Source organism: Streptomyces sp. NPDC102490 (assembly GCF_044765285.1).
In the GTDB taxonomy this organism is placed as follows: domain Bacteria; phylum Actinomycetota; class Actinomycetes; order Streptomycetales; family Streptomycetaceae; genus Streptomyces.
This window is the reverse complement of the sequence record NZ_JBIWJU010000003.1, coordinates 115,343-171,251: the sequence shown is the minus strand read 5'-3', so window position 1 is coordinate 171,251 and position 55,909 is coordinate 115,343. Positions and strand designations below refer to the sequence as shown.

54 protein-coding genes (2 of these 54 cut by a window edge) are annotated in these 55,909 nt (G+C 73.0%); 31 read left to right on the top strand and 23 right to left on the bottom strand.

What is annotated here, in order from left to right:
- Window positions 1-168 carry the 5' end (the start) of a metalloregulator ArsR/SmtB family transcription factor gene (locus tag ACIRGB_RS07435; protein ID WP_003972519.1) on the bottom strand. The gene continues 195 nt to the left of window position 1, outside the view, so the window shows 168 of its 363 coding nt (coding positions 1-168); its start codon is at window positions 166-168; its stop codon lies beyond the left edge, outside the window.
- A 57-nt stretch (window positions 169-225) separates the two neighbouring features.
- Here ACIRGB_RS07435 and ACIRGB_RS07430 point away from each other — a divergent pair, with 57 nt between their 5' ends.
- From ACIRGB_RS07430 to ACIRGB_RS07415, 4 genes are all read left to right on the top strand, one after another.
- Window positions 226-2,136 carry a heavy metal translocating P-type ATPase gene (locus ACIRGB_RS07430; RefSeq protein ID WP_403859631.1) on the top strand — a complete coding sequence of 637 codons (1,911 nt, stop codon included), beginning with the start codon at window positions 226-228 and terminating at the stop codon, window positions 2,134-2,136.
- Between the two features lie 79 nt (window positions 2,137-2,215).
- Window positions 2,216-3,700, top strand: coding sequence for an AlkA N-terminal domain-containing protein (locus tag ACIRGB_RS07425; protein ID WP_403859628.1), 1,485 nt, complete (start codon window positions 2,216-2,218; stop codon window positions 3,698-3,700).
- A 19-nt stretch (window positions 3,701-3,719) separates the two neighbouring features.
- Window positions 3,720-4,214, top strand: coding sequence for a methylated-DNA--[protein]-cysteine S-methyltransferase (locus ACIRGB_RS07420; RefSeq protein ID WP_403860621.1), 495 nt, complete (start codon window positions 3,720-3,722; stop codon window positions 4,212-4,214).
- A 179-nt stretch (window positions 4,215-4,393) separates the two neighbouring features.
- Window positions 4,394-5,263 (top strand): LLM class flavin-dependent oxidoreductase, encoded by an 870-nt coding sequence (locus tag ACIRGB_RS07415; protein ID WP_403859625.1) that lies wholly within the window; start codon window positions 4,394-4,396, stop codon window positions 5,261-5,263.
- A gap of 22 nt (window positions 5,264-5,285) precedes the next feature.
- On the opposite strand, the gene ACIRGB_RS07410 is transcribed toward ACIRGB_RS07415, so the two are convergent.
- Entirely contained in the window at window positions 5,286-6,011 is a 726-nt protein-coding gene (locus tag ACIRGB_RS07410; protein WP_403859622.1) for an SIR2 family NAD-dependent protein deacylase, read from the bottom strand.
- A 41-nt stretch (window positions 6,012-6,052) separates the two neighbouring features.
- Window positions 6,053-6,547: an NUDIX domain-containing protein gene (locus ACIRGB_RS07405; RefSeq protein ID WP_403859619.1), complete on the bottom strand. Its 495-nt coding sequence runs from the start codon at window positions 6,545-6,547 to the stop codon at window positions 6,053-6,055.
- Window positions 6,548-6,731: 184 nt separating this feature from the next.
- Between ACIRGB_RS07405 and ACIRGB_RS07400 the strand changes: the two genes are divergently transcribed.
- Window positions 6,732-7,874 carry a glycerate kinase gene (locus ACIRGB_RS07400; RefSeq protein ID WP_403860618.1) on the top strand — a complete coding sequence of 381 codons (1,143 nt, stop codon included), beginning with the start codon at window positions 6,732-6,734 and terminating at the stop codon, window positions 7,872-7,874.
- Window positions 7,875-8,083: 209 nt separating this feature from the next.
- Here the strand turns inward: ACIRGB_RS07400 and pssA are convergent, their stop codons facing one another.
- The 9 genes from pssA to ACIRGB_RS07355 all read right to left on the bottom strand — a co-directional run bounded on the left by pssA (window position 8,084) and on the right by ACIRGB_RS07355 (window position 18,913).
- Window positions 8,084-8,902 (bottom strand): CDP-diacylglycerol--serine O-phosphatidyltransferase, encoded by an 819-nt coding sequence (gene pssA, locus ACIRGB_RS07395; protein ID WP_403860615.1) that lies wholly within the window; start codon window positions 8,900-8,902, stop codon window positions 8,084-8,086.
- Window positions 8,903-8,924: 22 nt separating this feature from the next.
- Window positions 8,925-9,581, bottom strand: coding sequence for a phosphatidylserine decarboxylase (locus tag ACIRGB_RS07390; protein WP_403860612.1), 657 nt, complete (start codon window positions 9,579-9,581; stop codon window positions 8,925-8,927).
- Window positions 9,582-9,751: 170 nt separating this feature from the next.
- A complete protein-coding gene (locus ACIRGB_RS07385) occupies window positions 9,752-10,957 on the bottom strand; it encodes an acyl-CoA dehydrogenase family protein (RefSeq protein ID WP_403859616.1) in 1,206 nt (401 codons plus the stop codon).
- A 2-nt stretch (window positions 10,958-10,959) separates the two neighbouring features.
- A complete protein-coding gene (locus ACIRGB_RS07380) occupies window positions 10,960-11,472 on the bottom strand; it encodes a MaoC family dehydratase (protein ID WP_403859613.1) in 513 nt (170 codons plus the stop codon).
- Between the two features lie 5 nt (window positions 11,473-11,477).
- A complete protein-coding gene (locus ACIRGB_RS07375; protein ID WP_403859610.1) occupies window positions 11,478-12,452 on the bottom strand; it encodes an HpcH/HpaI aldolase/citrate lyase family protein in 975 nt (324 codons plus the stop codon).
- Window positions 12,449-14,476 carry a protein meaA gene (locus ACIRGB_RS07370; RefSeq protein ID WP_403859607.1) on the bottom strand — a complete coding sequence of 676 codons (2,028 nt, stop codon included), beginning with the start codon at window positions 14,474-14,476 and terminating at the stop codon, window positions 12,449-12,451. Before ACIRGB_RS07370 ends, ACIRGB_RS07375 begins: the two co-directional genes overlap by 4 nt.
- Before the next feature lie 10 nt (window positions 14,477-14,486).
- Window positions 14,487-15,824 carry a crotonyl-CoA carboxylase/reductase gene (gene ccrA / locus ACIRGB_RS07365; protein WP_171987496.1) on the bottom strand — a complete coding sequence of 446 codons (1,338 nt, stop codon included), beginning with the start codon at window positions 15,822-15,824 and terminating at the stop codon, window positions 14,487-14,489.
- 331 nt (window positions 15,825-16,155) lie between these two features.
- A complete protein-coding gene (locus ACIRGB_RS07360) occupies window positions 16,156-16,971 on the bottom strand; it encodes a TetR family transcriptional regulator (protein ID WP_403859604.1) in 816 nt (271 codons plus the stop codon).
- Window positions 16,972-17,107: 136 nt separating this feature from the next.
- Window positions 17,108-18,913, bottom strand: coding sequence for a 3-hydroxyacyl-CoA dehydrogenase family protein (locus ACIRGB_RS07355; RefSeq protein ID WP_403859601.1), 1,806 nt, complete (start codon window positions 18,911-18,913; stop codon window positions 17,108-17,110).
- A gap of 382 nt (window positions 18,914-19,295) precedes the next feature.
- On the opposite strand from ACIRGB_RS07355, the gene ACIRGB_RS07350 reads away from it, so the two are divergent.
- The gene (locus ACIRGB_RS07350) at window positions 19,296-19,889 is read left to right on the top strand and encodes an adenylosuccinate lyase (RefSeq protein ID WP_403859598.1); all 594 of its coding nucleotides are present in this window, start codon (window positions 19,296-19,298) and stop codon (window positions 19,887-19,889) included.
- Between the two features lie 33 nt (window positions 19,890-19,922).
- On the opposite strand, the gene ACIRGB_RS07345 is transcribed toward ACIRGB_RS07350, so the two are convergent.
- The 4 genes from ACIRGB_RS07345 to ACIRGB_RS07330 form a co-directional block, all read right to left on the bottom strand.
- Complete coding sequence (locus ACIRGB_RS07345; RefSeq protein WP_403859595.1) at window positions 19,923-20,462, bottom strand: GNAT family N-acetyltransferase; 540 nt, start codon at window positions 20,460-20,462, stop codon at window positions 19,923-19,925.
- Window positions 20,459-20,857, bottom strand: coding sequence for a RidA family protein (locus ACIRGB_RS07340; RefSeq protein ID WP_403859592.1), 399 nt, complete (start codon window positions 20,855-20,857; stop codon window positions 20,459-20,461). Before ACIRGB_RS07340 ends, ACIRGB_RS07345 begins: the two co-directional genes overlap by 4 nt.
- Before the next feature lie 59 nt (window positions 20,858-20,916).
- A complete protein-coding gene (locus ACIRGB_RS07335; protein ID WP_403859589.1) occupies window positions 20,917-22,497 on the bottom strand; it encodes an alpha/beta hydrolase in 1,581 nt (526 codons plus the stop codon).
- A 156-nt stretch (window positions 22,498-22,653) separates the two neighbouring features.
- Window positions 22,654-23,700, bottom strand: coding sequence for an Rv2578c family radical SAM protein (locus tag ACIRGB_RS07330; protein ID WP_403859586.1), 1,047 nt, complete (start codon window positions 23,698-23,700; stop codon window positions 22,654-22,656).
- A 160-nt stretch (window positions 23,701-23,860) separates the two neighbouring features.
- Here ACIRGB_RS07330 and ACIRGB_RS07325 point away from each other — a divergent pair, with 160 nt between their 5' ends.
- From ACIRGB_RS07325 to ACIRGB_RS07285, 9 genes are all read left to right on the top strand, one after another.
- A complete protein-coding gene (locus ACIRGB_RS07325; protein WP_403859583.1) occupies window positions 23,861-24,304 on the top strand; it encodes an SRPBCC family protein in 444 nt (147 codons plus the stop codon).
- A gap of 150 nt (window positions 24,305-24,454) precedes the next feature.
- Window positions 24,455-26,911: an MFS transporter gene (locus ACIRGB_RS07320; protein WP_403859580.1), complete on the top strand. Its 2,457-nt coding sequence runs from the start codon at window positions 24,455-24,457 to the stop codon at window positions 26,909-26,911.
- 146 nt (window positions 26,912-27,057) lie between these two features.
- A complete protein-coding gene (locus tag ACIRGB_RS07315) occupies window positions 27,058-29,544 on the top strand; it encodes a SpoIIE family protein phosphatase (RefSeq protein ID WP_403859577.1) in 2,487 nt (828 codons plus the stop codon).
- A 172-nt stretch (window positions 29,545-29,716) separates the two neighbouring features.
- Complete coding sequence (locus ACIRGB_RS07310) at window positions 29,717-30,439, top strand: class I SAM-dependent methyltransferase (protein WP_403859574.1); 723 nt, start codon at window positions 29,717-29,719, stop codon at window positions 30,437-30,439.
- 119 nt (window positions 30,440-30,558) lie between these two features.
- Window positions 30,559-31,392 (top strand): M55 family metallopeptidase, encoded by an 834-nt coding sequence (locus ACIRGB_RS07305; RefSeq protein WP_403859571.1) that lies wholly within the window; start codon window positions 30,559-30,561, stop codon window positions 31,390-31,392.
- Window positions 31,385-32,716 carry a M20/M25/M40 family metallo-hydrolase gene (locus ACIRGB_RS07300; RefSeq protein ID WP_403859568.1) on the top strand — a complete coding sequence of 444 codons (1,332 nt, stop codon included), beginning with the start codon at window positions 31,385-31,387 and terminating at the stop codon, window positions 32,714-32,716. Before ACIRGB_RS07305 ends, ACIRGB_RS07300 begins: the two co-directional genes overlap by 8 nt.
- 42 nt (window positions 32,717-32,758) lie before the next feature.
- On the top strand, window positions 32,759-34,726 hold the full coding sequence (locus ACIRGB_RS07295) for a prolyl oligopeptidase family serine peptidase (RefSeq protein WP_403859565.1): 1,968 nt from the start codon (window positions 32,759-32,761) through the stop codon (window positions 34,724-34,726).
- 5 nt (window positions 34,727-34,731) lie between these two features.
- Window positions 34,732-35,655, top strand: coding sequence for an LD-carboxypeptidase (locus ACIRGB_RS07290; protein WP_403860609.1), 924 nt, complete (start codon window positions 34,732-34,734; stop codon window positions 35,653-35,655).
- Between the two features lie 18 nt (window positions 35,656-35,673).
- Window positions 35,674-36,252: a GNAT family N-acetyltransferase gene (locus tag ACIRGB_RS07285; protein WP_403859562.1), complete on the top strand. Its 579-nt coding sequence runs from the start codon at window positions 35,674-35,676 to the stop codon at window positions 36,250-36,252.
- Here ACIRGB_RS07285 and ACIRGB_RS07280 read toward each other — a convergent pair.
- Window positions 36,224-36,571 carry a DUF6204 family protein gene (locus tag ACIRGB_RS07280; protein WP_403859558.1) on the bottom strand — a complete coding sequence of 116 codons (348 nt, stop codon included), beginning with the start codon at window positions 36,569-36,571 and terminating at the stop codon, window positions 36,224-36,226. The two genes, ACIRGB_RS07285 and ACIRGB_RS07280, sit on opposite strands and share 29 nt — an antisense overlap.
- Before the next feature lie 153 nt (window positions 36,572-36,724).
- Between ACIRGB_RS07280 and ACIRGB_RS07275 the strand changes: the two genes are divergently transcribed.
- Complete coding sequence (locus tag ACIRGB_RS07275; RefSeq protein WP_403859555.1) at window positions 36,725-38,689, top strand: DUF5107 domain-containing protein; 1,965 nt, start codon at window positions 36,725-36,727, stop codon at window positions 38,687-38,689.
- Between the two features lie 33 nt (window positions 38,690-38,722).
- Here ACIRGB_RS07275 and ACIRGB_RS07270 read toward each other — a convergent pair whose 3' ends face one another.
- A complete protein-coding gene (locus ACIRGB_RS07270) occupies window positions 38,723-39,070 on the bottom strand; it encodes a VOC family protein (protein ID WP_403859552.1) in 348 nt (115 codons plus the stop codon).
- A gap of 88 nt (window positions 39,071-39,158) precedes the next feature.
- Here ACIRGB_RS07270 and ACIRGB_RS07265 point away from each other — a divergent pair, with 88 nt between their 5' ends.
- Entirely contained in the window at window positions 39,159-39,644 is a 486-nt protein-coding gene (locus tag ACIRGB_RS07265) for a phage holin family protein (protein ID WP_403859549.1), read from the top strand.
- Window positions 39,645-39,714: 70 nt separating this feature from the next.
- On the opposite strand, the gene ACIRGB_RS07260 is transcribed toward ACIRGB_RS07265, so the two are convergent.
- Window positions 39,715-40,677, bottom strand: a complete 963-nt coding sequence (locus ACIRGB_RS07260) for an LLM class F420-dependent oxidoreductase (RefSeq protein ID WP_403859546.1) — start codon at window positions 40,675-40,677, stop codon at window positions 39,715-39,717.
- A 181-nt stretch (window positions 40,678-40,858) separates the two neighbouring features.
- On the opposite strand from ACIRGB_RS07260, the gene ACIRGB_RS07255 reads away from it, so the two are divergent.
- The 13 genes from ACIRGB_RS07255 (at window position 40,859) to ACIRGB_RS07195 (ending at window position 50,911) form a co-directional block, all read left to right on the top strand.
- A complete protein-coding gene (locus tag ACIRGB_RS07255) occupies window positions 40,859-42,724 on the top strand; it encodes an FAD-dependent oxidoreductase (RefSeq protein ID WP_403859543.1) in 1,866 nt (621 codons plus the stop codon).
- Entirely contained in the window at window positions 42,721-44,568 is a 1,848-nt protein-coding gene (locus ACIRGB_RS07250; RefSeq protein WP_403859540.1) for a transketolase, read from the top strand. The genes ACIRGB_RS07255 and ACIRGB_RS07250 overlap by 4 nt, the downstream gene beginning before the upstream one ends.
- Window positions 44,565-45,497, top strand: coding sequence for a non-homologous end-joining DNA ligase (gene ligD, locus ACIRGB_RS07245; protein WP_403859537.1), 933 nt, complete (start codon window positions 44,565-44,567; stop codon window positions 45,495-45,497). Before ACIRGB_RS07250 ends, ligD begins: the two co-directional genes overlap by 4 nt.
- 65 nt (window positions 45,498-45,562) lie before the next feature.
- Window positions 45,563-45,934: a gas vesicle protein gene (locus ACIRGB_RS07240; protein WP_403859534.1), complete on the top strand. Its 372-nt coding sequence runs from the start codon at window positions 45,563-45,565 to the stop codon at window positions 45,932-45,934.
- A gap of 70 nt (window positions 45,935-46,004) precedes the next feature.
- On the top strand, window positions 46,005-46,442 hold the full coding sequence (locus tag ACIRGB_RS07235; protein WP_104636171.1) for a gas vesicle structural protein GvpA: 438 nt from the start codon (window positions 46,005-46,007) through the stop codon (window positions 46,440-46,442).
- Window positions 46,439-47,212 carry a GvpL/GvpF family gas vesicle protein gene (locus ACIRGB_RS07230; RefSeq protein ID WP_403859531.1) on the top strand — a complete coding sequence of 258 codons (774 nt, stop codon included), beginning with the start codon at window positions 46,439-46,441 and terminating at the stop codon, window positions 47,210-47,212. Before ACIRGB_RS07235 ends, ACIRGB_RS07230 begins: the two co-directional genes overlap by 4 nt.
- A gap of 4 nt (window positions 47,213-47,216) precedes the next feature.
- Complete coding sequence (locus ACIRGB_RS07225; protein WP_403859528.1) at window positions 47,217-47,480, top strand: gas vesicle protein GvpG; 264 nt, start codon at window positions 47,217-47,219, stop codon at window positions 47,478-47,480.
- Window positions 47,477-48,178: a DNA primase gene (locus ACIRGB_RS07220; protein WP_403859525.1), complete on the top strand. Its 702-nt coding sequence runs from the start codon at window positions 47,477-47,479 to the stop codon at window positions 48,176-48,178. The genes ACIRGB_RS07225 and ACIRGB_RS07220 overlap by 4 nt, the downstream gene beginning before the upstream one ends.
- The gene (locus ACIRGB_RS07215) at window positions 48,175-49,335 is read left to right on the top strand and encodes an SRPBCC family protein (protein ID WP_403859522.1); all 1,161 of its coding nucleotides are present in this window, start codon (window positions 48,175-48,177) and stop codon (window positions 49,333-49,335) included. Before ACIRGB_RS07220 ends, ACIRGB_RS07215 begins: the two co-directional genes overlap by 4 nt.
- Window positions 49,332-49,658, top strand: coding sequence for a gas vesicle protein (locus ACIRGB_RS07210; RefSeq protein ID WP_403859519.1), 327 nt, complete (start codon window positions 49,332-49,334; stop codon window positions 49,656-49,658). The genes ACIRGB_RS07215 and ACIRGB_RS07210 overlap by 4 nt, the downstream gene beginning before the upstream one ends.
- Complete coding sequence (locus ACIRGB_RS07205) at window positions 49,655-50,434, top strand: GvpL/GvpF family gas vesicle protein (protein WP_403859517.1); 780 nt, start codon at window positions 49,655-49,657, stop codon at window positions 50,432-50,434. The genes ACIRGB_RS07210 and ACIRGB_RS07205 overlap by 4 nt, the downstream gene beginning before the upstream one ends.
- Complete coding sequence (locus ACIRGB_RS07200) at window positions 50,431-50,613, top strand: gas vesicle protein (protein WP_003972471.1); 183 nt, start codon at window positions 50,431-50,433, stop codon at window positions 50,611-50,613. The genes ACIRGB_RS07205 and ACIRGB_RS07200 overlap by 4 nt, the downstream gene beginning before the upstream one ends.
- Window position 50,614: 1 nt before the next feature.
- Window positions 50,615-50,911 carry a gas vesicle protein K gene (locus ACIRGB_RS07195; RefSeq protein ID WP_059300100.1) on the top strand — a complete coding sequence of 99 codons (297 nt, stop codon included), beginning with the start codon at window positions 50,615-50,617 and terminating at the stop codon, window positions 50,909-50,911.
- A 34-nt stretch (window positions 50,912-50,945) separates the two neighbouring features.
- Here the strand turns inward: ACIRGB_RS07195 and ACIRGB_RS07190 are convergent, their stop codons facing one another.
- The 3 genes from ACIRGB_RS07190 to ACIRGB_RS07180 all read right to left on the bottom strand — a co-directional run bounded on the left by ACIRGB_RS07190 (window position 50,946) and on the right by ACIRGB_RS07180 (window position 53,621).
- Window positions 50,946-51,116 carry a hydrophobic protein gene (locus tag ACIRGB_RS07190; RefSeq protein WP_030178442.1) on the bottom strand — a complete coding sequence of 57 codons (171 nt, stop codon included), beginning with the start codon at window positions 51,114-51,116 and terminating at the stop codon, window positions 50,946-50,948.
- Window positions 51,117-51,170: 54 nt separating this feature from the next.
- Window positions 51,171-51,992 (bottom strand): methyltransferase domain-containing protein, encoded by an 822-nt coding sequence (locus ACIRGB_RS07185; RefSeq protein WP_403859513.1) that lies wholly within the window; start codon window positions 51,990-51,992, stop codon window positions 51,171-51,173.
- A 111-nt stretch (window positions 51,993-52,103) separates the two neighbouring features.
- A complete protein-coding gene (locus ACIRGB_RS07180; RefSeq protein ID WP_403859511.1) occupies window positions 52,104-53,621 on the bottom strand; it encodes a bifunctional phosphatase PAP2/diacylglycerol kinase family protein in 1,518 nt (505 codons plus the stop codon).
- A 134-nt stretch (window positions 53,622-53,755) separates the two neighbouring features.
- On the opposite strand from ACIRGB_RS07180, the gene ACIRGB_RS07175 reads away from it, so the two are divergent.
- The gene (locus ACIRGB_RS07175; protein ID WP_403859508.1) at window positions 53,756-55,375 is read left to right on the top strand and encodes an ABC-F family ATP-binding cassette domain-containing protein; all 1,620 of its coding nucleotides are present in this window, start codon (window positions 53,756-53,758) and stop codon (window positions 55,373-55,375) included.
- Between the two features lie 27 nt (window positions 55,376-55,402).
- Here ACIRGB_RS07175 and ACIRGB_RS07170 read toward each other — a convergent pair whose 3' ends face one another.
- Window positions 55,403-55,909, bottom strand: the 3' portion of a protein-coding gene (locus ACIRGB_RS07170) for a Vms1/Ankzf1 family peptidyl-tRNA hydrolase (protein WP_403859505.1). The gene runs 615 nt beyond the window's last position; 507 of the gene's 1,122 nt are visible here — the last part of the coding sequence; the start codon falls outside the window, past its right edge; its stop codon occupies window positions 55,403-55,405.

Below are 55,909 nucleotides of genomic sequence, written 5' to 3'. Positions count from 1 at the left end.
CGCCAACTCGGTCGCGGGCAGCGGGCCTTCGCGCAGCCGGGCCAGGATCAGCAGCCGGGAGGGGGTGGACAGGGCCTGGAGCGTGGTGGCGACCTTGGCGACGTTGTCCGCGTCCAGCCGCACGCGTGCGGCGGCGTCCTGCGCGGTGGTGGCGGCTCCGTGACCCATGCGGTTCATCCTACTCACCACACATGAACGCATGAATGAGTCTTCATCTGTTCCTGTATGGTGTGCCGCGTGTTCACCACGCTTGCCCCCACCCCGGTCCCCGCGCCCGTCCGCCGGGCGCCCCGCCGCCGCACCCGCGTCCTCGCCCTGCCCGAGGCCCGCTGGGCGCTGGTGTCCCTCGTCGCGTTCCTCCTCGCCCTGCCCCTCGACCTCGGCGGCGCCCCCGCCTGGACCTACGGCCCGCTGTACGCGCTCGCCTACGCCGCGGGCGGCTGGGAGCCCGCGCTCGAAGGACTGCGGGCGCTGCGCGAGAAGACCCTGGACGTCGACCTGCTGATGATCGTGGCGGCGCTCGGCGCGGCCGCCATCGGGCAGGTCCTGGACGGCGGCCTGCTGATCGTCATCTTCGCCACCTCCGGCGCCCTGGAGGCCCTGGCCACCGCCCGCACCGCCGACTCCGTGCGCGGCCTGCTCGACCTCGCGCCCACCACCGCGACCCGCCTGCGAGAAGGCACCGAGGAGACCGTCCCGACCGCCGACCTCGCCGTCGGCGACCTGGTCCTGGTCCGGCCCGGGGAGCGGATCGGCGCCGACGGGACGGTCGTCGAGGGCACCGGAGAGGTCGACCAGGCCACCATCACCGGCGAGTCCCTGCCCGTCCTCAAGCGCCCCGGTGACGACGTCTTCGCCGGCACCCTCAACGGCACCGGCGCGCTGCGCGTCCGCGTCGGGCGCGACCCGGCCGACTCGGTCATCGCCCGGATCGTCACCCTGGTCGAGGAGGCGTCCCGCACCAAGGCGCCGACCCAGCTGTTCATCGAGAAGATCGAGCAGCGCTACTCGGTCGGCGTGGTCGCCGCCACCCTCGCGGTCTTCGGCATCCCGCTCGCCCTCGGCGCCGACCTCACGGACGCCCTGCTGCGCGCCATGACCTTCATGATCGTCGCCTCGCCGTGCGCGGTGGTCCTCGCCACGATGCCGCCGCTGCTCTCGGCCATCGCCAACGCCGGCCGGCACGGCGTCCTGGTCAAGTCGGCGGTCGCCATGGAACGCCTCGGCGAGATCGACACCGCCGCCCTCGACAAGACCGGCACCCTCACCGAGGGCACCCCCGAGGTGACCGCCGTACGCCCGGCGCCCGGCCGCGGGGTGGACGAGGACGCCCTGCTCGCCCTCGCCGCCGCGGCCGAGCACCCCAGCGAGCACCCGCTGGCCCGCGCGATCGTGGCCGCCGCCCGCGCCCGGCACCTGACCCTCGCGCCCGCGGAGGACTTCACGGCGGCTCCCGGCCGCGGCGTGACGGCCGTGATCGACGGCCGCACCGTGCACGTCGGCCGCGCCGAGTCCCCCGAGGGCGCCGAGACCACCGTCCGCGTCACCCGCGACGGCACCCTCCTGGGCACCCTCGCCCTCACCGACCGCCTCCGCGCCGACGCGGCCCGGGCCACCACCCGGCTCACCGCCCTCACCGGCACCGCCCCCACCCTGCTCACCGGCGACCACCCGGCCGCCGCCGCCCGCGTGGCCGACGCGACCGGCATCACCGACGTCCGCGCCGGCCTGCTGCCCGAGGACAAGGTCGAGGCCGTACGGGAGCGGGAGCGGGCCGGGCGCAAGGTGCTCTTCGTCGGCGACGGCGTCAACGACGCCCCCGCGCTGGCCGCCGCGCACGCCGGAATCGCCATGGGCCGGGCCGGCTCCGACCTCGCCCTGGAGACCGCCGACGCGATCGTCGTCCGCGACGAGCTGACGGCCGTACCCGCCGTCGTACGGCTCTCCCGGCGCGCCCGCCGGCTGGTCGTCCAGAACCTGGCCGTCGCCGGGGTCTTCATCACCGTCCTCGTCCTGTGGGACCTCATCGGCCACCTCCCGCTGCCGCTCGGTGTCGCCGGTCACGAGGGCTCGACCGTGCTGGTCGGCCTGAACGGCCTGCGGCTGCTGCGCGAGTCGGCATGGCGCCCGGAGTGATCCGCGGGACCCCAGCACGGGGCACGTCCATGTCGGATTCCCGCCAGCCCGGGCCCGGCCGGTGCACCATGCTGGAGCCATGCAGACGGGAATGCACACCGACACCGAGCGCTGCCTGCGCGCCGTGCGGTCGAAGGACGCGCGGTTCGACGGCTGGTTCTTCACGGCCGTCCTGACCACCCGCATCTACTGCCGGCCCAGCTGCCCGGTGGTGCCGCCCAAGCCCGGCAACATGACCTTCTACCCGAGCGCGGCGGCCTGCCAGCAGGCCGGGTTCCGGGCGTGCAAACGCTGCCGCCCGGACACCAGCCCCGGCTCGCCCGAGTGGAACCAGCGCGCCGACCTCACGGCCCGCGCCATGCGCCTGATCGCCGACGGCGTCGTCGACCGCGAGGGCGTGCCCGGCCTCGCCGCCCGCCTCGGCTACAGCACCCGCCAGGTCGAACGCCAGCTCCTGGCCGAACTGGGCGCGGGTCCCCTCGCGCTCGCCCGGGCCCAGCGCGCCCAGACCGCCCGGCTGCTGATCGAGACCACCCCGCTGCCGATGGCGGACATCGCCTTCGCGGCCGGCTTCTCCTCCATCCGCACCTTCAACGACACGGTCCGCGAGGTCTACGCCCTCTCCCCGAGCGACCTGCGCGCCCGCGCCCCCAGGAACCGCCCGGCGCCCACCGCCCCCGGCGCCCTGTCCCTCCGCCTCCCCTTCCGCGCCCCGCTCAACCCCGACAACCTCTTCGGCCACCTCGCCGCCACCGCCGTACCCGGCGTGGAGGAGTGGCGGGAGGGCGCGTACCGACGCACCCTGCGCCTCCCGTACGGTCACGGCATCGTGGCCCTCACCCCGGGCCCCGACCACATCGCCTGCCGCCTCACCCTCAGCGACCTGCGCGACCTGACCGTCGCAATCAGCCGCTGCCGGCGCCTGCTCGACCTGGACGCCGACCCGGTGGCGATCGACGACCAGCTGCGAGCCGACCCGCTGCTCGCGCCCCTCGTCGACAAGGCCCCCGGCCGCCGGGTGCCGCGCACCGTGGACGAGGCGGAGTTCGCCGTACGGGCCGTGCTCGGCCAACAGGTCTCCACCGCCGCCGCCCGCACCCACGCCGCCCGCCTGGTCACCGCGCACGGCGATCCGGTGGACGACCCCGAGGGCGGCCTGACCCACCTCTTCCCGTCCACCGAGGCGCTGGCGGCGGTGGACCCGGGGACCCTCGCGATGCCCAGGACCCGCCGCACCACCTTCACCACCCTGGTCGCCCACCTGGCCGACGGCTCGGTCAACCTCGGCGTGGAGAGCGACTGGGCCGAGACCCGCGCCCGGCTCCTGGCCCTGCCCGGCTTCGGCCCCTGGACCGCCGACGTCATCGCCATGCGCGCCCTCGGCGACCCCGACGCCTTCCTCCCCACCGACCTCGGCATCCGCCGCGCCGCCGCCGAACTGGGCCTGCCCGCCACCCCGGCCGCGCTCACCGCCCGCGCGGCGGCGTGGCGGCCCTGGCGGGCGTACGCCGTCCAGTACCTGTGGGCGACCGACGACCACCCGATCAACTTCCTGCCCGTATAAGGACGGACCCGTGGCACCGCTGAAGCAGCACACCGTGATCGACAGCCCGTACGGCCCCCTCACCCTGGTCGCCGACGACGGCGTCCTGAGCGGCCTCTACATGACCGGCCAGCGCCACCGCCCCGCCGAGGAGACCTTCGGAACAGCCGACGACGGGCCGTTCGCGCGGGCCGAGGAGGAGCTGACGGCGTACTTCGCCGGCGAACTGACGGACTTCACCCTCGACCTGCGCCTGAACGGCACCCCGTTCCAGCGCACGGTCTGGGACCAGCTCCGGAAGATCCCCTACGGCGAGACCCGCACCTACGGCGAACTCGCCGCCGCCCTCGGCAACCCGACCGCCTCCCGCGCGGTGGGCCTCGCCAACGGCCGCAACCCGATCGGCATCATCGTCCCCTGCCACCGCGTCGTCGGCGCGAGCGGCGACCTCACCGGCTACGGCGGCGGCCTGGAGCGCAAGCGGCGCCTGCTGGACTTCGAACGGGGCGCGGCGGCACCCCAGCCGTTGTTCTAGAGACGGGTCCGGCGAAAACGCGTTGCCCGCGCGCCGCCGGGCCCGTTACCCTCACCGGACTTCGAAGACCACGCTCTCCCGAACGATGCCGCAGATGGGGAGCAGGCCCGCGCACAGCAGCCCGGAGCCACGGAGGGGCGGCGCCACTGTTTCGGCATGCCCTCCGGAGGACCGCACCCATGCATCCCACGCAACCCCCGCACATCGGCCTCGGCCTTCCCGTCGACGACCCGGCCCTGCTGCCGGAATGGGCCCGGCGCGCCGACGCGCTCCCCTTCAGCACGCTCGGCCTGCTCGACCGGCTCGTCTTCGACAACCCCGAACCCCTGATCACCCTCGCCACCCTCGCCGGCGCCACCTCCCGCATCCGCCTCCAGACCGAGGTGCTGATCGCCCCCGTCCACAACACCGCGCTGCTCGCCAAGCAGACCGCGACCCTCGACCGGCTGACGGGCGGCCGCTTCACGCTCGGCATCGGAGTCGGCGGGCGGGCCGACGACTGCCTCGCCGCGGGCATCGACCTCCACCGCCGGGGCCGCCGCCTCGACGAGCAGATGACCCTCCTGCGCCGCACCTGGAACGGCGAGCCCTACGGCCGGGACGTCGGCCCCATCGGCCCCCGCCCCGCCACGCCCGGCGGACCGCGGGTGCTGTTCGGCGGCTTCGCCCCGGCCGCCCTGGAACGGGTCGGCCGCTTCGGCGACGGGTTCCTCGGCGCCGCGCTGCCCGCCGCGCACATGTCCGGCCTGTTCCGCCGGGTCGAGGCGGTCTGGCGGACGTACGACCGCCCGGGCCGACCGCACCTGGTCGCCCAGGCGAGCGTCGCCCTCGGTCCCGACGCCACGGTGGAGCGGGCCCGGCGCAACCTCCGCGACTACTACGCCTTCACCGGACGCGCCGAGTACATGACCCAGGGCCTGCTCACCACCGCACGGGAGATCCGCGCCGCCGTCGACGGCTTCCGGGACATCGGCGCCGACGAGGTCGTGCTCTACTGCTGGTCCTCGGACCTCGACCAGGTCGACCGCCTCGCCGACACCCTGTTCTGACCGTCCCCGCGACCGTCGCGGCTCAGCCCAGCCCGCGCAGCAGCTCGGGCAGGGCGGTGCCGATCGGCTCCCGGACCACCTCGTCGGCGAGGTCGTCGTAGGGCGTGGGCTCCGCGTTGACGACGATCAGCCGGGCCCCGTGCTCGACGGCGACGCCGGCCAGTCCGGCGGCGGGCTCCACCTGGAGACTGGTGCCGGCCGCGACGAACACCTGGCACGCCTTGCTGATGGCGGCCGCCTCGCCCAGCACCACCGGGTCGAGGCGCTCGCCGAACATCACGGTCGCCGGCTTCAGGACGGAGCCGCACTCCAGGCACGGCGGGTCGTCCTCGCCCGCGTCGAGGCGGGCCAGTACGTCCTCCATCGGCCCCCGGAGGTGGCAGCCCGTGCACACGTAGGCGCGTGCGGTGCCGTGCAGTTCCAGCACCTTGCGGGCGGGGAGCCCGGCGAGCTGGTGCAGGCCGTCCACGTTCTGTGTGAGCACCCGCACCGGCACCCCGCGCCGCTCCAGCTCGGCCACCGACCGGTGCGCGGCGTTCGGCTCGGGCCGCAGCGCGTGGTTCTCGCGCCGCATCCGCCAGGAGCGGCGCCGGATCTCCGGGTCGCCCATGTAGTACGCGTACGTGACGAGCTTCTCGGCCTCGGGATCGCGCCGCCACAGCCCGTTCGGACCGCGGTAGTCGGGGATGCCGGAGTCGGTCGACACGCCGGCGCCGCTGAGCAGGGCGACGAGGGGCTTGCTGGTCATGCCGCCGAGGTTAGGGGGCCCGGCGGACGAGGGGCGAACGCTTATCGGTCGACCCGGACGCCGTTCTCCAGCTCGGCCGTGCCCGATCCGTCCGCGAGCACGTCCAGCGCGGCCAGCACCCGGCCGTGCAGGGCACCGAGCAGGTGGTCGCCGAGTTCCTCGCGCGGCACCAGCCGCCAGGACAGCAGCTCCTCCTCCTGCAACCGGACCGCCTTGAGATCGTCCTCCGACAGGACCCCGCCGTCGTACAGATACGCCACGATCGGCGGCCTGCCCGCCCCGGTCGCCCAGTCCACCGCGAGCAGCCGGCCGATCCGCGCGTCGAGGCCGATCTCCTCCAGGGTCTCCCGCCACGCGCCCTGCCGCGGGGTCTCCCCGGCGTCGGACTCGATGGTCCCGCCCGGCAGGGTCCACCCCTCGCGGTAGTTGGGCTCGACGAGCAGCACCCGCCCCCCGGCGTCCCGGAAGACCGCGGCGGCACCGGCGAGGACACGGGGCAGACCGGCGATGTAGGTGGCGTAGTCAGCAGTGGTCATCCCGGAAGCGTAACGAGCCCGCGCCCGGGCCCGGGGCACTGCCGGGGCGGGCGCACGGCCGGTTCCACGGTGTGGGCAGGGCATGACGGCACGGGCGTCCTCCGGTTAGGGTCGCAGCGGCGCGACTGCCTTGACGTGCGCAAGGCCCGAAGAGCAAGGGGAGAGCAAGGTGGCTGACGCTGCTGTGGACGGGACCCGCCGGGTACTCGTCGCCGCGGACAAGTTCAAGGGCTCGCTGACGGCCGTCGAGGTCGCCGAGCGCGTCACGGCCGGACTGCGCCGCGTCGTGCCGGACGCCCAGGTCGAGGCGCTGCCCGTCGCCGACGGCGGCGACGGCACGGTGGCCGCCGCGGTCGCGGCCGGGTTCGAACGCCGGGAGGTACGGGTCGCCGGTCCCCTCGGCGACGAGGTGACGGCGGCCTACGCGCTGCGCGAGGACACCGCGGTGGTGGAGATGGCGGAGGCCAGCGGCCTCCAGCGGCTCCCCGAAGGTGTCCTCGCCCCGCTGACCGCGTCCACGTACGGCTCCGGCGAGCTGCTGCGGGCCGCGCTGGACGCGGGCGCGCGGACCATCGTGTTCGGGGTCGGCGGCAGCGCCACCACGGACGGCGGCGCCGGGATGCTGGCCGCGCTGGGCGCGCGGTTCCTGGACGGGGACGGGGCGCCTGTCGCGCCGGGCGGGGGCGGCCTCGCCGGGCTGGCCTCGGCCGACCTGTCGGGCCTCGACCCCCGCCTGTCCGACGTGGAGCTGGTGCTCGCCAGCGACGTCGACAATCCGCTGACCGGCCCCAAGGGCGCCCCGGCGGTCTACGGGCCGCAGAAGGGCGCCTCGCCGGACGACGTGACGGCCCTGGACACGGCCCTCGCGCACTTCGCGAAGGTGCTGGAGCAGACGGAGGGCGTGGGCGCGCGTGCCGCCGAGTACGCCGCCTCGCCGGGCGCGGGGGCGGCGGGCGGCATCGGCTTCGGGGCGATGCTGCTGGGCGCGCGGTTCCGGCCCGGCATCGAGGTGATGCTGGACGTGCTGGGCTTCGCACCGGCGCTGGACCGGGCGGACCTGGTCATCACCGGGGAGGGCTCGCTGGACGAGCAGACCCTGCACGGGAAGGCCCCGGCGGGCGTCGCGGCGGCGGCCCGGGCCGCCGGCAAGGAGGTCGTCGCGGTGTGCGGGCGCCTCGCGCTGCCGGCGGAGACGCTGGGGCGGGCGGGGATCCGGCGGGCATACCCCCTGACGGACATCGAGCCGGACGTCGAGAAGTGCATCGCGGACGCGGGCCCGATCCTGGAACGGGTGGCGGAACAGATCGCGCGGGACTTCGTCGCGTAGGTCCTTGCCGGCCCTGAACGGGCCTCGTCCTCACACGCCGGACGGGCTGAGTGGCTCGCCTTCCTCCCCACCGAGTCGGGTGGTGGGCGGGCATAGGCCCGGGGGTCTGGGGGCGGAGCCCCCAGGGACGCCCGCACCGACGCCGACCACACACAAACGGTAGGGCCCCGGACCCAACCCGGGTCCGGGGCCCTACCGACATGCACAGGTCACGGCAGCTGCGCCGCCCGCGCCTCCCGCCGATTGTCACGGAAATTGTTCACCCGACGAGCCGTGGCGAACAGCGGAATCACCGCCCCCATCACCAACTGCAACGCACACCCCGTCTGCAACAGCAGCTGCCCGCTCGGCGCGTCGAACGCCCACCCGGCCAGCAGCCCCATCGACAGGACGATCCACGCCAGCATCGCCACCGCGAGGCGCCCCCGCGGCTTCGGGTACTCGACCCGGCTCACCATCAGCCAGGCCGTACCGAGGATCGCCAGCAGCGTCGCCACGAACGGCAGCTCCAGCAGCACGATCGACACCACGGTCAGCGCGCCGAACGGCGAGGGCATACCCTGGAACGTGCCGTGCTTGACCGTGACGCAGGAGAACCGCGCGAGCCGCAGCACCACCGCCAGCAGCACCACGATCGCCCCCACCGCCGCCACCCGCTGGTAGGCGTCGTCGGCGACCATGCCGTAGACGAGGACGAAGTACGCCGGCGCGAGGCCGAAGCTGATCAGGTCGGAGAGGTTGTCCAGCTCCGCGCCCATGGGCGAGGACCGCAGCTTGCGGGCGACCAGACCGTCGAACAGGTCGAAGATCGCCGCGCACAGCATCAGGATGACCGCGGTGGCCGCGCTGTGCCGGGCCATGCCCGACTCGTCGCTGCCCATGAGGTGGGGGATGAGGATGCCCGTGGTGGTGAAGTACACCGCCATGAAGCCGCACGTGGCGTTGCCGAGCGTGAGCGTGTCGGCTATCGACAGGCGCAGCGACAGCGGCATTTCCTCCTCGTCGTCCATCTCGTCGGCCTCCGGCACCCATCCGGCCTGGGTCTGTGGATCAACCACGGTCAATTCGAGTCACCCCAGCCACCGTCTTCTGACCCACCTCGACATCCACCTCGACACCCTCCGGCAGGTACAGGTCGACGCGGGAGCCGAAGCGGATCAGGCCGACCCGCTCGCCCTGCTCGACCTTGGTGCCCTGCGGCACGTACGGGACGATGCGGCGGGCCACCGCGCCGGCGATCTGGATCATCTCGATGTCGCCGAGCTCGGTGTCGAGGTGCCACACGACGCGCTCGTTGTTCTCGCTCTCCTTGTTGAAAGCGGGAACGAAGCCGCCCGGCACGTGCTCGACCGAGGTCACCGTGCCCGCCAGCGGGGCGCGGTTGACGTGGACGTTGAGCGGGCTCATGAAGATCGCGACGCGGGTGCGGCCGTCCTTCCACGGCATGATGCTCTGCACCACACCGTCGGCGGGCGAGACGACCCGGCCTTGCGTGATCTCGCGCTCGGGGTCGCGGAAGAACCACAGCATCCCCGCCGCGAGCGCGGTGGCGGGAACGGCGACGGCCTTGGCGGCGCCGGAACGGCGGGCCCGCAGGAGGCTGACGGCTGCGGTGGCGACGGTCGGCAGAAGCCACGGCGATGCTCCGCGCGCGAGGCGTACGCCGGCGAGGCTGTCGCGAGGTGCAGAGGTTTGGCTGTGGGGCATGGATGACCTTCGTAGCGGATGATGCCGCGCTCTGACGGGGGACGGCGGCTTTCCGGCGATCGTAGCGGCTTCCCGCCGCAACTGGGTAAGCCAGGAAGCCGAGTCGGCGGCCGAACACTGCCTACGGGGTGTGACCTTCTTCTCCAAGAAAACACCCCGTATCCGGACATCTAACCCTGGAATCGATACTCTTCGAGCAGTCGGCGGCCGATGATCATTTTCTGGATCTCGGCGGTGCCTTCACCGATGAGCAGCATCGGCGCCTCGCGGTAGAGACGCTCGATCTCGTACTCCTTGGAGAAGCCGTACCCGCCGTGGATCCGGAAGGCGTCCTCCACGACCTCTTTGCAGTACTCGGAGGCGAGGTACTTGGCCATCCCCGCTTCCAGGTCGTTTCGTTCGCCCGAGTCCTTTTTGCGCGCAGCGTTCACCATCATCGCATGCGCCGCCTCCACCTTGGTAGCCATCTCCGCGAGCTTGAACTGGATGGCCTGGTGCTGGGCGATCTGCTTGCCGAAAGTGTGACGCTGCTGGGCGTACCGGACACCGAGTTCGAAGGCACGCTGAGCGACGCCGCAGCCACGGGCCGCCACGTTCACGCGGCCGACCTCGACGCCGTCCATCATTTGGTAAAAACCTCGGCCGGTGACGCCGCCGAGCACCCGATCGGCCGGAATGCGCAGGCCGTCCATGATGAGCTCGGTGGTGTCGACGCCCTTGTAGCCCATCTTGTCGATCTTGCCGGGGATGGTCAGCCCCGGGCGGACCTCACCGAAACCGGGCTCCTTCTCCACCAGGAAGGTCGTCATGGACTTGTGGGGAGCGGTCCCCTCGGGGTGACCCTCGTCACTCTTCACCAGAACGGCCACCAGGGACGACGTTCCGCCGTTGGTCAGCCACATCTTCTGGCCGTTCAGGACGTACTCCTCACCGTCCTTCACCGCCTTGGAGGAGATCGCCGAGACGTCGGAGCCCAGCGCCGGCTCGGACATCGAGAAGGCGCCCCGGATGTCGCCCGCGGCCATACGGGGCAGGAAGTGGTCCTTCTGCTCCTGCGTGCCGTGCTGCTTGAGCATGTACGCCACGATGAAGTGCGTGTTGATGATGCCGGACACCGACATCCAGCCACGGGCGATCTCCTCCACGCACAGGGCGTAGGTCAGGAGCGACTCGCCCAGGCCCCCGTACTCCTCGGGGATCATCAGGCCGAACAGGCCGAGTTCCTTCAGTCCGTCGACGATGTCCTGCGGGTACTCGTCGCGGTGCTCCAGCTCGGTGGCGACCGGGATGATCTCCTTGTCCACGAAGTCCCGGACGGTGGAGAGGATCTCCCGCTGGACGTCCGTGAGCCCGTGGGTCTGGGCGAGACGGCTCATCTCTACTTCCCCTGTTCCTTCAGCTCGGGGCGGCCCGGCTGCTCGCCGCCGCGCTCCTTGACGTACGTCTCGGTCGGCACCATCACCTTGCGGCGGAAGACGCACACGAGCGTGCCGTCCTGCTTGTAGCCCTTGGTCTCGACGTGCACGATGCCGCGGTCGTTCTTCGACTTCGACGGCCACTTGTCGAGGACGGTCGTCTGTCCGTAGAGGGTGTCGCCGTGGAAGGTCGGCGCCACGTGCTTGAGCGACTCGATCTCCAGGTTGGCGATCGCCTTGCCGGAGACGTCCGGGACGGACATGCCGAGCAGGAGCGAGTAGATGTAGTTGCCCACCACCACGTTCTTGCCGAAGTCCGTCGTCTTCTCGGCGTAGTTGGCGTCCATGTGGAGCGGGTGGTGGTTCATCGTGAGGAGACAGAACAGGTGGTCGTCGTACTCGGTGACCGTCTTCCCCGGCCAGTGCTTGTACGTCGCCCCGACCTCGAACTCCTCGTAGGTGCGTCCGAACTGCATCGTCCTCAGCCCTCCGGGATCTCGAACTTGCTGGTGCGCCGCATGCCGGCCGCACGCCCCTTGCCGGAGACGACCAGGGCCATCTTGCGGCTGGCCTCGTCGATCATCTCGTCGCCGAGCATCGCGGAGCCCTTCTTGCCGCCCGCCTCGGAGGTGTAGTAGTCGTACGCGTCCAGGATCAGCTCGGCGTGGTCGTAGTCCTCCTGCGACGGCGAGAAGATCTCGTTGGACGCCTCGACCTGGCCCGGGTGCAGGACCCACTTGCCGTCGAAGCCGAGGGCGGCGGCGCGCCGCGCGACCTCGCGATAGCCGTCCACGTTGCGGATCTGGAGGTAGGGGCCGTCGATCGCCTGGAGGTTGTTGGCGCGGGCGGCCATCAGGATCTTCATCAGGATGTAGTGGTAGGCGTCCGCCGGGTAGCCGGGCGGCTGCTCGCCCACGACCAGGGACTTCATGTTGATGGAGGCCATGAAGTCGGCCGGGCCGAAGATGATGGTCTCCACGCGCGGGCTCGCCTGGGCGATCTCGTTGACGTTGTTCAGGCCCTGCGCGTTCTCGATCTGCGCCTCGATGCCGATCCGGCCGACCTCGAAGCCCATCGTCTTCTCGATCTGGGTGAGGAGGAGGTCCAGGGCGACGACCTGCTGGGCGTCCTGGACCTTCGGGAGCATGATGCAGTCCAGGTTCGGGCCCGCGCCCTCCACCACCGTCACGACGTCCCGGTACGTCCACTCGGTCGTCCAGTCGTTGACCCGCACGACGCGGGTCTTGCCGGTCCAGTCGCCCTCGTTGAGGAACTTGACGATGGTGTGCCGCGCCTCCGGCTTGGCGAGCGGCGCGCAGGCGTCCTCCAGGTCGAGGAAGACCTGGTCGGCGGGGAGGCCCTGGGCCTTCTCCAGGAAGCGCGGGTTCGAACCCGGTACCGCCAGGCAGGAGCGCCGGGGGCGCAGGCGGTTGACCTGGGGAGCGGGGCTGGTCATGCGGGGACCTCCAGGGGGTCGAGCTTGTTCGCGTTCCGGATCTCGTCGACGATCCGGCCGATGATGCCGGTGATGTCGAAGTCCTTCGGGGTGAAGACGGCGGCCACTCCCGCGGCCCGCAGTTCCTCGGCGTCACCGTTCGGGATGATGCCACCGGCGATCACCGGGATGTCTGTGGCACCGGCCACACGGAGCCGTTCGAGCACGTCCGGCACCAGCTGCGCGTGCGAGCCGGACAGGATGGACAGGCCCACCGCGTGCACGTCCTCGGCCAGGGCGGCGTCCACGATCTGCTCCGGGGTGAGCCGGATGCCCTGGTAGACCACCTCGAATCCGGCGTCACGGGCCCGCACGGCGATCTGCTCGGCGCCGTTGGAGTGGCCGTCCAGGCCGGGCTTGCCGACCAGGAAGCGGAGCTTGCCGACGCCCATCTCCTTCGCCGTCAGCTCCACCTTGCGGCGCACCTGCGACAGGGCCGAGCCCTCCTCCGCGGTGACCGCGACCGGCGCCGAGGACACGCCGGTCGGCGCCCGGAACTCGCCGAAGACCTCGCGCAGCGCCCCGGCCCACTCGCCGGTCGTGGCGCCGGCGCGGGCGCACTCCAGGGTGGCCTCCATGAGGTTGCCGGTGCCGCGCGCGGCCTCCTTCAGCTTCTCCAGCGCCTTGCAGGGGCGCGGGTGGTTGAAGGGCGGCTGGTACCGCGTGTCGCGCCAGTGTTGCAGCGAGGCGATGACGCGGGCCTCCACCGCCGGGTCGACCGTCTGGATCGCGGTGTCCAGGTCGGCGGTCAGCGGGTTGGGCTCGGTGCCCTCGAAGGCGTTGACACCGATGATCTTCTCCTCGCCGGACTCGATCCGGGCCCGGCGCTCGGCGTGCGAGGCGACCAGCTGGGACTTGAGGTAGCCGGACTCGACGGCGGCCATCGCGCCGCCCATCTCCTGGATGCGCTCGATCTCCGCGAAGGCCGCCTCGACCAGCTCCTCGACCTTCGCCTCGATCACCTTCGACCCCTCGAAGATGTCCTCGTACTCCAGCAGGTCGCTCTCGTGCGCCAGCACCTGCTGGATGCGCAGCGACCACTGCTGGTCCCAGGGCCGGGGCAGGCCCAGTGCCTCGTTCCAGGCCGGCAACTGCACGGCCCGCGCGCGTGCGTCCTTGGAGAGGGTCACGGCCAGCATCTCCAGCACGATCCGCTGGACGTTGTTCTCCGGCTGCGCCTCGGTCAGGCCCAGGGAGTTGACCTGGACGCCGTAGCGGAAGCGGCGGTGCTTGGGGTTCTCGATGCCGTACCGCTCGCGGGTGATGCGGTCCCAGATGCGGCCGAAGGCGCGCATCTTGCACATCTCCTCGACGAAGCGGACGCCCGCGTTGACGAAGAACGAGATCCGGCCGACCACGTCGCCCATGCGCTCCTGCGGCACCTGGCCGCTGTCCCGCACCGCGTCGAGCACGGCGATCGCGGTGGACATCGCGTACGCGATCTCCTGCACCGGCGTGGCGCCCGCCTCCTGCAGGTGGTAGCTGCAGATGTTGATCGGGTTCCACTTCGGCAGGTGGGAGACCGTGTACGCGATCATGTCCGTCGTCAGCCGGAGCGACGGTCCCGGCGGGAAGACGTGCGTGCCCCGGGACAGGTACTCCTTGACGATGTCGTTCTGGGTCGTGCCCTGGAGCTTGGTGATGTCCGCACCCTGCTCCTCCGCGACGACCTGGTAGAGCGCCAGCAGCCACATGGCCGTGGCGTTGATGGTCATCGAGGTGTTCATCTGTTCCAGGGGAATGTCCTGGAACAGCCGGCGCATGTCACCGAGGTGCGCGACTGGCACGCCGACCCGGCCGACCTCGCCGCGGGCGAGGACGTGGTCGGAGTCGTAGCCGGTCTGGGTCGGCAGGTCGAAGGCGACCGACAGACCCGTCTGCCCCTTGGCGAGGTTGCGCCGGTACAGCTCGTTGGACGCCTCGGCCGTGGAGTGACCGGCGTAGGTGCGCATGAGCCACGGCCGGTCCTTCTGACGCTCACTCATGTGTCGCTCCTCAGATGTTCCGGAAGCGGTTGATGGCGTCGAGGTGCCGGGCGCGCTTCTCCTGGTCGCGCACGCCCAGGCCCTCCTCGGGCGCCAGGCACAGCACGCCGACCTTGCCCTGGTGGGCGTTGCGGTGGACGTCGTGGGCGGCCTGGCCGGTGTCCTCCAGGGAGTACACCTTGGACAGCGTCGGGTGGATCTTGCCCTTGGCGATGAGGCGGTTGGCCTCCCAGGCCTCGCGGTAGTTGGCGAAGTGGGAGCCGATGATGCGCTTCAGGGACATCCACAGGTAGCGGTTGTCGTACTCGTGCATGTAGCCCGAGGTGGAGGCGCAGGTGGTGATGGTGCCGCCCTTGCGGGTGACGAAGACGGAGGCGCCGAAGGTCTCCCGGCCGGGGTGCTCGAAGACGATGTCGATGTCCTCGCCGCCGGTGAGTTCGCGGATGCGCTTGCCGAAGCGCTTCCACTCCTTGGGGTCCTGGGTCTGCTCGTCCTTCCAGAACCGGTAGCCCTCGGCGTTGCGGTCGATGATCGCCTCGGCGCCCATCGCGCGGCAGATCTCCGCCTTCTGCGGCGAGGAGACGACACAGATCGGGTTGGCGCCGCCGGCGAGGGCGAACTGGGTGGCGTACGAGCCGAGTCCGCCGCTGGCGCCCCAGATGAGGACGTTGTCGCCCTGCTTCATGCCGGCGCCGTTGCGCGAGACCAGCTGCCGGTAGGCGGTGGAGTTCACCAGGCCGGGGGCCGCGGCCTCCTCCCAGCTCAGGTGGTCCGGCTTCGGCATCAGCTGGTTGGACTTGACCAGCGCGATCTCGGCGAGGCCGCCGAAGTTGGTCTCGAAGCCCCAGATGCGCTGCTCGGGGTCGAGCATCGTGTCGTTGTGGCCGTCGGAGGACTCCAGCTCGACGGACAGGCAGTGCGCGACGACCTCGTCGCCCGGCTGCCAGGCGTTGACGCCCGGACCGGTGCGCAGGACGACGCCGGCCAGGTCGGAGCCGATGATGTGGTACGGCAGGTCGTGCCGCTTGGCCAGCTCGTTGGTGCGGCCGTAGCGCTCCAGGAAGCCGAACGTCGACAGCGGCTCGAAGATCGAGGTCCACACCGAGTTGTAGTTGACCGAGGAGGCCATGACGGCCACCAGGGCCTCGCCGGGACCCAGCTCGGGCACCGGCACGTCGTCCAGGTGGATCGACTTGCGGGGGTCCTTGTCGCGGGTCTCGAGTCCCGCGAACATCTCCGTCTCGTCCTTGTGCACGGTGATCGCGCGGTACGACTCGGGGAGCGGCAGTGCGGCGATGTCGGCCGGCGTGGAGTCGGGCGACTGGATCGCGTCCAGGATGTCCTTCACGGTCACGGTGTTGCCTCCGGCGGTGAGCGTCCTGAGGGAGGGGCGCTGAGGGTTACGTCGGTGCTGCTGAGGTGAGGGTGTGTGCCTGTGACGCAGGCGTTCGGGCGCGCAGGGGATGAGGTGCGGGGACAGCCCGGACACCTTCAACGTATGACACCGCGTGTCACCCCGCAAGGCACTGAGTGCCAGAAAATCTTCTCAGATGAAATCTTTACGCGACAGATGAGCGATGATCGATCGAATCATCTCCCGCCGGGGGTGAAAAAGGGACGTCGACATGCAAAAACGGCCACCCGGTGGGTGGCCGTCGTCACAGTGCGGGAAGGGGCGGTCAGCGCTCCTTGAGGGCCTGCTCGATGGTGCGCATGACCTCGTGCAGCGGCGCGTCGGTGCGCGCCACCGTCACGAGCACCTCGCCCTGCACGGAGGCCGAGGAGGCGGCCGGCCGCCCGGTGGAGGCCGTGCCGCGTCCCGCCCCGATGCCCGTGCCGAAGGTCTTGCGCACGATCGCGAAGGCGTGGTCCAGCTCGGCCTCCACGTCACCCTGCCCGTCGGCCCGCAGCCAGCGCCGCAGCACGTGGTTGTGCGCGGTGACCACGGCGGACGCCGCGACCTCCGCGAGCAGCGGGTCGTCGTTGGCGTCGTCGTCGTGCGCGTGCTCGTCGAAGTGGCCCAGCAGGTAGCGGGTGAACAGGCGCTCGTACCGGGCCACCGACGCGATCTCCGCCTCGCGCAGGGTGGGCACCTCGCGCGTCAGCTTGTAGCGCGCGACCGAGATCTCCGGCCGGGCCGCGTACATCTTCATGACTTCCTTGATGCCGCGGCACACCGTGTCGAGCGGGTGCTCGTGCGCGGGCGCGGCGTTGAGCACCGCCTCGGCGCGCACCAGGGTGTCGTCGTGGTCCGGGAAGATCGCCTCTTCCTTGGAGCGGAAGTGGCGGAAGAAGGTGCGGCGGGCGACCCCCGCCTGGGCCGCGATCTCGTCGACGGTGGTCGCCTCGTACCCCTTGGTCGCGAACAGCTCCATCGCCGCCGCCGCCAGCTCCCGGCGCATTTTGAGCCGCTGGGCGGCGGCTCGGTTGCCGGCCGCGCTCTCCGGGGCGTCGGACGTGGCTGAGGTACGTGAGGACTTGGCGGGCTGGGGCATGACCCGAACGTACTGCATGCGGGCGCAATCATGCGCGTGACCGGGGACTCCCCCGCCCGCGGGGGGCGGGGGAGACCCGGCCGGACCGAGCAGCCCGCCCCAGTCCTCGTCGGGCCCGAACCAGTCGCCCGGTCGCTCAGCGGCGGGCATGTTCGCGGAAACCGCGGCCCGTCTTGCGGCCGAGGCAGCCCGCGGCCACCAGGTGCTCGAGCAGCGGTGCGGGCGCCAGCCCCGGGTCGCGGAACTCCCGGTGCAGGACCTTCTCGATGGCCAGCGACACGTCGAGTCCGACCACGTCGAGCAGCTCGAACGGGCCCATCGGGTAGCCGCCGCCCAGCTTCATCGCCGCGTCGATGTCGTCGAGGGTCGCGTAGTGCTCCTGCACCATCTTGACCGCGTTGTTGAGGTACGGGAACAGCAGCGCGTTCACGATGAACCCGGCCCGGTCGCCGCAGTCCACCGCGTGCTTGCGGACCTTGGCGCAGACCTCGTGGACGGTGGCGTGCACGTCGTCGGCGGTCAGCACGGTGCGGACCACCTCGACCAGCTTCATCGCCGGGGCCGGGTTGAAGAAGTGCATGCCGATCACGTCCTGCGGGCGCGAGGTGGCGCGGGCGCAGGCGACGATCGGCAGCGAGGAGGTGGTGGTGGCCAGCACCGCGCCGGGCTTGCAGACCTTGTCCAGGGTGCCGAACAGCTGCCGTTTCACCTCCAGGTCCTCGGCGACGGCCTCCACGGCCAGGTCGACGTCGGCGAAGTCGTCGTAGGTGCCCGTCGGCGTGATCAGCTCCAGCGTCCGCGCGGCGGCCTCGGCGGTCAGCCGTCCCTTGTCGACCGACCGGTTCAGGGACTTGCCGATCCGGGCCTTGGCCGTCTGCGCCTTCTCCGCGCTGCGGGCGGCCAGCACCACCTCGTACCCGGCCTTGGCGAACACCTCCGCGATGCCGGACGCCATGGTGCCCGAACCGGCCACGCCGACGGCGCGCACCGGCCGGCCGGTGACCGCGGTGCCCCCCTTGCGCGGAGTCAGCGCGTCCGGCACCACGACCGCGCTGCCGGGCGCCTCGTAGGTGTAGAAGCCCCGGCCCGCCTTGCGCCCCGTCAGGCCAGCCTCGCTGAGCTGCCTGAGGATCGGCGCGGGGGCGTGCAGACGGTCGTGCGACGCCGCGTACATGGCCTCCAGGACCGTACGGGCGGTGTCCACGCCCACCAGGTCCAGCAGGGCCAGCGGCCCCATCGGCAGGCCGCAGCCGAGGCGCATCGCGGCGTCGATGTCCTCGCGGGAGGCGTAGTTCGCCTCGTACATCGCCGCGGCCTGGTTGAGGTAGCCGAACAGCAGGCCGTCCGCGACGAAACCGGGGCGGTCCCCGACCGCGACCGGCTCCTTGCCGAGGTCCAGCGCCAGGTCGGTGACGGCCGTGACGGCGGCGGGCGCGGTCAGCACCGAGGAGACGACCTCGACCAGCTTCATCGCGGGCGCCGGGTTGAAGAAGTGCAGGCCGAGCACCCGCTCCGGGCGGGCCGAGTCCGCGGCCAGCCGCGTGACGGACAGCGCGTTGGTACCGGTCGCCAGGATCGTCTCCGGGCGCACGATCCCGTCCAGCTCCCGGAAGACCCGCTGCTTGATCTCGTACGACTCCGGAACCACCTCGATCACCAGGTCGGCGTCGGCGGCCGCCCCCAGGTCGGTGGAGGTGCGGACGCGGTCCAGGGCACCGGCGCGCTCCTGCTCGGTCAGCCGCCCGCGCTCGACGGCACGGGCGGTGGAGGACTCCAGCGCGGCGACCGCCTTGACGGCCTGCGCCTCGCTGACGTCGATGCCGATGACCTCGCGGCCGGCCCCGGCCAGGACCTCGGCGATGCCGGTGCCCATCGTGCCGAGGCCGACGACGGCGATCGTCTGGAGCGGGGACAGAGGGGTGTCGGACAGGGGAGTGGCCATCGCGGGACTCCAGGAATGAGGGGTGACGACGGGAGCACGCAGGGACGCGCCGTCGCGGCGCACCGGGTGCGTGACATGAGGAAGGAAGGAGTGCGGGTGTTGCCGGGCTCGAACGGCGCACACGCCCGGTGCCGTCGCGGAGGGCGCACGCGCCCGTCCGGCGGCCTGTGACCGGCCCTGTCCCGGGGCCGAGTCCTGATGCGGTACCCGAGGTACCGGACCGACTGCCCTCCCGGTGGTTGCGTCACCAGACCACCGTGAGGAGTTGCCGCGGGTGGGTAACCCGCTCGTCTGAGGTTAACCCGCGGGTAACGAGCGCGCCAGCCCCCGGTGTTCGTGATGTAGGTCCCACGCCCGGTGTGACGCGCCTAACCTCGGTGTCATGGACGAAGCGTTGCGAGCGCTCACGGAGCGCTTACGGGCCGAGGCGGCGGCGTCGGGTGCCCCCGGGGCGCGGGCGGTGTACGACCGGCTCGTGGCGACCGGGGACCACGACGAGCTGGCCGCCGTGCTCACCGAGCCCGGACACCCGCTGTGGGCCCGGGAACTGGCGGCCTTCCGGCTGGGTGTGGCGGGGGACCGGCGGGCCTTCGAATCGCTCGTGCTCCTGCTGAACCACCGCGACCCGCCGCGCTGCGCCTCGGCCGCCCACGCCCTGGCCCGCCTCGGCGACCCGCGCACCGCCCGCGCGGCCGCCGCCCTCGCCACCAACGAACTGCGGGTCGCCTACGCCCTGCACCCGGTGCGGCTGCTGGTCGAGCTGCGGGCCCCCGAGTCGGTGCCCGCGCTGATCACCACGCTGGAGCGGCGGCTGCGCCCGCACGATCCGTACCGGCGCGTCGCGCTCGCCTGCGTCGAGGGCCTCGGCGCCCTCGGCGACGAACGCGCCGGACCCGTCCTGAACGACGCCCTCGCCCACCCGGCGCTGGCCGAGGCGGCGGTGCGGGCGCTGGCCCGCATCCCGGGGCAGCGGTGAGAGGCGGGCCGGGGGACGAGCGGTGACGGCCCGTCAGCCGGTCAGCGGCCGGGCGTAGCGCACCTCGGGCACCGCGACGCCGTCCACCTCGAAGGGCTCCTCGGCGCCGTCGGGCCGGAAGCCCGCCCGCTCGTAGAAGCGCCGGGCGCGGGTGTTGCCCTTGAGCACCCACAGCAGCATCCGGGCGTGCCCGGCGGCCCGGCACCGGCGCACCGACTCCCCGGCCAGGGCCTGCCCGATGCCCGCGCCGAACCGTCCGGTGTCGACGTAGAGGGCGTACAGCTCGGCGTCCGCGGTGCGCACCTCGCCGTCCCGGTAGGGACCGTGGCAGGCCCAGCCGACGACCTCGCCGTCCGCGTCCTCGGCGACCAGGTTCAGCAGGCCCTCCGGCGCGCGGGCGAACAGGTCGCGACGCCGCTCCGCGTCGGCGGCGGGGTCCATCGCGTCGAGGTGCGGCTGCGGCATCAGGCCCCGGTAGGCGTGCTGCCAGCCCCGGACCCGGATCAGGGACACGCGGTCGCAGTCCGCGAGGACCATCTCCCGCACCCGCACGCTCGCCCGCGGGCCGCTCACGGCGCCACGACCGCGAACGCCTCGATCTCCATGAGGAACTCCGGCCGGACCAGCGCGCCCACCTGCACCGCCGAGGCGGCCGGCAGCCGGTCGTCGGGTATGTGCTCGGCGCGGGCCGCGCGGATCGCGCCCATATGGGCCATGTCCGTGACGAAGAAGGTCAGCTTCACCACGTCGTCGAAGGTCGCACCGGCCGAGGCCAGGCACCGGCGGAGATTCTCGAAGACCTGGCGGGCCTGGGCCGCGGGGTCGCCCGCGCCGACCACCCCGCCGTCCTCGTCCAGCGCGAGCTGCCCCGAGACGGCCACGAACCGCCCGGTGCCGAGGACGACATGGGTGTACTGCGCGGCGGGCGCGACGCCCTCGGGGGCGGAGATCCTGGTCAGCTCACTCATGCGTCCATCGTGGACCACGGCACTGACAACGCCCCCGACGGGTGCGGCGAGGGGGACGGCTAGCCGCGGAAGCCGAGCAGCCCGTGCAGGGTCGAACCCCGCGAGGACGTCGAAGCCGCCTTGGACTCCAGCGGCTTCGGGTCCGGCAGCGCCGGGCACACCGCGTCCGCCTCGCCCCCGTCGCCGTGCGGCACGGTGCCGTCGGTCAGATAGGCGGCCAGGTGCTCGTCCAGGCAGTCGTTCCCGCTCAGCGTGATGCCGTGGTTCCCGCCGCCCTCCTCCACGACGAGGGCGGAGCCGCGCAGCAGCCGGTGTGCGGCGACGCCGCCCTCGTACGGCGTGGCCGCGTCGCCGGTCGCCTGGAACAGCAGGACCGGGGGCAGTGCCCCGTTGGCGACGTCCACCGGCTGCCGGGACGGCGTGGGCCAGAACGCGCACGGCGCGTTGTACCAGGCGTTGTTCCACACCATGAAGGGCGCCTTCTCGTACAGGTCCCAGCTGTCGTCGCGCCACTCGTCCCAGTCCCGCGGCCAGCCGGCGTCACGGCACTGCACCGCGGTGTAGACGCTGTAGCCGTTGTCGCCGGAGGCGTCCGGGGCCCCGAAGTTCTCGTACGCCTCGACCAGCGGGCCGGTGTCCTCGTCGTTCGCGTACGCGGCGAACGCCTCGGCCAGGTGGGGCCAGTAGCCGTTGTAGTACCCGCCGGGCAGGTAGGTGTCCTCCAGCTCGGAGGCGCCCACCTTCCCTCCCGCGGGCCGTTTCGCCAGCGCCGCCCGCATGGCGTACCAGGCGGCCTCGACCCGCTCGGGGTCGGTGCCCAGACCGTAGGCCGCGTCGTGCCCGGCGATCCAGGCCAGGAACGCCCGGTGGCGGTCGTTGAAGGCGAGGTCCTGGTGGAGGTTGGCCTCGTACCAGACGTCGTCCGGCCCGACGACGGAGTCCAGGACCAGCCGCCGCACCCGGTGCGGGTAGAGCTTGGCGTAGACGGCGCCCAGATAGGTGCCGTACGAGTAGCCGAAGTAGCTGAGCTTCTCGGCGCCCAGCGCCGCGCGGATCGCGTCCACGTCCTGCGCGGCGCTGACCGTGTCGATGTGCGGCAGCACGTCCGCGTACTTGTCGCCGCAGGCGTCGGCGAAGGACTCGGCGCGCGCCAGGTTGGCCCGCTCGACGTCCGGCGTGCCCGGCACCGAGTCGGGCCGCACCGGGGCGAAGTGGCCCGGCCGGCAGTCCAGCGCGGGGCTGCTTCTGCCCACACCGCGCGGGTCGAAGCCGATGACGTCGTACTGGGCGGCCACCTTCGCGGGCAGCGACGACGCCACGAACCCGGCCAGCGTCAGCCCGCTGCCGCCGGGGCCGCCGGGGTTCACCAGCAGGGGGCCCTGGTACGTCCCGGCGGTGTGCGGGACGCGGGACAGCGCCAGCGTGATCTGCCTCCCGCGCGGACGCGCGTGGTCGAGCGGCACCTTCAGGGACGCGCACTGGAGCGTCGGGTAGTCCTCCGTGGCGCACTTCTCCCAGCGCGGTCCGGCGGCGGGCGCGGTGGACGGGGGCCGCGGCGCGCTCGCCTCGGCGGGGAGGGCGGTGACGGTCCCGGCGGCGATGACGGCGGCGCCGCACAGCACGGCTGCGCGTTGTCTCATGACGTTCTCCCAGGACTCCCAGGACGGAGCGGCTGCGGTCCGCGCGGATCGCGGTCCTCGCCGGATGGTCCCGGCGAGCGCCTCCGGAAGAACGAGAGCGGTCCCTACGTGACCCGATCGGGTCGGAAGATGCCCTCCAATGCGCCTACTCGGCCCTCACAGGAGCGACAGCTGCACCGGCTCGGTGGCCGCGGGTCCGGCCGGCCGCGCGGGCCGAGGCTCCGCGGTCCGGCGGGGCATTCCCGCGCGCGCGGGACCGATGCCGTACTCGCGGGCCAGGTCGTGCACCTGGCGGGTGATCCGGCGCTGGTACCACTTCGGGGCGTAGGCGCCGTCCGCGTAGAGCCGCTCGTAGCGGCGGACCAGGTGCGGGTGGTGCTGTCCGAGCCAGGCCATGAACCACTCGCGGGCGCCCGGCCGCAGATGCAGCACCAGAGGCGTCACCGAGGTGGCGCCCGCGGCGGCGACGGCCCGCACCGTGGCCCTCAACTGGGCCGGCTCGTCGCCGAGGAAGGGGATCACCGGAGCCATCAGCACCCCGCAGCCGATGCCGCGCTCGCCGAGGGTCCGTACGACTTCCAGCCTGCGTTCCGGGGCCGGGGTGCCCGGCTCCACGGTGCGCCACAGGTCCTGGTCGGTGAAGCCGACCGAGACCGAGATGCCCACGTCCGTCACCCGGGCCGCCCGGGTCAGCAGGTCCAGGTCGCGCAGGATCAGCGTGCCCTTGGTGAGGATCGAGAAGGGGTTCGCCCGCTCGGTGAGCGCCGCGATGATGCCCGGCATCAGCCGGTAGCGGCCCTCCGCGCGCTGGTAGCAGTCGACGTTGGTGCCCATCGCCACGTGCTCGCCCTGCCAGCGGCGGGAGGCCAGCTGGCGGCGGAGCAGCTCGGGCGCGTTCACCTTGACCACGATCTGGGAGTCGAAGCCGAGCCCCGTGTCGAGGTCCAGATAGCTGTGCGTCTTGCGCGCGAAGCAGTACACGCACGCGTGCGTGCAGCCCCGGTAGGGGTTCACCGTCCACTCGAACGGCATCCGCGAGGCCCCCGGCACCCGGTTCAGGATCGAGCGGGCCCGCACCTCGTGGAAGGTGATGCCGCGGAACTCGGGCGTGTCGAACGTGCGCGTGACGACGGCGTCCGCGCCGAACAGCGCGGTGTCCGCCGCCCGGGCGTGGTCGGAGTCCGTGAGGTTCTCCCAGCGCATTGCGGCCTCCTCGGTAGCACTGTTCGACACAATAGAACACTTGTTCCCTTGATCGTGCGGACGAGTCGTGCGGGGCCGCTTCGCGCCCCCCGATTTGGTGGCCGGGCGGCGGGGTGGTTGGCTTGCCCCGAACCCGAGAACCAGGCCCTGGAGGAACCCGATGGCGCAGGTCGAGGCGACGACGGAGCGGATCGTCGCAGCGGACGCGGAGACGGTGTTCGACACCCTCGCCGACTACAGCGGCACCCGCGAGAAGCTGCTGCCCGAGCACTTCAGTGAGTACGAGGTCCGGGAGGGCGGCGACGGCGAGGGCACCCTCGTGCACTGGAAGCTCCAGGCCACCAGCAAGCGCGTCCGTGACTGCCTGCTGGAGGTCACCGAGCCGGCCGACGGCGAGCTGGTCGAGAAGGACCGCAACTCCTCCATGGTCACCACTTGGCGCGTCACCCCGGCGGGCGAGGGCAGGTCCCGGGTCGTCGTGGTCACCACCTGGCAGGGGGCCGGCGGTGTCGGCGGCTTCTTCGAGAAGACCTTCGCGCCCAAGGGGCTCGGCCGGATCTACGACGCCCTGCTCGCCAGGCTCGCCGCCGAGGTCGAGAAGTAGCCAAAAGGCAGGTACGGGGCGGCCGTTGGCCGCCTCACCGGTTCGAGTGATCTCCGCGCGAACCCGTCGCGCGTCCGTAACTCGTCGCACTTGTTCGCAGTTGTCGCCTCAGGCGGCAAATGTGAGCAGGTGTGACGAGGGGAGCGGTACGTGGGCGGGATCACTCTGGTGCAGGACGCGGTAGGCAGTCCCGCGCAGGACGAACCGGCCGCCGAGGCCCAGGCACCCCCGGAGCCTCCCGCTCCCGGGCCGGACGGGAAGCAGGACGCCGGGCTGAGCCCGCGCCGGGTGCGGCTGGTCTTCGTCGGGCTGATGCTGGCGCTGCTGCTCGCCGCCCTGGAGCAGATGATCGTCGCCACGGCGCTGCCGAAGATCGTCGGTGAGCTGCACGGTCTGGACAAGATGTCCTGGGCGATCACCGCCTACCTGCTCACCTCCACCGTCGGCCTGCCGATCTACGGCAAGCTCGGCGACCTCTTCGGCCGCAAGGGCGTCTTCCAGTTCGCCATCCTGGTCTTCGTCGTCGGCTCCGCGCTCGCCGGCCGCGCGCAGACCATGGACCAGCTGATCGCCTTCCGCGCGGTGCAGGGCGTCGGCGCGGGCGGCCTGATGATCGGCGTGCAGGCGATCATCGCGGACATCGTGCCGCCCCGCGAACGCGCCCGGTACATGGGCCTGATCGGCGCCGCCTTCGGCCTCGCCTCGGTCGCAGGACCGCTGCTCGGCGGCTACTTCACCGACCACCTCTCCTGGCGCTGGTGCTTCTACATCAACGTGCCGTTCGGCCTGGTCACCATGGCCGTCGTCGCGGTCGTCCTCAAGCTGCCCAGGCCGCGGGTCAAGCCCCGCCTGGACATCCTCGGCGCCCTGCTGCTCGCCGCCGCCTCCACCTGCCTGGTGCTGCTCACCAGCTGGGGCGGCACCGAGTACGAGTGGGGCTCGAAGGTCATCCTCGGCCTCGGCGCCGGAGCGGCCGGGGCCACCCTGCTCTTCCTGGTCGCGGAGCACTTCGCGCCCGAACCGCTGATCCCGCTGCGCCTGTTCCGGGACTCCATCTTCAACATCACCGCCCTGGTCGGGCTCGTCGTCGGCGTCGCCCTGTTCGGCGCCGCCAGCTACCTGCCGACCTTCCTCCAGATGGTCGACGGCGCCAGCGCCACCGAGTCCGGCCTGCTGATGCTGCCGATGATGGGCGGCATCGTGGGCGCCTCGATCATCTCCGGACAGCTCATCAGCCGCACCGGTCACTACCGGACCCACCCGATCCTCGGCAGCGCGCTGTCCGTCCTCGGCATGTGGCTGCTCTCCCGCCTCGACGCCGACACGTCCCGGCTGCACTACAGCATCTGGATGGCCGTCCTCGGCGCCGGCATCGGCATGGTGATGCCGGTCCTGGTCCTCGCCGTGCAGAACTCGGTGCGCCCCACCGACCTGGGCACCGCCACCAGCGCCAACAACTACTTCCGGCAGATCGGCGGCAGCGTCGGCGCGGCCGTCTTCGGCACCCTCTTCGCGGGCCGACTCACCGACGCCCTGGCCGACCGGGTCCCCGCCGAAGCGGGAGCCGGGCTCCCGGACGCCGAGGCCATCACCCCCCAGCTCGTCCACTCCCTGCCCCCGGCGCTGCGCGACGCCTACATCGGGGCGTACGCCGACGCCATGCCGCGGATCTTCCTCTACCTGGTGCCGGTGCTCGTCCTCGGGCTCCTCATCGCCCTCTTCCTCAAGGAGAAACCACTGGTGTCCCACAACGCCCCCGTCACCGACCCGGAGACCGCACCGCAGCCGCAGTACGCCCAGCAGGCGCAGCCCGCCGCCCAGGTGCCGCCCGCCCGGTCGTCCTACGCCGGCGGCATCCCCGTCTGCGGCACGGTGCAGCACCCCGACGGCACCGTCGTGCCCCGCGCGGCACTCACCCTCATCGACGTCGGCGGGCAGCAGATCGGCCGGGGCGCCAGCGGCGACGACGGACGCTACGCCCTGGCCACCCCCGGGTCCGGGGCCTACGTCCTGATCGCCGCGGCCGGCGGCCACCAGCCGCAGGCGGTCTCGGTGACGGTCGGCGAACGCCCGGTGGAACTCGACGTGGTCCTCGGCGGCGCCGGGCGCCTGGCCGGCAGCGTCGTGACCGCCGACGGCAGCCCCGTACGCGACGCGACCGTCACCCTCACCAACGTCCACGGCGAGGTCGTCGCCACCACCCGCAGCGGCCGCGAGGGCGGCTACGTCATCACGGAGCTGGTGGCGGGCGAGTACACCCTCGCCGCCAGCGCCCCCGCCTTCCGCCCGGCCGCACTGCCGGTCAGCGTCCAGGCCGCCCGGGAGACCCGGCAGGACGTCGAGCTGGCCGGCGGCGCCGTGCTGCGCGGCACCGTGCGGGCCAGTGGCGGACGAGCCGTGGAGGACGCGCGCGTGACGCTCCTCGACGCGGCGGGCAACGTGGTGGACACCCTGACCACCGGCCCCGACGGCACGTTCCGGTTCGTGGACCTCTCGTCCGGCGAGTACACCGTCATCGCGGCCGGATACCCGCCGGTCGCGACCGTGCTCCAGGTGGCCGGCGGCGGCCGGACGGAGCGCGATCTGCAACTCGGTCACGAGGACTGAGACCGGCCCACCGGCGCGCGGGCGCGCGCCGGTGCGTTCGCCCGCCACCAATTCCCCCGTTGCCGCACATGGTCACCGGCCACCACCGTACGGTGGTGACGGCGACACAGATCTTGCGGAGCCGTGGGCAGAGAGGGCCTGACGCCATGGACCATGGCACCGAGCGGGACGCACCTCCCGGCCACCGTGCCGGACCCGGCACCGTGCCGGCCGACCCCGTCGCGGGCCGCGTCCCGCTGGCCGTCGTCGTGGTGGACCGCGAGGGGCTGGTCTCCCACTGGAGCCGTGGCGCACGGCGGTTGTTCGCCCTGCCCAAGGAAGAGGCGATCGGGCGGCCCGCCCCCGACCTGCTCCCCGTCTCGGGCGCGCTCCCCGGGCACGGGACGGGGGACGACGGCCCGGCCCACGACTGGTACCCGGCCCACGACGGCCTCGGGCCCGGCCTGGAGTCCTCCCTCGACGGGCGGCTCTCCTACCCGTCGGCCGGCCGCGCCCGGCTCACCCTGCCGGCCGACGCCCGCGTCGACGTGCTCTGGTGGGCGTACCCCCTGGTGGGGCCCGGACCGGAGCGGCTGCTGGTGCTGGCCGCCGACGCGGACGGGCTGCGGCGGGACTACGCCGACGACAGCGCCGGGGCGGGAGCCGTCGAGCGGATCACCCCCGGATTCGCCCCGCACACCGACTTCCCCGGCGCCGACGAACTCGCCCGCCGCCTCCCCGAGATCCTGCCCAGCATGAGCGTCGGCGAGAGCGCCCGCATCGCCGCCCAGGTCCTCGAACTGGGCTACCCCGTCCTGGAGTTCAGCCGACATGACCGGGTGCCCGTCACCCCGGACTGGGGCGTGCCCCGGCGGGCCGAGCGCCGGGCGCGGCGCGAGCGGGCCGCGCGGGCCCTGGCGGCCGGTGAGCCGGTGCCGGAGGAACTGCGGGACGAGGCCGAGGACTTGGAGTACGCGGCGGTCCGCGAACGCCTGGAGTTCCTCAACGAGGTCAGCGGCGCGATCGGCACCTCCCTCGACCTGGCGCAGACCATCGTCGAGGTCAGCCGGGCGGTCGTCCCCCGCTTCACCGACGTCGCCGGCACCTACCTGCGCGAACAGGTCGTCGCCGGCGAGGGCTTCCCCGACGGCGTGCCGGACACCACCACCATGTGGCACCGGGTCGCCCTGGAGCACACCGACGAACCCGGCCGCTGGGACGACGTGGTACCCGTCGGCGAGGCCATGCCCTTCCCGGCGCACACCCCCTTCTTCCAGTGCATGACCAGCGGCGAGCCGGTGCTGGTGCCCCGCATCACCGAGGAGATGGGCCACGCCATCGCCTCCCAGTTCGAGAAGCGGGACATCCGGCCGCTCATCACGGGCCGCTCGATGCTGCTGGTGCCGCTCAAGGCACGCACGGTCGTCCTGGGCTTCATGATCCTGCTCCGCCACCCGGAGCGGCGCGTCTTCAACGACATGGACCGCGTCACCGGCGCCGAACTCGCCGCCCGCGCGGGCCTCGTCCTCGACAACGCGCGCATGTACACCCACCAGGAGAACGTCGCCGAGACGCTCCAGGACAGCATGCTCCCGCACATCCCCGCGCGCCTGGCCGGCTGCGACATCGCCACCCGCTATCTGCCGGGCACGCTGCTCGGCCGGGTCGGCGGCGACTGGTTCGACTCGGTCAGGCTGCCGGGCGCCCGCACCGCCCTCGTCGTCGGCGACGTCATGGGCCACGGTCTCAACTCGGCCGCGATGATGGGCCAGTTGCGCACCGCCGTCCAGACCATGGCCGGCCTCGGCCTGCCGCCCGCGCGGCTCCTGCGCAACCTCGACGACCTCGCCCAGCGGCTCGGCGACACCCACCTCGCGACCTGCCTGTACGCCGTGTACGACCCGGTCGCCGGTGAACTGCACCTGGCCAACGCCGGTCACATCCCGCCCGTCCTGGTCCGTGCCGCGGACGGCGCCAGCGAGCTGATCGACCTGCCGACGGGGGCGCCGATCGGCGTCGGCGGGGTGCCCTTCGAGTCGGTGCGCGTGCCGGTGGCGCCCGGCGACCGGCTGGTGATGTGCACCGACGGCCTGGTGGAGGTGCGCGGCGAGGACATCGGCGTCGGCCTCGCCACCCTGTGCGAGTCCGCCGCCCACCCGGCCGCGTCCATGGACGACGCCTGCGACACCATCATCCGCGCCCTGGGCACCCGCGGCGGCCGCAAGGACGACGTCGCCCTGCTGATGGCCCGGCTGACCGGCATCGAGCCCGACGCCGTCGCCGAATGGAGCCTCGCCCGCGACCCGGCCGAGGTGGGCCGCGCCCGCGCGGCGGTCCGCGAGCAACTCCACGACTGGGGGCTGCCGAAGCTCGCGGACCCGGCGGAGCTGATGGTCAGTGAACTGGTCACCAACGCCGTACGGCACTCCCACGCCCGCCCCGTCGAGCTGCGCCTGGTGCGCGCCGACACGCTGCTGTGCGAGGTGGACGACGACGACCACGACCTGCCGGCGCTGAAGAGCGCGGGTCCCGAGGACGAGACCGGGCGCGGCCTGCGCGTGGTCAGCACCCTCGCCCGCGCCTGGGGCGCCAGCCGCACCGAGGCGGGCAAGACGGTGTGGTGCGAACTGTCGCTGCCCGCCCGGCATCGCTGAGCCGGGCAGATCGGGGTGGTACGGCCCGGCAGCGCCGGGGACCGAATCCGCCCGGCGCGAACGGCCGGTGAAGGTATGCGCCGGGCGCTTGTGGGTGTGCGCCGGGCGCGGTACACCGTACGGACCCGTCGTCGTCGGCGGGCCGTACGTCGTCGCACCTGGGGAGACGGGCATGAGCGTGACGAGTCGGTACCGGGACGCCTGGGAGGGCTTCTGGAACGAGGCATCCGGGGACCGGGGGGCGGTGTTCTGGGACGCGGAGCCGACGCTGACCGCAGGTCGCCACCTGGCCCACTTCGAACCGCACCTGACCGACCCCGCCCTGCCGCTGATCGACCTGGGCTGCGGCAACGGCACCCAGACCCGCTACTTCGCCGAACGCTTCCCGCACGTGGTCGGCGCCGACCTCTCCACCGCCGCCCTCGCCCACGCCCGCCACGCCGACCCGGGCGGACTGGCCGCGTACCGGCAACTGGACGCCGCCGACAAGGCCGAGGCGGAGACGCTGCACGCGGAACTGGGTGATGCCAACGTCTACGTCCGGGGCGTCCTGCACCAGTGCGAGCCCGACGACCGGCAGCCCCTGGCCGACGCCCTCGCCGTGCTCCTGGGCGAACACGGCCGCGCCTTCCTGGTCGAGCCCTCGCAGGCGGCCAAGACCGTCCTGGCGGGCCTGGCCCAGGAACCCGCCGGGCCGCCCGCCAAACTCGCCCCCGTCCTCCGCCACGGCCTGACCCCCGGGGCCGTCCCCGACGAGGCGGTGCCCGAGTACCTCCGCGCGGCCGGACTGACCGTCCTGGCGAGTGGCGAACTCCCCCTGTTCACCACGGAGTACACGCCGGACGGCACGCGCATAGAGCTGCCCTCGACGTGGGTGGTGGCCGGCGTCGCCTAGGCCCGCCTCCCCGAGAAAGCGCTGATCATAGGCCGTACGGGGACCTTTAGTGGTCCAGACCACCGGTGGTTGTCCACAGCCCTGGCACAGGGGGCCGGGCAGCGCGTACGGTTCGGGCCATGAAGATCCTCATCAGTGCCGACATGGAAGGCGCCACCGGTGTCACCTGGCCGGCCGACGTGCTGCCGGGGACACCGCAGTGGGAGCGGTGCCGGTCGATGTTCACCTCGGACGTGAACGCGGCCGTGCTGGGCTTCTTCGACGGCGGAGCCGACCAGGTGCTGGTCAACGAGGCGCACTGGTCCATGCGCAACCTCCTCCTGGAGCGGCTCGACGAGCGCACCGAGATGCTCACCGGGCGGCACAAGGCGCTGTCCATGGTGGAGGGCGTCCAGCACGGGGACGTGGACGGCATCGCGTTCATCGGGTACCACGCGGGCGCCGGCATGGAGGGCGTCCTCGCGCACACCTACCTCGCCAACCAGCTCACCGGCGTCTGGCTGAACGACGTACGGGCCAGTGAGGGTCTGCTCAACGCACACGTGGTCGCCGAGTACGGGGTGCCCGTGGTGCTGGTCACCGGGGACGACGTGGCGTGCGAGGACGCGCTCGGGTACGCACCCGAGGCGCGCAAGGTCGCGGTCAAGGACCATGTGTCGCGGTACGCGGCCGTGTGCCGCACGCCGGCCAGGACCGCCGCCGACATCCGGGCCGCCGCCAAGGAGGCCACCGCGCTCGCGGTGCGGCACGAGCCGGTCGGCGGCGGTCCTTTCACCCTCGCCCTGGAGTTCGACGCCGAGCACCTGGCGGCGGCCGCGACCGTGGTGCCCGGGGTGGCGCAGGTCGGCGAGCGGAAGGTGGCGTACACCCACGACACGATGTTCGAGGCGATCCGGACGTTCAAGGCGGTCACCACGATCGTCTCGGCGGCGGTGGAGGAGCAGTATGGCTGAGCACACGGGGACCGGACCGGACACCGGCGAGCAGGCGCTGGACGAGGTCGTCCGGTTCACCTCCGAGCTGATCCGGATCGACACCACCAACCGGGGCGGCGGCGACTGCCGGGAGCGGCCCGCCGCCGAGTACGCCGCCGCGCGGCTCGCCGAGGCCGGGATCGAGCCCACGCTGCTGGAGCGGACCGAGGGCCGCACCAACGTCGTGGCCCGCATCGAGGGCACCGACCCGTCGGCCGACGCGCTGCTGGTCCACGGCCACCTGGACGTCGTGCCCGCCGAGGCCGCCGACTGGAGCGTGCACCCGTTCTCCGGGGAGATCCGCGACGGCGTCGTCTGGGGACGCGGCGCCGTCGACATGAAGAACATGGACGCGATGATCCTCGCGGTCGTCCGCGACTGGGCCCGGCAGGGGGTGCGGCCCCGGCGGGACGTGGTGATCGCGTTCACCGCGGACGAGGAGGCCAGCGCCGAGGACGGCTCCGGCTTCCTCGCCGACCGGCACGCCGCCCTGTTCGAGGGCTGCACCGAGGGCGTCAGCGAGTCCGGTGCGTTCACCTTCCACGACGGCGCCGGGCGGCAGTTCTACCCCATCGCCGCCGGTGAACGCGGCACGGGCTGGCTCAAGCTCACCGCGCGCGGCCGGGCCGGGCACGGCTCGAAGGTGAACCGGGAGAACGCGGTCACCCGGCTCGCCGCCGCGATCACCCGCATCGGCGACCACGAGTGGCCGCTGCGCCTGACCCCGACCGTGCGCGCGGCCCTGACCGAGATCGCCGCCGTCTACGGCGTCGACACCGACCTGAGCGATGTCGACGCCCTGCTGGACAAGCTCGGCGAGGCCGGGAAACTGGTCGAGGCCACCGTCCGCAACAGCAGCAACCCGACCATGCTGGACGCCGGGTACAAGGTCAACGTCATCCCGGGAGAGGCCGTCGCCCACGTCGACGGGCGGTTCCTGCCCGGCGCCGAGGACGAGTTCCGCAGCACCCTCGACCGGCTCACCGGCCCGGACGTGGACTGGGAGTTCGCCCACCGCGAGGTGGCCCTCCAGGCGCCGGTGGACGCGCCGACGTACGCCCGGATGCGCGCGGCGGTGCAGGAGTTCGCGCCCGAGGGGCACGTCGTGCCGTACTGCATGTCCGGGGGCACGGACGCCAAGCAGTTCTCGCGGCTCGGCATCACCGGGTACGGCTTCGCGCCGCTGAAGCTGCCCGAGGGCTTCGACTACCAGGCCCTCTTCCACGGTGTGGACGAACGGGTCCCGGTCGAGGCCCTGCACTTCGGAGTCCGGGTCCTGGACCGTTTCCTGCGCACCGCGTAAAGACCCGGGCACCGCCCGGACGAGCAAGCAGCTGGAGGAGAAGTGGGGGAGTCAGTGCGGACTCTGCCGTACGGATCGTGGCCCTCGCCCGTCGACGCGGCCCTCGCCGCCGCGCACGACGGACGGCCCGACGACGTCGGCTTCGTCGGTGACGAGGTGTGGTGGACCGCGCCCCGGCCCACCGAGGGCGGGCGGCGCACCCTGGTGCGGCGGCACGCCGACGGCACCGAGGAGCCGGTGCTGCCCGCACCGTGGAACGCCCGCAGCCGCGTCATCGAGTACGGCGGCCGTCCGTGGGGCGCGGCCACGACCGACGCCGGTCCGCTGGTGGTCTTCGTGCACTTCGCCGACCAGCGGCTGTACGCCTTCACCCCCGGCGGCGGCGAGCCGCGCCCGCTGACACCGCTCTCCCCGGTGGGCGACGGGCTGCGCTGGATCGAGCCGGACCCGCGGCCCGAGCGCGGCGAGGTGTGGTGCGTCCTGGAGGAGTTCACCGGCGACGGGCCCACCGACGTGCGCCGCGTCCCGGTGGCGGTGCCGCTGGACGGCTCCGCCGCCGACGACCGGGGCGCGGTGCGCGAACTCACCCCCGAGCGGCACCGTTTCGTCACCGGACCCCGCCTCTCGCCCGACGGACGCCGCGCGGCCTGGCTCGCCTGGGACCACCCGCGCATGCCCTGGGACGGCACCGAGCTGATCGTCGCCGACGTCGGCGACGAGGGCACCTTCCAGGACGCCCGGACCGTCGCCGGCGGCCCCGAGGAGTCGATCGCCCAGGCGGACTGGGCCCCGGACGGCACCCTGCTGTACGCCTCCGACCGCACCGGCTGGTGGAACCTCTACCGCGACGGGCAGCCGCTGTGCGCCCGCGAGGAGGAGTTCGGCGGGCCGCTGTGGAAGCTCGGACAGCGCTGGTTCGCGCCCCTGGACAGCGGCCTGATCGCGGTCCTGCACGGCCGGGGCGCCGCCGTCCTCGGCATCCTCGACCCCGAGACCGGCGACGTCGTCGACGCGGCGGGCCCCTGGACCGAGTTCGCGCCCGCCCTCGCCGCGCACGGCGAGCGGGTGGCCGGCGTCGGCGCCGGCCCGCACCGCGGCTACGAGGTCGTGGAGCTGGACGCCCGCACCGGCCGCTCCCGGGTGATCGGCGCCCCGCACGAGGACGCCGTCGACCCGGCCTACTACCCGCGGCCGCGCATTCGCACCTTCACGGGCCCGGGCGGACGCGAGATCCACGCCCACCTCTACCCGCCGCACCACCCGGGCTGCCGCGCCCCGGACGGCGAGCTGCCGCCGTACGTCATCTGGGCGCACGGCGGGCCCACCAGCCGGTCCCCGCTCGTCCTCGACCTGGAGATCGCCTACTTCACCTCCCGCGGCATCGGCGTCGCCGAGGTCAACTACGGGGGTTCCAGCGGCCACGGCCGGGAGTACCGCAACCGGCTGCGCGAACAGTGGGGCGTCGTCGACGTCGAGGACTGCGCGGCCGTCGCCCTCGCCCTCGCCGAGGAGGGCACCGCCGACCGGGAGCGGCTCGCCGTGCGCGGCGGCAGCGCGGGCGGCTGGACGTCCGCCGCGTCGCTGGCCACCACCGACGTCTACGCCTGCGGCACGATCATCTACCCGATCCTCGACCTGACCGGCTGGGGGACCGGGGAGACCCACGACTTCGAGTCGCAGTACCTGGAGAGCCTGATCGGCCCCTACGCCGAGGTCCCGGGCCGCTACGCCGAGCGGTCGCCCGCCGAGCACGCCGAGCGCGTCACCGCCCCGTTCCTGCTGCTCCAGGGACTGGACGACGTGATCTGCCCGCCCGTGCAGTGCGAGCGGTTCCTCGACCGCATGGCGGGCCGGGGCGTACCGCACGCCTACCTCACCTTCGAGGGCGAGGGGCACGGCTTCCGCCGCGCGGAGACCATGGTGCGCGCCCTGGAGGCCGAGCTCTCCCTCTACGCCCAGGTCTTCGGGCTGACCCCGCCCGGTGTCCCGGTCCTGGAGCTGACCCGGTGAGCCGGGTGGCAGAGCTGGTCCGTCCGGCCCGGCTCGCCCCCGGCGCCCGGGTGGCCGTCGTCGCGCCCAGCGGACCGGTGCCCGAGGAGCGGCTCCAGGCGGGCCTCGACGTGCTGCGCGGCTGGGACCTCGACCCGGTCGTGGCGCCGCACGTCCTGGACCGGCACGGCACCTTCGACTACCTCGCGGGCACCGACGCCGACCGGGCCGCCGACCTCCAGGCCGCCTGGTGCGACCCGGCCGTGGACGCGGTCCTGTGCGCCCGCGGCGGGTACGGCGTCCAGCGCATGACCGACCTGCTCGACTGGGCGGCGATGCGCGCGGCCGGCCCCAAGGTGTTCGTCGGCTTCAGCGACATCACCGCGCTGCACGAGGCGTTCGCCACCCGCCTCGGCCTGGTCACCCTGCACGGGCCGATGGCGGCCGGCATCGACTTCATCAAGAACGCCCGGGCACAGGAGCACCTGCGGGCCACCCTGTTCGACCCCGAGGCGGTCCGCGTGCTCACCTCGGGCGGCACACCGCTGGTGCCCGGCCGGGCCCGGGGCGTCACCCTGGGCGGCTGCCTCGCCCTGCTCGCCGCCGACCTGGGCACCCCGCACGCCCGGCCCTCCGCGCGCGGCGGGCTGCTGTGCCTGGAGGACGTGGGGGAGGAGACGTACCGCATCGACCGCTACCTCACGCAGCTGCTCCGGGCCGGCTGGCTCGACGGGGTCGGCGGCGTGCTGCTCGGCTCGTGGGCGCAGTGCGAGCCCTACGAGCGGCTGCGGCCGCTGCTGGCCGACCGGCTCGGCGGGCTCGGCGTGCCGGTCGCCGAGGACTTCGGGTTCGGGCACGGCGAGGGAGCGCTGACCGTCCCGTTCGGCGTGCCGGCGGAACTGGACGCCGACGCGGGCACCTTGACGCTGGAGGCGCCCGCGCTGCGCTGACCGTCGTAGGCTGATCCCATGCCGCACACCCCGTCCCGCCACCTCGCCGAGGGCCCGCGCGTGGGCATCCGGCACTTCACCTACGCGGACGGCGCCGAGTTCACCGAACGGGCCCGTCAGAGCAAGGACCTGCACCACCCCTGGCTCTTCCCGCCGGACAGCGTCCAGGCGTACGAGGCCTACGCGGGGCGGCTGATCGAGGACCCCACCAAGGCCGGGTTCCTGGTGTGCGAGAAGGACCCGGACGCGGCCTCCGGGGGCGTGCCCGGCGGCTCCATCGCCGGGTTCGTGAACATCAACAACATCGTCGAGGGCGGCTTTCGCAGCGGCGCGCTCGGCTACGGCGCCTTCGCGCACGCGGCGGGCCGCGGGCTGATGCGCGAAGGACTCGGCCTCGTGGTGCGCCACGCGTTCGGGCCGATGCGCCTGCACCGGCTGGAGATCAACGTCCAGCCGGGCAACGCCGCCTCGATCGCCCTGGCCCGCGCCTGCGGATTCCACCTGGAGGGCTTCTCGCCGAGGATGCTCTACATCGACGGTGCCTGGCGCGACCACCAGCGCTGGGCGATCACCGCCGAGACCGTGACTTCCGGTTGACCTTCATCGTGTCCAGGTCCGTCACCGTGGACCTGAGGTCGCGGAACCCGTAGCCGAGCGCGCCGAGCGTGGTCTCGGCCCGGTCCTGCGCGATCGCGCCCGCCATCTCCTCGCCGTCCGCCGCGTCCGACACCACCACGTAGCGCATCGAGAAGTGCTTCAGCGGCGCGGGCTCGTACGACAGCGAGCCCTCCTCGGTGAACCGCATGCTCGTCATCCCGTGCTCGCCCGCCTCGGCGAGCAGCCGGGCGCGCGCCTCCTCGGTCAGCCCCTCCCAGGTGCCCCGGACGATCACCCGGTAGGTGTGCTGCTCGCTCACGTGCGTCTCTCCTTCGTCTTCGTCCGCGCCGACCGCCCGACCCTATGCCCGCGCCCGTACCGGGTCCCAGCGGATTAAACGTGAGTCACGTCGCCCCGCCCGCCCGACGTAGCCCCTGTTCACCGCGCCGGGGAGCGGCTTCCATGGGGAACCGTGACGACGATCCGACGCGAGGTACTGACCCTGCCCGCCGCGCCGCTGGGGCCGGACAACCCCCTGCCGCCGCTGCGCCCCCTGGACGAGGCCCACCGCATCGACGACCGGGACCGGGCCGGCCTGCCGCGCGACATGGCCCGCCAGGTCGACTACGAGCCACTGCGCAGCCTGCTGCCCGTCCAGGTCCGGGACGGCTACGACCGGGAGCGCGCCCCGCGTGGTCTGGACGCGCTCGTCATCGAGAACGACCGGCTGCGGGCCACCGTCCTGCCGGGCCTGGGCGGACGCATCGCCTCCCTCCGCCACAAGCCCACCGACCGCGAACTCCTCTACGCCAACCCCGTGTTCCAGCCCGCCAACTTCGCCCTCAACGGCGCCTGGTTCTCCGGCGGCGTCGAATGGAACATCGGCGCCACCGGCCACACCACCCTGTCCTGCTCGCCCGTGCACGCCGCCCGGGTCCCCGCCCCCGACGGGGGTGAGATGCTGCGCCTGTGGGAGTGGGAGCGGCTGCGCGACCTGCCCTTCCAGGTCGACCTGTGGCTGCCGGACGGCTCGGACTTCCTCTACGTCGGCGCCCGTATCCGCAACCCGCACGAGCGCCCCGTGCCCACCTACTGGTGGTCCAACATCGCCGTCCCCGAGGACCGCCGCGTCCTCGCCCCCGCCGACGCGGCCTGGCACTTCGGATACGAACGACGCCTGCGCAGGGTGCCCGTCCCCGAGTACGACGGCGTCGACCGCACCTACCCGCTGAACAGCACCTACGCCGCCGACTACTTCTACGAGGTGCCGGACGACCGGCGCCGCTGGATCGCCGCCCTCGACGAGGACGGCCACGGCCTGGTGCAGACCTCCACCGACCTGCTGCGCGGCCGCAAGCTGTTCGTGTGGGGCACCGGACCCGGCGGACGCCGCTGGCAGGAGTGGCTCACCGAGCCCGGCACCGGCGGCTACTGCGAGATCCAGGCCGGACTCGTCCGCACCCAGCTGGAACACGTCAAGCTGGAGGCGGAGAGCGAGCTGTCCTGGCTGGAGGCGTACGGGCCGCTCGACGCCGCGCCGGACGGCGACTGGCACACCGTGCTGCGCCGGGCGGAGGACCGGCTGGAGGCCGCCCTGCCGCGGGCCGACGTCGACGCCGCGTACGACGCCTGGCGGCCGTACGCCGACACCGAGCCCGGCGAGCGCCTGGCCACCGGGTCGGGCTGGGGCGCGCTGGAGGTGCTGCGGGCCGGCTGGAAGCTGCCCGGCACCCCCTTCGACGAGGACACCCTCGGCGAGGAACAGCGGCCCTGGCTGCACCTGCTGCGCGCCGGGGCACTGCCCGAACCGGAGGACCACGAGCCGCCCGGTGGGACGCTGGTCGCCCGGCCCTGGCGGGACATGCTGGAGACCACGGCCGTCACCCCCCTCGCCGAGTACCACCTCGGGGTCGCCCAGTGGCACGGCGACGACCGGGCGCAGGCGGTGCGCAGTTGGGAGCGCGGACTCGAGTCCGCCGCGGACCGCTGGCCGTTGCTGCGCTGTCTCGCCGTCGCCGACCAGCAGGACGGCCACCACGAGCGCGCCGCCGACCGGTACGCGGAGGCCTTCGACGACCTGTGCGCACGCCGGGCCGACGCGGCGGCGGAAGGGGAGGAGCGGTGGGCGGCCGTCACCGCGGCGCTGGGAAGGGAGGCGATCGGGGCGCTGCTCGCGGCCGGGCGCACCGCGGACGCCCGGTCCGTGTGGGAGCGGCTGGACCCCGTGACGCGGGCCCGTGGCCGGTTCCGGCTGACCGAGGGCGAGTTGCTGGCCGCGGAGGGCCGGCACGGGCAGGCGCGGGCCGTGTTCGACGAGGGCTTCGAGGTCGCCGACCTGAGGGAGGGCGCCGACAGCATCGGTGTGCTGTGGGCGAGGCTGGACGACGCACCGCTCCCGGCCCGCTACGACTTCCGGATGTGGCCGGACGGGGAGTGAGCCCGCCCGGCCCCCCGGGGTCGTGCCGGGGCCCTACTGCTGCCGGTCCACGTACTCGTAGATCGCCCCGTCCGGATGCCGGGCGATCAGGTTGCGGCCCGCGGGCGTCGGGACCGGTCCGGCGATGATGTCGGCACCCAGCGAACTGAGGGTGCGACGGGTCTCCTCGACGTCCGACACGGCGATGGTCGCGGCCACCTTGCGCAACACCTCGAGCTGGGACTCGGGCCCGCTCATCAGCAGGAAGCAGCCGACGGCGGCGACCTGGACGCCGCCGCGTTCGAAGCGGAGGGCCTCGCCGCCGGCCAGGCCCTCGTAGAAGGGGATCGCCTTGTCCAGGTCGTCGACGTAGATGCGCAGGGTGGCTCCCAGAATGTCCATACGGACGAGCCTAGTTGGAACGGCCCGCCGGCCACTCCCCGTCCTGCCGACCGGCCATGGAAGCCGGGCCCGCGGGTACCCGCAACCCATGGACCGCATGGATCACTTGGAACACCTGGACAGGCACCTGGTCGACGAACTGGCGCAGGTGGCACGCGAGACCGTGCGCGACGAACTGCGTGAGCAGACCCGCAGGCAGCGCCGCAAGGCCACGCTGTACGCCGCGTCCGGCACCGCCGCCCTGTACGCGGGCGCCGCCGTCGCGCTCGCCGTGGGGCTGGCGCTCGCCCTCGCGCTCCCGGACTGGGCCGCCGCGCTGATCACAGCCGCCCTCCTGGGCGTCGCGGCGTATCTGCTGCGGGGCGCGGCCCGGCCGCACCCGTCACGGCCGGATGCGGCAGTCGGCACCGGGCACGACCACGTCCCCGGCGGCGGTGCGCCCGCCGCCTCGCCGGGCGGACTCGGCGTGCCCTACCCGCCGATGCCACCCGTGGCCCCGGACGCCCCGGGCGCGGGCACTCCCGCACCCCGCCGCGACGACGTCGCCCCCGGGGACGAGCGCGGGCGCGGCTGACCGGCCGCGACGCACCCGGGTAGGCCCGCACGGACGGCATCCGTGCGGGCCTACCCGGGTGCGTCGGGCGTCAGGCGCTCTGCTGGAGCTGCGGCAGCACCTTGGTGCGGTAGAAGTCGAAGAAGCCGCGCAGGTCCGGGCCGATCTGGTTGACGTAGACCCGGTCGAAACCGGCGTCGGCGAACTGCTTCAGCTCCGCCACGTGCTCGTCCACGTCGTCGCCGCACACCCGGTTGTCGCGGACCATGTCCTCGGTGACCAGGGTCTGCGCCTGCTCGAAGTGCTTCGGCGAGGGCAGCACCTGGCTCAGCTCGCCGGGCAGCTGCTCGTTGGCCCACAGCCGGTGCACGGTGCGCACCGCCGCGTCCTTGTCGGTGTCGTAGCAGACCTTGGTGCCCCCGCTGACCAGTTTCCCGCCGCCCCCGCCCTTGCGGTACTGCTCCACCATCGAGGCGTCCGGCATCATCGTGATGTAGCCGTCGCCGACCCGGGCCGCCAGCTTCGTCGCCGCCGGGCCGAAGCCCGAGATGTCGATCGGGACCGGCTCGTCGGGCACCGTGTATAGGCGGGCGTTCTCCACCGTGTAGTGGGTGCCGTGGTGGTTGACCTCCTCGCCGGTGAGCAGCCGCCGGATGATCAGGATGGCCTCCTCCAGCATCTCCAGGCGGACGTGCGCGGCCGGCCAGGCGTCGCCGAGGATGTGCTCGTTCAGCGCCTCGCCGGTGCCGACGCCCAGCCGGAAGCGGCCGTCCGTCATCACCGCGCTGGTCGCCGCGGCCTGCGCCACCACCGCCGGGTGGATGCGCACGGTCGGGCAGGTCACCGCCGTCTCCACGGGCAGGGACACCGCCTCGGACAGTGCGCCGATCACCGACCACACGAACGGGCTCTGGCCCTGTTCGCCGTTCCAGGGGTGGTAGTGGTCCGAGATCCACAGCGCCTGGAAGCCGGCCTGCTCGGCCATGCGCGCCTGCTCGATCAGCTCCGCGGGACCGTACTGCTCGCACGAGAGGAAATAGCCGTATTCGGGCATGGGGGGTTGCCTCCGGACAGGGAGTGGGTGATTCCGGGGCCGGGTACCCGGGCGCGGGGCCGGAAACCGGCGGGCGGCGGCTTCCGCTCCGCCGTGCCGCGGCCCGCGCGTGGACGTTTGGGTGCCCCGGCCCAGGGGACGCGGAAGGCTCACGAGGTACGCGACAGCCCGGAGGCGAACCGTGAGCCGACCCCGCATCGTGATCGTCGGTGCCGGCTTCGCCGGGTACCGGACGGCCCGCACCCTGTCCCGGCTCACCCGGCACCAGGCCGACATCACCGTGCTCAACCCGACCGACTACTTCCTCTATCTGCCCCTGCTGCCCCAGGTCGCCGCCGGAATCCTGGAACCGCGCCGGGTCAGCGTGTCCCTGTCGGGCTCGCTGCCGCACGTACGGCTGGTGCTCGGCGAGGCCGACGGCATCGACCTCGACGGGCACACCGTGCACTACACCGGCCCGGAGGGCGAGGAGGGCACCCTGCCCTTCGACCGGCTGGTGCTCGCCGCGGGCAGCGTCAACAAGCTGCTGCCCGTCCCCGGCGTCGCCGAGCACGCCCACGGCTTCCGCGGGCTGCCGGAGGCGCTCTACCTGCGCGACCACGTGACCCGGCAGGTGGAGCTGGCCGCCGCGGCCGGCGACCGGGCGGAGTGCGCCGCGCGGTGCACGTTCGTCGTGGTCGGCGCGGGATACACCGGCACCGAGGTCGCGGCGCACGGCGCGATGTACACCGACGCGCAGGTCCGCAGGCACCCGATGCGCACCGGCATGCGGCCCCGCTGGATGCTGCTCGACGTGGCGCCCCGAGTCCTGCCCGAGATGGACGAACGGCTCTCCCGCACCGCCGAACGGGTGCTGCGGCAGCGGGGCGTCGACGTGCGGATGGGCACCTCCGTCAAGGAGGCCACGCACGACGGGGTCCTGCTGAGCGACGGCACCAGCGTCGACACCCGCACCCTGGTGTGGTGCGTGGGCGTGCGGCCCGACCCGCTGGTGGAGTCCCTGGGGCTGCCCATGGAGCGCGGCCGGCTGCTCGTCGACCCCCACCTCCAGGTGCCGGGGCGGCCCGAGCTGTTCGCCTGCGGTGACGTGGCCGCGGTGCCCGATCTGAACGAGCCGGGCCAGTACACGCCGATGACCGCACAGCACGCCTGGCGGCACGGCAAGGTCTGCGCCCAGAACGTCGCCGCCTCGCTCGGCATCGGGACGCGGCGGGCCTACCGCCACCGCGACCTGGGGTTCGTCGTGGACCTCGGCGGCGCCAAGGCCGCCGCCAACCCCCTCGGCCTGCCGATGTCCGGCCCGGCGGCGGGCGCGGTCACCCGCGGCTACCACCTCGCGGCGATGCCGGGCAACCGCGTGCGGGTCGCCGCCGACTGGCTGCTCGACGCGGTGCTGCCCCGCCAGGCCGTACAGCTGGGCCTTGTACGGTCCTGGTCCGTGCCGCTGGAGTCGTCCTCGCCCGAGGTCGCCCGGGTACCGGGGCGTCCGGAGCGGACCGGGAAGGACACCGGTCCCACCGGAGACCGCCCCGACGACGCCGAGGCGAAGCACCGGCCGGGCAGCCAGCCCGCGAAGAACCAGCCGGGCGCCGAGCCCACCGTGGACCGGGCCGGCGGCGAGCCCGCGAAGAACCAGCCGGGCGGTGAACCGGCCAAGCGGCAGCCGGGCGGCGAGCCCGCGAAGGGCCAGCCCGGTGGCGAGTCCGCGAAGGAGCAGCCCGGTGGCGAGCCCGCGAAGGAGCAGACGCACGGGGAGCGGGCGCAGCGGAGCCGGTCCGGCTCGCCCCGTGCGTCCGGCGGGCCGCGCCGCGCCGTCGAGGCCGCCGGACCGCGCCCCGCCCGGGGAGGCTCGGGCAAGACGCCCCGCGGCACCGGAGCGGGCTCCGCCGCGAAACGGCCCACCGCCCCGTCCGGACCGAGCCGGTCCGCGGGCCCGCCCACCGACCCCGGCCCCGAACCCCCGGCGAACCAGCCGCCCCCCGGACCCGACATCGCCCCCGGCCCCGTCAAGCGCACCGACGGCCGTGCCGTGGAAGGAGACTCATGAACACCGGTGAACTCGTCGACCTCGGACAGCAGTTGCGGGTCGACAGCGTACGGGCGTCCGCCGCCGCGGGCTCCGGGCACCCGACGTCGTCGATGTCCGCCGCGGACCTGATGGCCGTACTCCTGGCCAACCACCTCCGCTACGACTTCGAGCGCCCCGCCCACCCCGGCAACGACCGCTTCGTGCTCTCCAAGGGACACGCCTCCCCCCTGCTCTACTCCGCCTTCAAGGCGGCCGGCGCCATCGACGACGAGGAACTGCTCACCTTCCGCAAGCTGGGCAGCCGCCTGGAGGGGCACCCCACCCCGCAGCGGCTGCCGTGGGTCGAGACGGCCACCGGCTCGCTCGGCCAGGGGCTGCCCGTGGGCGTCGGCATCGCGCTGTCCGGCAAGCGGCTCGAGCACACCGACTACCGCGTGTGGGTGCTGTGCGGCGACAGCGAGCTGGCCGAGGGATCGATCTGGGAGGCCGCCGAGCACGCCGGACACGAACGCCTCGACAACCTCACCGTGATCGTCGACGTCAACCGGCTCGGCCAGCGCGGACCCACCCGGCACGGCCACGACCTCGACGCGTACGCACGCCGTTTCCGGGCCTTCGAGTGGCACACCATCGAGGTCGACGGCCACGACGTCGACGCCGTCGACCGCGCCTACGGCGAGGCCCTGTCCACCAAGGGCCAGCCCACCGCGATCATCGCCCGCACCCTCAAGGGCAAGGGCGTGCAGGCGGTGGAGGACCGCGAGGGACAGCACGGCAAGCCGCTGCCCGAGGCCGAGGAGGCCGTCGCCGAGCTGGGCGGGCCCCGCGACATCAGGGTGCGGGTGCACGCCCCCGAGGCCGCCCGGGCCCTGCACTCGGCGGGCACCGGACAGACCGAGCTGCCCCGCTACGACCAGGGCGACGAGATCGCCACCCGCAACGCCTTCGGGGAGGCGCTCGCCGCGGTCGGCACCGCGCGCGGTGACGTCGTCGCCCTCGACGGCGAGGTCGGCGACTCCACCCGGGCCGAGTTCTTCGCCAAGGAACACCCCGAGCGCTACTTCGAGTGCTACATCGCCGAGCAGCAGATGGTCGCCGCGGCGGTGGGGATGGCGGCGCGCGGCTGGGTGCCGTTCGCCACCACCTTCGCGGCCTTCCTGACCCGCGCCCACGACTTCGTGCGGATGGCCTCGATCAGCGGCTCCGGCATCAACCTCGTCGGCTCCCACGCGGGCGTCGCCATCGGCCAGGACGGGCCCAGCCAGATGGGCCTGGAGGACCTCGCGATGATGCGGGCGATCCACGGCTCGACCGTGCTGTACCCGTGCGACGCCAACCAGGCCGCCCGCCTGGTCGCCGAGATGGCCGGCCTGGAGGGCATCCGCTACCTGCGCACCTCGCGCGGCGAGAGCAAGGTGATCTACGGCCCCGACGAGGAGTTCCCCGTCGGCGGCAGCAAGGTGCTGCGCTCCTCCGACGCCGACCGGCTCACCGTCGTCGCGGCCGGTGACACCCTGCACGAGGCACTCGCCGCGGCCGACGCCCTCGCGGCGGACGGCATCCCGGTCCGGGTGATCGACCTGTACTCGGTCAAGCCCGTCGACCGGGCCACCCTGCGCGCGGCGGCCGAGGAGACCGGCTGCCTGGTGACCGTGGAGGACCACCGCCCGGAGGGCGGCATCGGCGACGCCGTACTGGACGCCTTCACGGACGGACGGCCCGTGCCTCGGCTGGTGCGGCTCGGGGTCACCACGATGCCGGGCTCCGCGAGCCCGGCGGAGGAACTGCACGCGGCGGGGATCGACGCCGCGTCCATCGAGGCGACCGCACGGATGCTCGTGGAGCAGGCGATCATTCCGTGAGCGGCGGTGACGGCACCCGGACCGTGCGGGCCGGGCGGCACACGGTGGAGGTGCACCGGCCGGACAAGGTGCTGTTCCCGGCCGGTGAGGGCGGCGCCGCGGAGTACACCAAGGGCGATCTCGTCGACTACCACCGTGCCGTCGCCCCGTTCATGCTGCCGCACCTGCGGGGCCGCCCGCTGATGCTGGAACGGCACCCGGACGGGGTCGACGGACCGCGCTTCATGCAGAAGAACACCCCGGAGCACTACCCGGAGTGGATCGACCGCGTCGAGGTCGGCAAGGAGGGCGGCACCGTCCGCCACACCGTCTGCGACGACTCCGCCACCCTCGTCTACCTCGCCGACCAGGCCGCGCTCACCCTGCACCGCTGGCTGTCCCGGACCGGACGGGTCGACCGGCCGGACCGCATGGTCTTCGACCTCGACCCGGCCGGCGACGACTTCGAGGCGGTGCGGACGGCGGCCCGGCTGCTGGGCGAGCTGCTCGACGAGCTGAAGCTGCCCTCGGCACCGATGACCACCGGGTCCCGCGGGCTGCACGTCGTCGTCCCCCTGGACGGCCGCCAGGATTTCGACGACGTACGGGAGTTCGCGCGGGCCGTCGCCGACGTCCTGGCCGCGGCCCACCCCGACCGGCTCACCACCGCCGCCCGCAAGAAGGACCGCGGCGACCGGCTCTACCTCGACATCCAGCGCAACGCCTACGCCCAGACCGCCGTCGCCCCCTTCACCGTGCGCGCCCGCCCCGGCGCCCCCGTGGCCACGCCCCTCTCCTGGGACCAGGTGGACGACCCCGCTCTGCACGCCCAGCGCTGGACCATCGCGGACGCCGTCGAGCAGGCCCGCACCCGGCCCTGGGCCGGGCTCACGGACCGCCCCAGGGCCCTGGGACCGGCCCGGCGGCGCCTGAACGCCTTGCACGGCTGAGCGGACTGCGCAACTCGGCGAGGTTTGGCGAACACACATGCGGCCACACGGAGGGGGAGGTGGCCATGTCGAACACGAAAAGCACATCCGACTCGCAAGAATCACAACAGAGTTCACGAAAGCCACATACATCGCAGAAATCACAGGAATCACAGTCGTCGCAGGAGTCGCACCGTCCCAAGCCGATGGAGGTGCTGCGCGAGGCGCGCGCCCAGCTCGCGGAGCTGACCGGCATGACCGCCGAGTCCGTCTCGTCCTTCGAGCAGACGGAGGAGGGATGGGCCCTGGAGGTCGAGGTCATGGAACTGGAGCGGGTGCCCGACACCATGAGCCTGATGGCGAGCTACCAGGTGGAACTGGACGCCGAGGGACAGCTCACCGGCTACCGGCGCGTACGGCGCTACGAGCGCGGTCGGGCCGACTCCCGCGGCCGCTAGGGCGGCGCAGGGCGCACGCCCGTACCGCGAACACCACTCACATCCCCGACAAGATGGAGGAACTGCAGGCATGACTGTCGTACCGGCACAACAGACCGGCGGCGGAGGCGGCAGCAGCGGCCTCTACGACGTGCTTGAGCTTGTTCTGGACAGGGGGCTCGTCATCGACGCATTCGTGCGCGTCTCCCTGGTCGGCATCGAGATCCTGAAGATCGACGTCCGTGTCGTCGTCGCCAGCGTGGACACCTATCTGCGCTTCGCCGAGGCCTGCAACCGGCTCGACCTGGAGGCCGGCCCGCGCAAGGACCCGGGGCTGCCCGACCTGGTCGGCGAGATGACCGAGTCCGGCGCCCGCGGCAAGTCCAAGGGGGCGCTGTCCGGCGCCGCCGAGACCATCTCCGACGCGTTCAAGCAGGCCCGCGACGAGAGCGGCTCGGAGCGTGAGACGTCGTCGCGTCCGCGCGCCCGCAAGGCCGCGCCCTCGCGCCGGAAGGAGGAGCAGGAGTGAGTACGTACGTCTATGGCATCACCGCCGCCACGCATCCCTCGCTCCCCGAGGGCACGGGCGGAGTCGGCGACCCGCCGCGCGAGGTGCGGATCCTCAAGGAGGGCGAGCTGGCGGCCGTCGTCAGTGACGCGCCCGAGGGACTGCGCCCCAAGCGCAGGGAACTGCTCGCCCACCAGAACGTGCTGAGCGAGATCGGCGCGGACGGCTGCGTGCTGCCCATGCGCTTCGGCAGCGTCGCCCCCGACGACGCGGCGGTCACCGGAGTCCTCGCCGAGCGCGCCGAGCACTACGCGGAACGCCTGGGGGCGCTGGACGGCCGGGTCGAGTACAACATCAAGGCCAACCACGTCGAAGAGGCCGTACTGCACCACGTGATGGCCGACAACCCCGAGATCCGCGCCCTCGCCGAGTCCAACAGGCAGGCGGGCGGCGGGACCTACGAGGCGAAGATCCAGCTCGGCGAGATGGTCGCGGCCGCGGTCAAGGACAAGGAGGCGGAGGACGCCACCGCCCTGGAGCGCGCCCTGGAGCCCGCCGCCGACGCCGTGAGCGTGGGCCCCGAGTCCACCGGCTGGCTGGCGAACGTCTCGTTCCTGGTGAAGCGGGAGGCGGCCGACGAGTTCCTGGCCGCCGTCGAGCGGGCCCGCGGCCGGATGCCGCACCTGGAGGTCCGCGTGAACGGCCCGCTGCCGCCGTACAGCTTCGTCGAGCCCGGCCCGGCCGAGCCCGCGGGCACGGTGGCGGGCGGTGCGGACACCGGAGCGGGGTGACGACATGGGACTGATCTCGGAGGTCCTGCTGCTGCCGTTCGCACCGGTGCGCGGCAGCGCCTGGGCCATCAGACAGGTGCTCGACGAGGCCGAGCGGATCTATTACGACCCCGCCACGGTACGAGCCGAACTTGCCCGTCTGGAAGAGCAGTTGGAGGCCGGTGAGATCACCGAGGAGGAGTTCGACCGACAGGAGGACGAGCTTCTCGACCGGCTGGAGACCGCTACGCGCACGAGCGCGGGATTGGGCAACGGGACGGGACCATGAATCGAGTGGGACTGGGCCTCGCGATAGGGGCCGGATACCTGCTGGGACGCACGAAGAAACTGAAACTGGCCGTCGCCGTGGGCACCATGGTGGCCGGCAAGAAGATGAACCTGACCCCGAAGGGCATCGCCGAACTGGTCTCCGGACAGTTGCAGAACAACCCGCAGTTCAAGGAGATCGGCGACCAGCTGCGCACCGACCTGAGAGGCGTGGGCAAGGCGGCCTCGGGCGCCATGGTCGAGCGGCAGATCGACGCGCTCGCCGACCGGCTGCACGGGCGCACCGCCGAGGTGCGCGACCAGCTCTCCGGCGTCGCCTCCCGGGCACCCGGCGTCGGCTCCGACGACTCCGACGACTCGGAGTACGAGGAGTACGACGAGGACGGGGAGCGCGACGAGCCGGACGCGCGCGAGGACGGCGACGAGCCCGACGCGCGCGAGGACGCCGAGGAGCACGAGGACGCCGAGGAGCGGCCCGCGCCCCGGCGCGAGCGGCCCGCGAAGAAGGCGCCGTCCGAGGCACGCAAGACGGCCGGGAAGGCGCCCGTGAAGAAGACCGCCGCCAAGGCCCCCGCGAAGAAGGCGGCGGCGAAGCGGGCCCAGCCCGCCAAGAAGGCGGCCGGAAAGAAGACGGCCGGGGCCAGGAGCGCCGCCCGCGGTGCGGGTACCCGGCAGTCGAAGGGCGGTGGTGAGCGATGAGCGACACCCTGGGGTCCGCGGCCTCCTCGGCGGGCAAGGCCGCCAAGAAGAACCCGCTGACCGACGTGGCGCAGAGCGAGGCGGCCGACCGGCTCAAGGCCGAGGTGCAGGACTACCTCGCCGCCCAGGCCACCCGGCTGCTGACCGGCGTCGGCACCAAGCTCGGCCAGACCACCGGCAAGCTCAACGACATCGCCGAGGGCAACAGCCCGGGATTCGCCAAGCTCGCCCTCGACGGCGGACGCAAGCTCGCCGAGGGCAAGGGCCCGATGCGGGCCGCCTTCGAGGTCGGCGCGGGCAAGGTGAAGGACAACGTGGTCGGCGCCTTCAAGAACCTCACCGGCGGCAAGGGCCGCAAGAAGGGCGGCGGGGGCCAGAAGCCGACGGTCATCATCGAGTACGTCGACGTCGGCGTACCGCTGCGCACCGCCTACGACCAGTGGACCCAGTACCAGGACTTCAGCACCTTCGCCAAGGGCGTCAAGAGCGCGAACCGCGCCGACGACACGTCCTCGGACTGGCAGCTGAAGGTCTTCTGGTCCAACCGCAGCTGGAAGGCGAAGACCACCGAGCAGGTGCCCGACGACCGGATCTCGTGGACGTCGGAGGGTGCCAAGGGCTCGACCAAGGGCGTCGTCAGCTTCCACGAGCTGGCCCCCAGCCTGACCCGCGTGGTCCTGGTCATCGAGTACTACCCGAAGGGCCTGTTCGAGAAGACCGGCAACATCTGGCGTGCCCAGGGCCGCCGGGCCCGGCTCGACCTCAAGAACTACGTCCGCCACATCACCTTCAAGGGCGAGGCCGACGACGGCTGGCGCGGCGAGATCCGCGACGGCGAGGTCGTCCGCAGCCACGAGGACGCGGTCGCGGAGGAGGAAGAGGAGCAGCAGGCCCGGCAGGAGGAGCAGGATCAGGAGGACCAGGGGGATCAGGAGGACCAGGAGCCCGAGGGCGAGTACGAGGAGGAGCCGGAGGGTGAGCCCGAGGAGGAGTACGAGGCCGAGCCGGAAGGCGAGGCGGAAGGCGAGGCGGAAGAGGAGTACGAGGAGGAGCCGGAGGGCGAGTACGAGGAGCCCGAGGAGGAGAAGGAAGCGGGGGAGGACGAGTACGCGTCCCGTGACGAGTACGAGGACGCCGAGGGCGGGAGCCGTCGATGACCACCCCCAGCCGGCTGCCCGACACCTACGGCCAGGGACAGAGCGCCAACCTCGCCGACATCCTGGAGCGGGTGCTCGACAAGGGAGTCGTGATCGCGGGCGACATCAAGATCAATCTGCTCGACATCGAGCTGCTGACCATCAAGCTGCGGCTCGTCGTCGCCTCCGTCGACAAGGCAAAGGAAATGGGCATCGACTGGTGGGAGAGCGACCCCGCACTGTCCTCGCGCGCCCGGCACGACGAACTCACCCGGGAGAACGCGGCACTGCGCGAACGCCTGCGTGAGCTGGACCCGGGCCGCGTACCGAAGGAGGCGCCGTGACCGGACTGCGCTACGTCTACGCCGTCTGCCGCCCCTTCGACGCGGCCCTCCAGGCCCAGCTCACGGGGGTGGCGGGCGACCCGCCCCGGCTGCTGCCGCACGGCGACCTGGTCGCCGTCGTCAGCCATGTGCCCGAGGCCGACTTCGGCGAGGAGGCGCTGCGCGCCCACCTGGAGGACCTGGACTGGCTCACCGCCACCGCCCGCGCCCACCAGCAGGTGGTCGACGCCCTCACCGCCGTCACCACCCCGCTGCCGCTCCGGCTGGCCACCGTCTTCCGCGACGACAGCGGTGTCCGCGTGATGCTTCAGGAGCGCGAGGCGGCCTTCCGGCGCACGCTCGACCGGCTGGACGGCCGGGTGGAGTGGGGCGTGAAGGTGTACGTCGAGGGGGCGGAGGCCGAGCGGCCGCAGGCGTCGGCACCGCCCGCGCCCAAGCCCGTCTCGGGCCGGGACTACCTGCGGCAGCGGCGCCGGCAGAGCCGGGCGAACGAGGACCTGTGGAGCAGGGCCGAGGAATTCGCCACCGGGCTGCACGCGAGGCTGTCCGAGCGGGCCGACGACGCACGGCTGCACGCGCCGCAGAACCCCCGCCTTTCCGGCGCCGCCGGACGGAACGTTCTCAATGCCGCCTATCTGGTGGCCCGCGACGCATCGGAGGAATTCGTCGAAACGGTGGACCGTACGAAGGACGACGCCCCCGGAATTCGGGTGGAACTCACCGGGCCCTGGGCGGCCTATTCCTTCGCCGGAGAGACAGAGGGGGCGGGATCGTGACCGTCGTGGAGCGCCGTGAGATCGCCCTGGTGGACCTGCTCGACCGGCTGCTGGCCGGCGGAGTCGTCATCACGGGCGACGTCACGCTGCGCATCGCGGACGTCGACCTGGTCCGCATCGACCTGAACGCGCTGATCAGCTCGGTCAACCGCAATGTCCCCTCACCGTTCGGGGACTGACGTGAGCGAACTTCCCGAACCCGGCAAGCGCCGCCTCGACCTCGAACCCGACACCGTCGAGCGCGATCTGATCAAGCTGGTGCTGACGGTCGTCGAACTGCTGCGCCAGCTCATGGAACGCCAGGCGCTGCGCCGCGTGGACGAGGGCGACCTCAGCGAGGACCAGGAGGAGCGCATCGGGCTCACCCTGATGCTCCTCGACGACCGCATGACCGAACTGCGGGACCGCTACGGACTGCGGCCCGAGGACCTGAACCTGGACCTCGGGCCGCTGGGACCGCTGCTGCCCCGGGAGTGATTACTCCCGGGGCAGCAGCCTCACCACCTGTCGTTCACCACCGGTACCAGCGGCCCCTGCCGCCGCCGGCTGTCGTCCCGCGGGCCAGGAAACCGATCAGCCACAGGACCAGAACCGCCAGAGCGATCCACCAGAGAACCTTCACCGCGAATCCGACCCCGAAAAGGACGATCGCGAGAAGCAGTACGAGCAGAAGCGGAACCATAACGTTGAACCTCCTGACGTACTGGTTTCCCGAATTTCACCGGACAGGCATCGGTCACGCATCCTTTCGGCACAGAATTTCCCCGTGCAGGACGCTGAACCAGCTTTCCGGGTGCCGTCCCCAGTCCCGCCAGGCCGCCGAGACGGCGCGCAGTTGCTCGGGCGTCGCATGGCCCCCTTCGGCGGCACGGTCCGCGTACGCCGACTCAACGGTGCGGTCCGCCCACAGGCCGCTCCACCACTCCCGCTCCTCGGGCGTGCTGAAGGTCCAGGTGGCCGAGGTCGACGTGATGTCGGTGAACCCCGCCTCGAGCGCCCAGGCCTTCAGCCGGCGCCCGGCGTCCGGCTCGCCCCCGTTGGCGCGGGCCACCCGGCGGTACAGGTCCAGCCAGTCGTCCATGCCCGGGGACGCGGGGTACCAGGTCATGGCGCCGTAGTCGGAATCGCGGACGGCGATGATCCCGTTCGGCCTCGCGACCCGCCGCATCTCGCGCAGCGCCCGCACGGGGTCGCCCACGTGCTGGAGCACCTGGTGGGCGTGGACCACGCAGAAGGTGTCGTCCGGGTAGTCCAGCGCGTGCACGTCCGCGACCGCGAAGTCGGTGTTGCCGAGCCCGCGTGCGGCGGCCGTGGCCCGGGCCCGCTCCACGATCTCCGGCGCCCGGTCCACGCCGGTGACGTGGCCGTCCGGCACCAGCTCCGCCAGGTCGGCGGTGATGGTGCCCGGCCCGCAGCCGATGTCCAGCACCCGCATGTGGGGCCGCAGGGAGCCGAGCAGATAGGCGGCGGAGTTCTCGGCGGTGCGCCAGGTGTGCGAGCGCAGCACGGACTCGTGGTGCCCGTGCGTGTAGACGGCGGTCTCATGCGGCTTCGGCATGGTGGATCCCCTCTCCCGGCAGTGCGGTCACGGTACGCCCGCCAGCCGAATGCTGAGATCCCCGTTTCAGGATGTGGTCTGACGGTCCGTTAGGAGCCCGTCAGGAGTCCGTCAGGAGAAGGGCCGGGAGAGCAGCCCGCCACCGGGCAGCGGCCGGTACACCGTGAGCGCCTGGGGCAGCTTCTCCAGCGTCAGGTCGCCCTCCGTCTCGGTCAGCTCACCGTCGAACGCCATCAGCGTGCCGGGCGCGACGCCCGACAGACGCAGCCGGGGCACCTGCACCGCCGCGTGCGCGGGCGAGCGGGTCAGCGGTCCCGCGAGGGCCGCGGACAGCAGCCGCAGGGCCGGCCGGCGCCCCCCGTGCACCACCCGCACGTCCAGCTGCCCGTCCGCCAGGTCGAGCCGGCGCCCCGAGACGAGCCCCCGGCGGTGGTACGTGCCGTTGCCCGCGAACAGCATCCACAGCGGGCGCCTGCGGCCGCGCACCTCGGCCTCCAGCGGGTGCCGGTCGGCGCGCAGCACCCGCACCGCCGCGAGCACCCCGGCCGGCCAGCCCCCGATCCGGGGCGACCAGCGCTCCCGCTCGTTGACCAGCTCCGGGTACACGCCGAGGCTGAAGGTGTTCAGGAAGACACCGTGCCGCCCGCCCGAGGCGAACCGGCCCACGTCCACCCGCACCCCCTCGCCCCGCTCCAGCGCCCCGGACAGATCGCGGACGTCCTCCACGCCCAGGTCGTAGGCGAAGTGGTTGAGCGTGCCGCCCGGCAGCACCGCGAGCGGCAGCCCGTGGCGGAGCGCGACCTCGGCCGCCGCGTTCACGGTGCCGTCGCCGCCGCACACGCCGAGCACCCGGGCGTGACCGGCCGCCTTCTCCAGCTCCGCCCGGACGTCCCCCGGCTCGCACTCCACCACCTCCGCGTCGGGCAGCGCGTCGCACAGCGCCCGCACCCGGTCCGAGGTGCCCGAGGCGACGTTGGCGACCATCACCAGTCCCTCGCCGCCCGGCAGCGCGGGCACCTCGGCCCGCGGCCGGGCCGGCGGGGTGTGCTGGGCGCGGGTCGGCACCACGCCCCGTACGACGAACGCGGCCCCCACCCCGAGGGCGGCACCGGCCAGCACGTCGCTCGGGAAGTGGACGCCGGTGTAGACCCGGGACAGGGCGACCGCGGCGGCCACCGGGGCCACCGCCGCACCCCACGCCGGGGACTCCAGCGCCACACCGGTCGCGAACGCGGCGGCCGAGGCCGCGTGCCCCGACGGGAAGGACGTCGTGATCGGCTGCCGCTTCAGCTGCCGGACCAGCGGCACCGGGTCCAGCACCGGGCGGGGCCGGCGCACCGAGCGCTTGCCCAGGGTGTTGATCGTCAGCGAGGCCAGGCCCAGCGAGGCGATCCCCCGGGCGGCCGCACGGCGCGCCCTCGGCGTGCGCGACGCGGCCAGGGCGGCGGCCGCGGCGAACCACAGCACCCCGTGGTTCGCACTGCGGCTCAACCGGGGCAGCAGGGGGTCGGCGCCGGGCCAGGTGCGGGCGGCGACGGCCTCGAACACCCGCTGGTCCAGCCGCAGGAAACCGTCGCGGAGGTGGTGCGGGCCGGGCATCGGGACGGTGAGGTCTACGTCGGGGCTCATGGGTCCCGCCTACCCTGCGGACGGCGTTTCCTGCCGGTGCCGCGCCGCTGGTCCCGGACACGTGTCGCGGACGCGGGCACGGAGGACGAAAAGGGTTTGCCCGGGGCCCGGCCCGAGCCGGAGAATCCGGTCCCATGGGTCACCTCGAAGCCGCGCACCTGGAGTACTTCCTTCCCGACGGGAGAGCGCTCCTCGGCGACGTCTCCTTCCGCGTGGGGGAGGGGGCCGTCGTGGCCCTCGTCGGACCCAACGGCGCCGGCAAGACCACCCTGCTGCGCCTCCTGGCCGGCGAGCTGAAGCCGCACGGCGGCTCCGTCACCGTCACCGGCGGCCTCGGCGTCATGCGCCAGTTCGTCGGCTCCGTACGGGACGAGACCACCGTGCGCGACCTGCTGGTGTCCGTGGCCCAGCCCGGGATCCGCGAGGCTGCGCGCGCCGTCGACGCCGCCGAGCACGCGCTCATGACGGTGGACGACGAGGCCGCCCAGCTGGCCTACGCGCAGGCGCTCTCCGACTGGGCCGAGGTGCGCGGGTACGAGGCCGAGACCCTGTGGGACATCTGCACCACCGCCGCGCTCGGGATGCCGTACGACAAGGCCCAGTGGCGGCAGGTGCGGACCCTGTCCGGGGGTGAGCAGAAGCGCCTGGTCCTGGAGGCGCTGCTGCGCGGCACCGACGAGGTGCTGCTGCTCGACGAGCCGGACAACTACCTCGACGTGCCCGGCAAGCGCTGGCTGGAGGAGCGGCTCGCCGAGACCCGCAAGACCGTGCTGTTCGTCTCCCACGACCGGGAGCTGCTCGCCCGCACCGCACAGAAGATCGTCTCCGTGGAGCCCGGACCCGCGGGCGCCGACGCCTGGGTGCACGGCGGCGGCTTCGACACCTTCCACGAGGCCCGCCGGGAACGCTTCGCCCGCTTCGAGGAGCTGCGCCGCCGCTGGGACGAGAAGCACGCACAGCTCAAGAAACTCGTCCTGACGCTGCGCCAGGCGGCCGCGGTCAGCCACGAGATGGCGTCCCGCTACGCCGCCGCCCAGACCCGGCTGCGCAAGTTCGAGGAGGCCGGGCCGCCGCCCGAGCCGCCGCGCGAGCAGGACATCAGGATGCGCCTGAAGGGCGGCCGCACCGGCGTCCGCGCCGTCACCTGCGAGCAGCTGGAACTCACCGGCCTGATGAAGCCCTTCGACCTGGAGGTCTTCTACGGCGAACGGGTCGCGGTCCTCGGCTCCAACGGCTCCGGCAAGTCGCACTTCCTGCGGCTGCTGGCCGGCGACGACGTGCCGCACACCGGGAACTGGAAGCTCGGGGCGCGCGTGCTGCCGGGACACTTCGCGCAGACCCACGCCCACCCGGAACTGCTGGGCCGCACCCTCCTGGACATCCTGTGGACCGAGCACGCCCAGGACCGGGGCGCCGCCATGTCCCGGCTGCGCCGCTACGAGCTGACGCAGCAGGCCGAGCAGGGCTTCGACCGGCTCTCCGGCGGCCAGCAGGCCCGCTTCCAGATCCTGCTGCTCGAACTCCAGGGCGTCACCGCCCTGCTCCTCGACGAGCCCACCGACAACCTCGACCTGGAATCGGCCGAAGCCCTCCAGGAAGGCCTGGAGGGCTTCGAGGGCACCGTCCTCGCGGTCACCCACGACCGCTGGTTCGCCCGCTCCTTCGACCGGTACCTGGTCTTCGGCAGCGACGGGCGGGTGCGCGAGACACCGGAGCCGGTCTGGGACGAGCGGCGGGTGGAACGGGCGCGCTGACGTCCCGGCGTCCTGGCGTCCGGGGGATCACCTCCAGCGCAGCAGCGCCCCCAGGCCGCCCACCGGCGCCTTCTCCGCGGTCTCCGGCGGCTGCACCGGCGTCACCGAGATCGCCGGGGCGCCGGTCATCACCGCCGAGCGCAACAAGGCGTCGTCGGCCCGGGCCGACCAGGAGTTCTGCTCGCCGAGCGTCTTCAGCTCGGTGCGGCGCACCGCCACCTGGTCGGCGTCCTCGCCGATCCACACCTCGCGATGCGTGTCGGGGGCGTCCGGGATGACCAGCAGCTCGTCGATGCGGTGCTCCCGGGCGGCCTCCACCAGCGCGGGCACGCCCTCCGCCGCGCCGGACCGGCCCTCGCCGTCCGGCGACCGGGCGGCCAGGAACCGGTCCAGGTCCTCCCGGGCGCGCGCCCGGACGTGGTCCTCGCGCAGCCGTTCCACCTCGTCGTCCAGCAGCCTGCTGCCGGCGCCGTGCGCGGCCTCGGCCACGCGCCCCTGGAGCCGCGAGGGCAGCCGGTCGTGCACCGAGCGCCG

Bases quoted from the DNA above. Each gene is read 5' to 3' on its own strand.
- ACIRGB_RS07405 (WP_403859619.1), bottom strand. From the start codon at position 6,547: ATGACCACTGCTGACTACGCCACCTACATCGCCGGTCTGCCCCGTGTC.
- ACIRGB_RS07175 (WP_403859508.1), top strand. From the start codon at position 53,756: ATGGGTCACCTCGAAGCCGCGCACCTGGAGTACTTCCTTCCCGACGGG.
- ACIRGB_RS07270 (WP_403859552.1), bottom strand. From the start codon at position 39,070: ATGGACATTCTGGGAGCCACCCTGCGCATCTACGTCGACGACCTGGAC.
- ACIRGB_RS07335 (WP_403859589.1), bottom strand. From the start codon at position 22,497: ATGAGACAACGCGCAGCCGTGCTGTGCGGCGCCGCCGTCATCGCCGCC.
- ACIRGB_RS07215 (WP_403859522.1), top strand. From the start codon at position 48,175: ATGAGCGACACCCTGGGGTCCGCGGCCTCCTCGGCGGGCAAGGCCGCC.
- ACIRGB_RS07385 (WP_403859616.1), bottom strand. From the start codon at position 10,957: ATGAGCCGTCTCGCCCAGACCCACGGGCTCACGGACGTCCAGCGGGAG.
- ACIRGB_RS07240 (WP_403859534.1), top strand. From the start codon at position 45,563: ATGTCGAACACGAAAAGCACATCCGACTCGCAAGAATCACAACAGAGT.
- ACIRGB_RS07260 (WP_403859546.1), bottom strand. From the start codon at position 40,677: ATGCCCGAATACGGCTATTTCCTCTCGTGCGAGCAGTACGGTCCCGCG.
- ACIRGB_RS07425 (WP_403859628.1), top strand. From the start codon at position 2,216: ATGCAGACGGGAATGCACACCGACACCGAGCGCTGCCTGCGCGCCGTG.
- ACIRGB_RS07430 (WP_403859631.1), top strand. From the start codon at position 226: ATGGTGTGCCGCGTGTTCACCACGCTTGCCCCCACCCCGGTCCCCGCG.
- ACIRGB_RS07330 (WP_403859586.1), bottom strand. From the start codon at position 23,700: ATGCGCTGGGAGAACCTCACGGACTCCGACCACGCCCGGGCGGCGGAC.
- ACIRGB_RS07415 (WP_403859625.1), top strand. From the start codon at position 4,394: ATGCATCCCACGCAACCCCCGCACATCGGCCTCGGCCTTCCCGTCGAC.
- ACIRGB_RS07220 (WP_403859525.1), top strand. From the start codon at position 47,477: ATGAATCGAGTGGGACTGGGCCTCGCGATAGGGGCCGGATACCTGCTG.
- ACIRGB_RS07225 (WP_403859528.1), top strand. From the start codon at position 47,217: ATGGGACTGATCTCGGAGGTCCTGCTGCTGCCGTTCGCACCGGTGCGC.
- ACIRGB_RS07410 (WP_403859622.1), bottom strand. From the start codon at position 6,011: ATGACCAGCAAGCCCCTCGTCGCCCTGCTCAGCGGCGCCGGCGTGTCG.
- ACIRGB_RS07235 (WP_104636171.1), top strand. From the start codon at position 46,005: ATGACTGTCGTACCGGCACAACAGACCGGCGGCGGAGGCGGCAGCAGC.
- ACIRGB_RS07285 (WP_403859562.1), top strand. From the start codon at position 35,674: ATGCCGCACACCCCGTCCCGCCACCTCGCCGAGGGCCCGCGCGTGGGC.
- ACIRGB_RS07315 (WP_403859577.1), top strand. From the start codon at position 27,058: ATGGACCATGGCACCGAGCGGGACGCACCTCCCGGCCACCGTGCCGGA.
- ACIRGB_RS07370 (WP_403859607.1), bottom strand. From the start codon at position 14,476: ATGAGTGAGCGTCAGAAGGACCGGCCGTGGCTCATGCGCACCTACGCC.
- ACIRGB_RS07300 (WP_403859568.1), top strand. From the start codon at position 31,385: ATGGCTGAGCACACGGGGACCGGACCGGACACCGGCGAGCAGGCGCTG.
- ACIRGB_RS07180 (WP_403859511.1), bottom strand. From the start codon at position 53,621: ATGAGCCCCGACGTAGACCTCACCGTCCCGATGCCCGGCCCGCACCAC.
- ACIRGB_RS07185 (WP_403859513.1), bottom strand. From the start codon at position 51,992: ATGCCGAAGCCGCATGAGACCGCCGTCTACACGCACGGGCACCACGAG.
- ACIRGB_RS07210 (WP_403859519.1), top strand. From the start codon at position 49,332: ATGACCACCCCCAGCCGGCTGCCCGACACCTACGGCCAGGGACAGAGC.
- ACIRGB_RS07265 (WP_403859549.1), top strand. From the start codon at position 39,159: ATGGACCGCATGGATCACTTGGAACACCTGGACAGGCACCTGGTCGAC.
- ACIRGB_RS07340 (WP_403859592.1), bottom strand. From the start codon at position 20,857: ATGAGTGAGCTGACCAGGATCTCCGCCCCCGAGGGCGTCGCGCCCGCC.
- ACIRGB_RS07360 (WP_403859604.1), bottom strand. From the start codon at position 16,971: ATGCCCCAGCCCGCCAAGTCCTCACGTACCTCAGCCACGTCCGACGCC.
- ACIRGB_RS07355 (WP_403859601.1), bottom strand. From the start codon at position 18,913: ATGGCCACTCCCCTGTCCGACACCCCTCTGTCCCCGCTCCAGACGATC.
- ACIRGB_RS07325 (WP_403859583.1), top strand. From the start codon at position 23,861: ATGGCGCAGGTCGAGGCGACGACGGAGCGGATCGTCGCAGCGGACGCG.
- ACIRGB_RS07305 (WP_403859571.1), top strand. From the start codon at position 30,559: ATGAAGATCCTCATCAGTGCCGACATGGAAGGCGCCACCGGTGTCACC.
- ACIRGB_RS07190 (WP_030178442.1), bottom strand. From the start codon at position 51,116: ATGGTTCCGCTTCTGCTCGTACTGCTTCTCGCGATCGTCCTTTTCGGG.
- ACIRGB_RS07380 (WP_403859613.1), bottom strand. From the start codon at position 11,472: ATGCAGTTCGGACGCACCTACGAGGAGTTCGAGGTCGGGGCGACGTAC.
- ACIRGB_RS07250 (WP_403859540.1), top strand. From the start codon at position 42,721: ATGAACACCGGTGAACTCGTCGACCTCGGACAGCAGTTGCGGGTCGAC.
- ACIRGB_RS07390 (WP_403860612.1), bottom strand. From the start codon at position 9,581: ATGCCCCACAGCCAAACCTCTGCACCTCGCGACAGCCTCGCCGGCGTA.
- ACIRGB_RS07310 (WP_403859574.1), top strand. From the start codon at position 29,717: ATGAGCGTGACGAGTCGGTACCGGGACGCCTGGGAGGGCTTCTGGAAC.
- ACIRGB_RS07375 (WP_403859610.1), bottom strand. From the start codon at position 12,452: ATGACCAGCCCCGCTCCCCAGGTCAACCGCCTGCGCCCCCGGCGCTCC.
- ACIRGB_RS07350 (WP_403859598.1), top strand. From the start codon at position 19,296: ATGGACGAAGCGTTGCGAGCGCTCACGGAGCGCTTACGGGCCGAGGCG.